Source organism: Thalassovita taeanensis (assembly GCF_900110775.1).
Taxonomy (GTDB): Bacteria; Pseudomonadota; Alphaproteobacteria; order Rhodobacterales; family Rhodobacteraceae; genus Litorimicrobium; species Litorimicrobium taeanense.
This window is the reverse complement of record NZ_FOEP01000016.1, coordinates 56,693-98,489: the sequence shown is the minus strand read 5'-3', so window position 1 is coordinate 98,489 and position 41,797 is coordinate 56,693. Positions and strand designations below refer to the sequence as shown.

Annotated in this window: 46 protein-coding genes and 2 pseudogenes (1 of these 48 only partly in view); 10 read left to right on the top strand and 38 right to left on the bottom strand. The window is 61.4% G+C overall.

Going from position 1 to position 41,797, the window contains the following annotated elements; all coding sequences use genetic code 11:
* Nucleotides 1-26 precede the first annotated feature (26 nt).
* From BSF79_RS17100 to BSF79_RS17075, 6 genes and pseudogenes are all read right to left on the bottom strand, one after another.
* Nucleotides 27-284, bottom strand: a pseudogene (locus tag BSF79_RS17100) (transposase); the annotation flags it as partial.
* Between the two features lie 64 nt (nt 285-348).
* A pseudogene (locus BSF79_RS17095) lies at nt 349-777 on the bottom strand (tyrosine-type recombinase/integrase); the annotation flags it as partial.
* Nucleotides 778-1,192: 415 nt separating this feature from the next.
* Nucleotides 1,193-1,543 carry a DUF6488 family protein gene (locus BSF79_RS17090; protein ID WP_281248651.1) on the bottom strand — a complete coding sequence of 117 codons (351 nt, stop codon included), beginning with the start codon at nt 1,541-1,543 and terminating at the stop codon, nt 1,193-1,195.
* A 103-nt stretch (nt 1,544-1,646) separates the two neighbouring features.
* Nucleotides 1,647-2,270 (bottom strand): transmembrane anchor protein, encoded by a 624-nt coding sequence (locus tag BSF79_RS17085; protein WP_090271041.1) that lies wholly within the window; start codon nt 2,268-2,270, stop codon nt 1,647-1,649.
* Between the two features lie 17 nt (nt 2,271-2,287).
* On the bottom strand, nt 2,288-3,016 hold the full coding sequence (locus BSF79_RS17080) for a HupE/UreJ family protein (RefSeq protein ID WP_090271040.1): 729 nt from the start codon (nt 3,014-3,016) through the stop codon (nt 2,288-2,290).
* A gap of 61 nt (nt 3,017-3,077) precedes the next feature.
* On the bottom strand, nt 3,078-3,434 hold the full coding sequence (locus BSF79_RS17075; protein ID WP_090271052.1) for a hypothetical protein: 357 nt from the start codon (nt 3,432-3,434) through the stop codon (nt 3,078-3,080).
* 84 nt (nt 3,435-3,518) lie between these two features.
* On the opposite strand from BSF79_RS17075, the gene BSF79_RS17070 reads away from it, so the two are divergent.
* Together BSF79_RS17070 and BSF79_RS17065 are read left to right on the top strand one after the other, a co-directional pair.
* Nucleotides 3,519-3,779 (top strand): metal-sensing transcriptional repressor, encoded by a 261-nt coding sequence (locus BSF79_RS17070; protein ID WP_090271039.1) that lies wholly within the window; start codon nt 3,519-3,521, stop codon nt 3,777-3,779.
* A gap of 8 nt (nt 3,780-3,787) precedes the next feature.
* The gene (locus tag BSF79_RS17065; RefSeq protein ID WP_090271038.1) at nt 3,788-5,107 is read left to right on the top strand and encodes an MFS transporter; all 1,320 of its coding nucleotides are present in this window, start codon (nt 3,788-3,790) and stop codon (nt 5,105-5,107) included.
* Between the two features lie 367 nt (nt 5,108-5,474).
* On the opposite strand, the gene BSF79_RS17060 is transcribed toward BSF79_RS17065, so the two are convergent.
* Nucleotides 5,475-5,876, bottom strand: a complete 402-nt coding sequence (locus BSF79_RS17060) for a winged helix-turn-helix transcriptional regulator (protein ID WP_090271037.1) — start codon at nt 5,874-5,876, stop codon at nt 5,475-5,477.
* A 104-nt stretch (nt 5,877-5,980) separates the two neighbouring features.
* Here BSF79_RS17060 and BSF79_RS17055 point away from each other — a divergent pair, with 104 nt between their 5' ends.
* The 3 genes from BSF79_RS17055 (at nt 5,981) to BSF79_RS17050 (ending at nt 8,294) form a co-directional block, all read left to right on the top strand.
* The gene (locus BSF79_RS17055) at nt 5,981-6,727 is read left to right on the top strand and encodes an SDR family oxidoreductase (protein ID WP_090271051.1); all 747 of its coding nucleotides are present in this window, start codon (nt 5,981-5,983) and stop codon (nt 6,725-6,727) included.
* A 578-nt stretch (nt 6,728-7,305) separates the two neighbouring features.
* Entirely contained in the window at nt 7,306-7,494 is a 189-nt protein-coding gene (locus BSF79_RS19580) for a hypothetical protein (protein WP_139246480.1), read from the top strand.
* Nucleotides 7,495-7,595: 101 nt separating this feature from the next.
* The gene (locus tag BSF79_RS17050; protein ID WP_175545366.1) at nt 7,596-8,294 is read left to right on the top strand and encodes a TniB family NTP-binding protein; all 699 of its coding nucleotides are present in this window, start codon (nt 7,596-7,598) and stop codon (nt 8,292-8,294) included.
* Nucleotides 8,295-8,364: 70 nt separating this feature from the next.
* On the opposite strand, the gene BSF79_RS17045 is transcribed toward BSF79_RS17050, so the two are convergent.
* The 13 genes from BSF79_RS17045 to BSF79_RS16985 form a co-directional block, all read right to left on the bottom strand.
* Complete coding sequence (locus BSF79_RS17045) at nt 8,365-9,375, bottom strand: YeiH family protein (RefSeq protein WP_175545365.1); 1,011 nt, start codon at nt 9,373-9,375, stop codon at nt 8,365-8,367.
* Nucleotides 9,372-10,088, bottom strand: coding sequence for a Crp/Fnr family transcriptional regulator (locus BSF79_RS17040; RefSeq protein WP_090271035.1), 717 nt, complete (start codon nt 10,086-10,088; stop codon nt 9,372-9,374). Before BSF79_RS17040 ends, BSF79_RS17045 begins: the two co-directional genes overlap by 4 nt.
* Nucleotides 10,085-10,684 carry a c-type cytochrome gene (locus BSF79_RS17035; protein ID WP_090271034.1) on the bottom strand — a complete coding sequence of 200 codons (600 nt, stop codon included), beginning with the start codon at nt 10,682-10,684 and terminating at the stop codon, nt 10,085-10,087. The genes BSF79_RS17040 and BSF79_RS17035 overlap by 4 nt, the downstream gene beginning before the upstream one ends.
* A complete protein-coding gene (locus BSF79_RS17030) occupies nt 10,671-11,099 on the bottom strand; it encodes a copper chaperone PCu(A)C (RefSeq protein ID WP_090271033.1) in 429 nt (142 codons plus the stop codon). The genes BSF79_RS17035 and BSF79_RS17030 overlap by 14 nt, the downstream gene beginning before the upstream one ends.
* A complete protein-coding gene (locus BSF79_RS17025; RefSeq protein WP_090271032.1) occupies nt 11,096-11,698 on the bottom strand; it encodes an SCO family protein in 603 nt (200 codons plus the stop codon). Before BSF79_RS17025 ends, BSF79_RS17030 begins: the two co-directional genes overlap by 4 nt.
* Nucleotides 11,695-12,534 (bottom strand): ABC transporter ATP-binding protein, encoded by an 840-nt coding sequence (locus tag BSF79_RS17020; RefSeq protein ID WP_090271031.1) that lies wholly within the window; start codon nt 12,532-12,534, stop codon nt 11,695-11,697. The genes BSF79_RS17025 and BSF79_RS17020 overlap by 4 nt, the downstream gene beginning before the upstream one ends.
* On the bottom strand, nt 12,527-13,213 hold the full coding sequence (locus BSF79_RS17015; protein ID WP_139246479.1) for a hypothetical protein: 687 nt from the start codon (nt 13,211-13,213) through the stop codon (nt 12,527-12,529). The genes BSF79_RS17020 and BSF79_RS17015 overlap by 8 nt, the downstream gene beginning before the upstream one ends.
* Nucleotides 13,192-14,085: an ABC transporter permease gene (locus BSF79_RS17010; protein WP_090271029.1), complete on the bottom strand. Its 894-nt coding sequence runs from the start codon at nt 14,083-14,085 to the stop codon at nt 13,192-13,194. The genes BSF79_RS17015 and BSF79_RS17010 overlap by 22 nt, the downstream gene beginning before the upstream one ends.
* A gap of 76 nt (nt 14,086-14,161) precedes the next feature.
* Nucleotides 14,162-15,535, bottom strand: a complete 1,374-nt coding sequence (locus BSF79_RS17005; protein WP_090271028.1) for an ABC transporter substrate-binding protein — start codon at nt 15,533-15,535, stop codon at nt 14,162-14,164.
* 315 nt (nt 15,536-15,850) lie between these two features.
* Nucleotides 15,851-16,813, bottom strand: a complete 963-nt coding sequence (locus BSF79_RS17000) for a HEAT repeat domain-containing protein (protein WP_090271027.1) — start codon at nt 16,811-16,813, stop codon at nt 15,851-15,853.
* A gap of 7 nt (nt 16,814-16,820) precedes the next feature.
* Nucleotides 16,821-17,063: a 4Fe-4S dicluster domain-containing protein gene (locus tag BSF79_RS16995; protein WP_090271026.1), complete on the bottom strand. Its 243-nt coding sequence runs from the start codon at nt 17,061-17,063 to the stop codon at nt 16,821-16,823.
* A gap of 11 nt (nt 17,064-17,074) precedes the next feature.
* On the bottom strand, nt 17,075-18,817 hold the full coding sequence (locus BSF79_RS16990; protein ID WP_090271025.1) for a fumarate reductase/succinate dehydrogenase flavoprotein subunit: 1,743 nt from the start codon (nt 18,815-18,817) through the stop codon (nt 17,075-17,077).
* A 62-nt stretch (nt 18,818-18,879) separates the two neighbouring features.
* Entirely contained in the window at nt 18,880-19,170 is a 291-nt protein-coding gene (locus BSF79_RS16985) for a gamma-butyrobetaine hydroxylase-like domain-containing protein (protein WP_090271024.1), read from the bottom strand.
* Between the two features lie 136 nt (nt 19,171-19,306).
* On the opposite strand from BSF79_RS16985, the gene fdxA reads away from it, so the two are divergent.
* Entirely contained in the window at nt 19,307-19,648 is a 342-nt protein-coding gene (gene fdxA, locus BSF79_RS16980; RefSeq protein WP_090271023.1) for a ferredoxin FdxA, read from the top strand.
* A 13-nt stretch (nt 19,649-19,661) separates the two neighbouring features.
* Entirely contained in the window at nt 19,662-20,462 is an 801-nt protein-coding gene (locus tag BSF79_RS16975; RefSeq protein WP_090271022.1) for a ferredoxin--NADP reductase, read from the top strand.
* 104 nt (nt 20,463-20,566) lie between these two features.
* Here the strand turns inward: BSF79_RS16975 and BSF79_RS19575 are convergent, their stop codons facing one another.
* Nucleotides 20,567-20,821, bottom strand: a complete 255-nt coding sequence (locus tag BSF79_RS19575; protein WP_139246478.1) for a hypothetical protein — start codon at nt 20,819-20,821, stop codon at nt 20,567-20,569.
* Between the two features lie 11 nt (nt 20,822-20,832).
* Between BSF79_RS19575 and BSF79_RS16970 the strand changes: the two genes are divergently transcribed.
* Both BSF79_RS16970 and kdsA read left to right on the top strand, forming a co-directional pair.
* On the top strand, nt 20,833-21,804 hold the full coding sequence (locus BSF79_RS16970) for a KpsF/GutQ family sugar-phosphate isomerase (RefSeq protein ID WP_217650096.1): 972 nt from the start codon (nt 20,833-20,835) through the stop codon (nt 21,802-21,804).
* A 51-nt stretch (nt 21,805-21,855) separates the two neighbouring features.
* On the top strand, nt 21,856-22,683 hold the full coding sequence (gene kdsA, locus BSF79_RS16965; protein ID WP_090271020.1) for a 3-deoxy-8-phosphooctulonate synthase: 828 nt from the start codon (nt 21,856-21,858) through the stop codon (nt 22,681-22,683).
* Between the two features lie 12 nt (nt 22,684-22,695).
* On the opposite strand, the gene BSF79_RS16960 is transcribed toward kdsA, so the two are convergent.
* Nucleotides 22,696-23,619: a PHP domain-containing protein gene (locus tag BSF79_RS16960; RefSeq protein WP_090271049.1), complete on the bottom strand. Its 924-nt coding sequence runs from the start codon at nt 23,617-23,619 to the stop codon at nt 22,696-22,698.
* A gap of 100 nt (nt 23,620-23,719) precedes the next feature.
* On the opposite strand from BSF79_RS16960, the gene BSF79_RS16955 reads away from it, so the two are divergent.
* Nucleotides 23,720-24,280 carry a tetratricopeptide repeat protein gene (locus BSF79_RS16955; protein WP_090271019.1) on the top strand — a complete coding sequence of 187 codons (561 nt, stop codon included), beginning with the start codon at nt 23,720-23,722 and terminating at the stop codon, nt 24,278-24,280.
* Here BSF79_RS16955 and BSF79_RS16950 read toward each other — a convergent pair.
* The 16 genes from BSF79_RS16950 to BSF79_RS16875 all read right to left on the bottom strand — a co-directional run.
* A complete protein-coding gene (locus BSF79_RS16950) occupies nt 24,268-24,963 on the bottom strand; it encodes a hypothetical protein (protein ID WP_090271018.1) in 696 nt (231 codons plus the stop codon). The two genes, BSF79_RS16955 and BSF79_RS16950, sit on opposite strands and share 13 nt — an antisense overlap.
* A gap of 9 nt (nt 24,964-24,972) precedes the next feature.
* Nucleotides 24,973-25,800, bottom strand: a complete 828-nt coding sequence (locus BSF79_RS16945) for an ABC transporter permease (protein WP_090271017.1) — start codon at nt 25,798-25,800, stop codon at nt 24,973-24,975.
* On the bottom strand, nt 25,797-27,185 hold the full coding sequence (locus BSF79_RS16940) for an ABC transporter permease (protein ID WP_090271016.1): 1,389 nt from the start codon (nt 27,183-27,185) through the stop codon (nt 25,797-25,799). The genes BSF79_RS16945 and BSF79_RS16940 overlap by 4 nt, the downstream gene beginning before the upstream one ends.
* Nucleotides 27,182-28,312, bottom strand: a complete 1,131-nt coding sequence (locus tag BSF79_RS16935; RefSeq protein WP_217650095.1) for an ABC transporter ATP-binding protein — start codon at nt 28,310-28,312, stop codon at nt 27,182-27,184. The genes BSF79_RS16940 and BSF79_RS16935 overlap by 4 nt, the downstream gene beginning before the upstream one ends.
* 100 nt (nt 28,313-28,412) lie before the next feature.
* Entirely contained in the window at nt 28,413-29,534 is a 1,122-nt protein-coding gene (locus tag BSF79_RS16930) for an extracellular solute-binding protein (protein ID WP_090271015.1), read from the bottom strand.
* Nucleotides 29,535-29,655: 121 nt separating this feature from the next.
* Nucleotides 29,656-30,744 (bottom strand): DUF1513 domain-containing protein, encoded by a 1,089-nt coding sequence (locus tag BSF79_RS16925; protein WP_090271014.1) that lies wholly within the window; start codon nt 30,742-30,744, stop codon nt 29,656-29,658.
* Between the two features lies 1 nt (nt 30,745).
* Entirely contained in the window at nt 30,746-31,756 is a 1,011-nt protein-coding gene (locus BSF79_RS16920) for an imelysin family protein (RefSeq protein ID WP_090271013.1), read from the bottom strand.
* A gap of 1 nt (nt 31,757) precedes the next feature.
* Entirely contained in the window at nt 31,758-33,341 is a 1,584-nt protein-coding gene (locus BSF79_RS16915; protein ID WP_090271012.1) for a di-heme oxidoreductase family protein, read from the bottom strand.
* Between the two features lie 75 nt (nt 33,342-33,416).
* Nucleotides 33,417-34,676, bottom strand: a complete 1,260-nt coding sequence (locus BSF79_RS16910) for an imelysin family protein (protein WP_090271047.1) — start codon at nt 34,674-34,676, stop codon at nt 33,417-33,419.
* 173 nt (nt 34,677-34,849) lie between these two features.
* Nucleotides 34,850-35,770, bottom strand: coding sequence for a calcium/sodium antiporter (locus BSF79_RS16905; RefSeq protein WP_090271011.1), 921 nt, complete (start codon nt 35,768-35,770; stop codon nt 34,850-34,852).
* A 196-nt stretch (nt 35,771-35,966) separates the two neighbouring features.
* Nucleotides 35,967-36,806: a metallophosphoesterase gene (locus tag BSF79_RS16900; RefSeq protein ID WP_090271010.1), complete on the bottom strand. Its 840-nt coding sequence runs from the start codon at nt 36,804-36,806 to the stop codon at nt 35,967-35,969.
* A 16-nt stretch (nt 36,807-36,822) separates the two neighbouring features.
* Nucleotides 36,823-37,707: an ABC transporter permease gene (locus BSF79_RS16895; protein WP_090271009.1), complete on the bottom strand. Its 885-nt coding sequence runs from the start codon at nt 37,705-37,707 to the stop codon at nt 36,823-36,825.
* Nucleotides 37,704-38,630: an ABC transporter permease gene (locus BSF79_RS16890; protein ID WP_217650094.1), complete on the bottom strand. Its 927-nt coding sequence runs from the start codon at nt 38,628-38,630 to the stop codon at nt 37,704-37,706. The genes BSF79_RS16895 and BSF79_RS16890 overlap by 4 nt, the downstream gene beginning before the upstream one ends.
* Complete coding sequence (locus BSF79_RS16885) at nt 38,627-39,460, bottom strand: ATP-binding cassette domain-containing protein (protein ID WP_090271007.1); 834 nt, start codon at nt 39,458-39,460, stop codon at nt 38,627-38,629. Before BSF79_RS16885 ends, BSF79_RS16890 begins: the two co-directional genes overlap by 4 nt.
* Nucleotides 39,457-40,464, bottom strand: a complete 1,008-nt coding sequence (locus tag BSF79_RS16880) for an ABC transporter ATP-binding protein (protein WP_090271006.1) — start codon at nt 40,462-40,464, stop codon at nt 39,457-39,459. The genes BSF79_RS16885 and BSF79_RS16880 overlap by 4 nt, the downstream gene beginning before the upstream one ends.
* A protein-coding gene (locus BSF79_RS16875; RefSeq protein ID WP_090271005.1) for an ABC transporter substrate-binding protein crosses the window boundary here: on the bottom strand, nt 40,465-41,797 show its 3' portion. It continues 209 nt past the right edge of the window; 1,333 of the gene's 1,542 nt are visible here — the last part of the coding sequence; the start codon falls outside the window, past its right edge; it ends in the stop codon at nt 40,465-40,467. It abuts the gene before it with no gap.

Here is a 41,797-nt window from a genome sequence, read left to right as displayed (position 1 = left end):
TTTCCGCTTTCCAACGGGCGTCACCACTTTTTTGAATTGATGTCTCGCAACATCGCGTTGTCCAACATCTGTTCTGCCAAAAGCTTCTTCAGCTTGCCGTTCTCATCTTCTAATGCCCGCAACCGCTTCGCATCCGATGGTTCCATGCCACTATACTTCGATTTGTATTTATAGAACGTCGCTGAGCTGATCCCGTGACGCCGACACACGTCTGCGGTCTTCTCACCAGATTCCTGTTCCTTGATCATCGCAATGATCTGTTCATCCGTAAATCGTGCCTTCATTTGTCCGTCCTTTTGTTGGGCGGACTCTACACAAATTTGGAGGAGTTTTAGGGGCTCAGGTCAAGACTTCGGATGCACGCAGCCCGGCACCGTAACTGATGCCAAGAGCCGCCCGATATTTGAGCCCAGGGCCGGGCACGGCGGCCATCAAATCAGCCACCTCCTCGACACTCAGGACAATCGGCAATTTGCGGGGCTTGCGATGAAACTGCATGAAGCGCTTCATCTCATCACGCCCGTAAGTGATCCCGAAGAAGAACCGCAGGGAAATGATGCGCACGTTGAAGGTGCTGGTCGACACGCCGCCCTGTGTCATCTTGAGTTGATAGGCGCGCAGATCTTCAGGGGTGGCTGTGTCGGGCGGCCGCCCGAGGAATGACGCGAAATGCTTCACATTCCGGATGAGCGCTTTTTGCGTCTTCTCGCACAGCCCCCGAATATAAATGTCTTCGATCATCCGCTGGCGCAGCAGGGTGGCCTTCTCCTCCTTCATGGGAACCTCCTGTCTGACGGTGGGAAAGACCCCAATCGTCAGCCCAGACCGGCATGCCACAAAGAAAAATCATGAAATATGTGCCGACCTTGCGGTCAGGCGCCAATGCCGCGGAGCGGCTTAGTCCTCCCGCCCTACCTGTATCTCCTGGGATCGACGTGAACGGCCCGCTGCCATTGGCCTTTGATGCTCGATGCTGCGTTTGCGGCCCGCATTGCCGACTTTTGCTGCAAGTGCGAGATTGGGAAATGCCAAAATTCACACAATGCGGGACATGGCGCTGCCGATCTTGCATGGGGCGGCATTGGAAGCCCCGATCTTTAGCTGGAGTCTGTTAACGCACTGTCTTCACCACCCATCTGAACGCCTACAGTCGCCTTGTGTTTCACGTGAGGTGGCCTGCGCGTCTTGGGCCTCAGTCCGTCGTCCACGTATCAGGGTTCTGGGCATCATACACATAGGGGAAAGTGCCGGTGAAATTAGCGTCAACGATTGCGCCGTTGAATGCGACGAGGATGTAGAGAATCCTCCCATCATCGGGGTTTGTCACTGCGACGACGTAGTCGCCGTCCACGACGGCAAGGATCTTGGCACTGGATGTCGAAAGCTGCGACCAACTCTTGGCAAGTGGGCTCCAGTCGCGATCCACAGATACGCGGGTGAGGTGATCTGCCGCGTTGATTGCATTTTCCAGAGCAACTGCTGGCTCAATTGAACCGTGGCCTTCAGAATGTGCGATGACCTGCGACGCAGCGGCGAGAGCCAGCGTTGCGGCAAGGGCGAGTTTTCAAAGCATTTGAGGGTCCTTCCTTGGTTGAAGTGAAAAAGGGAAGATAACGGAACCCTCAGTGAGCTCCGTTATCAAATTGTCAGCTGGCGTCCTTGAATTCGGCGTATTCGCCGCGGACTTGAACGGTTACGGTAACAACGAGATTGTCACGATTGCGCCAGAACCAGCCATGCTCGCCATCGAAGGCAGCAACGATCTGACCTTCGTCGCCTGTCGATCCGCGCCCCTTTTTATAGGTCACGGATTTGCCGCCACCGTGACCATGCAGGTCGAAGTTGACGCGCCCACCGTCGACCATCATTCGGTATTCCACCGTTTGGCCTTCTTCCATGACCAACTTCCACTCGGCACTGTCACCGGGTGCCAGCGTGAAGGTGGTTTCGTCGCGCCAGATTTCCGCTTCCTGCGCATGCGCGGCGCCGACAAAAAACCCAAAAATATCGTTCATCAGGCTCGACTCGTCCTGCGCTTCAAGCTCCATCAGCCTGTCGGCTTCGGCCTCTTCCGCGAGCTGGGTCTTGATCTCGCCCATTTCGGTCAGGCCGATCACGCCACCGATCCCGGTCGGGTCGATGTTGTATTCTGCGGGAAGCACGACGGTCACAAGGATCGCAACCGCGCTGACCGCGGCAATGGCGGTGGAACGGATGAGTTGCGCGGAGCTTGGCAACTCATCAAGGCTCGGTTTTTCTGCGTTAAACATTTTGCTCTCCTAAAGTCTCAGGTGGCTACGAAGTAGCCGGTGATTTGCAGGCCCATGAGGATGAACCCCATGGACATCATGACGACGTTGGCAGTGTAGGCTTGGCTGAAAAAATTCGGGGATTTTCGCCAATAGCCCATGACGATAAGGATGACGGCAAGCGCCATCAGCTGGCCCAGTTCGACGCCGACGTTGAACGCCAGAAGATTGGTCAGGAGCCCGTCCGAGGCGATTTCGTAGTCGAGGATCTTGGTCGCAAGGCCCGTGCCATGGAAAAACCCGAAGATCAGCGTTGCAACCTTGGTGTTGGGTTGAACACCAAACCAGCGCTGATAGGCCCCCAAATTGTCGAGTGCCTTGTAGACGACCGACAGGCCGATTATGGCATCTACGATATACGCGTTGATGCCCCAGCCGAACCAGACGCCTGCCAGCATCGTCGTCGAGTGACCGACCGCGAAAATACTGACATAGATGCCCACGTCCTTCATCCGGTAAAGGAAGAAGACAACGCCAAACAGAAACAAGATGTGGTCGTATCCGGTCACCATGTGTTTGGCACCGAGGTACATGAAGGGGATGATGTTCACTCCCCAGATTTCTTGAATGTAACCTGCGTCGCCTTCGGTAACATTATGGGCAAGCGCATGGCCTGCACTCAAAAAGAGTGCCGACAGCGTGATTAAGGACAGGATCACGACCCGGCGTATGCCGGGATCGGTCCAGTTCCGATGGACTGCATTCATGGATTGAACTCCGTATGTGTGTTGTTGATCGTGTGATGCACACCAATGGGCGTGCAGTCGATCAAGCGCGCGGAGGTCGTTCGATCAGGTATACTTGCAGCGGATCAGATGTGTCTGAACCCAGTCGCCACGCAGATCTGTAGATTTCGAGTGACTGCGGGGACAGATCGGGGCGCGGCACAACGGCCTGACTGTGATCATGATCGACGCTATCGTGGCTGTGTCCGTGCATCGCCCAGGCGAGGTCTTCTTCCAGACCATGCGAATGCCCGTGCTCGGCAATCATTTCCGCGTGTTCCTGAAGCACATCGAGGATGGCAGGCGCATGGGAGGTCGTTGGCATCACCGACCAGACAATCACGGCCGCACAGAGAAGCGTTGCGAGCACGACCTTTCCGATTGTCCGTATGGTTGTCATTCTCTCTGCCTGCTCGTTCTTCTCTTGGGCCCTGCGTTGCGACACCATCTTGCCCTATCCCCCCCGGGGGGATAAGTCCTTTTTATGTCAAAACCCGATGTCCATGCAAGTCATCCCGCCCTTATCGCCCGGCTGAAACGTGCTGACGGCCACCTGCGCGCCGTGATCGAGATGATCGAGGCGGGTAAGCCATGCCTTGAGATCGCCCAACAGATGCAGGCCGTGGAAAAGGCTATTACGAATGCCAAACGGGCATTGATCCACGACCACATGGACCATTGCCTGGACGCCGAAGATTCCGAAACAGATCGCGCAGAGATGCGGGCGATCGCCCGATATCTCTGAGGTCCGCCATGTTCGACATCCTTTCCGACCGCACCTACCGCCATCTGTTTCTGGCGCAGGTCGTGGCACTTCTGGGAACCGGCCTCGCGACTGTTGCACTCGGCTTGCTTGCCTTCGATCTTGCAGGGGATGGGGCTGCGATGGTGCTTGGCACGGTCTTCACCATCAAGATGGTGGCCTATGTGGGCATCGCGCCCGTTGCGGGGGCCTTCGCAGGTCGGGTGCCACGCCGCGCGTTTCTGGTGTCACTTGATCTGGTGCGTGCTGGTGTGGCACTGGCCCTGCCTTTTGTAACCGAGGTCTGGCAGGTCTATGTTCTGATCTTCCTGCTACAGTCGGCCTCTGCCGCCTTCACACCGACCTTTCAAGCGACGATCCCGGACGTTCTCCCCGAGGAGGAGCGTTACACCCGCGCACTGTCGCTGTCGCGATTGGCTTATGATCTGGAGAACATCGTCAGCCCAACCCTGGCAGCACTTCTGCTCGCGGTGATGTCCTACAACTCGCTTTTCCTTGGCACAGTGGTTGGGTTTACTGCCTCGGCCCTTCTGGTCGTTTCGGTGCTGCTGCCCAGCCCTAAAGCCTCCGAGCCGCGGGGCATCTATGACCGGACGACACGCGGCATCCGCATCTACCTTGCCACGCCCCGCCTGCGCGGGCTTCTGGCGCTGAACCTCGCGGCTGCAGCGGCGGGAGCAATGGTGTTGGTCAATACTGTCGTTCTGGTGCGAGGCTCGCTCGGCCTGTCGGAAAGCGCGCTGGCCTGGACGATGTTCGCCTTCGGTGCAGGTTCGATGACAGCCGCATTGGTCCTCCCGCGCGTTTTGGATGCGCTGCCAGACCGGCCCGTTATGTTCGGCGGTGCTGCGCTGATGGTCTTAACTCTGTTCGGGCTGGGGTTGACGACGCATGCAACTGGCCTTGACTGGCCCATCCTTCTGGGGGCGTGGTTACTGGTTGGTCTTGGATACTCTGCCGTCCTCACGCCTTCCGGCCGGTTGCTGCGCCGGTCCACCCATGCCGGGGACCGCCCCGCGCTGTTCGCTGCGCAATTCGCCCTCTCCCACGCCTGCTGGCTGGTGACCTATCCGCTGTCGGGCTGGCTGCTGACGGTCTACGGCATAGTTCCAGCGCTGATTGGCCTCGCGTTCCTCGCAGCCGCTGGAATGCTCGCTGCGCTGAAGCTCTGGCCCTCTGGCGATCGAGTGGAGGTCGAGCACACGCACGACAACCTGCCACTCGACCATCCCCACCTGCAGGGGCAACGCAGGCACAGTCACCCGCTTGTTATTGATGAGATCCATCCCCGCTGGACCACACATTTCTGAGTTGTAACAAGCAGCGAAGACTGGACTTAGGCGCTTCGCGTTCGTCCATGAGGACATAATTGCTTCGCGCAGCATCGGTCAAAGGAGCTCGAAGCTGACTTCTGCATCGCAGCAAAAACCATTGATCCGTGGCTGTTTGAATGTCGGCTCTCGCCATTGTTCAAATCTCAACTCGCGCCTGCAGCAAATTCAAACTATCCGCCGGGCCTACATGTGTTCCTTTGACTGGAAGGGCGCCCAAGTTGTGTCCGCTTCGCGCTGCCTGCGGTCTCCTTGCCCAAGCGCCCGCAGATGGTTCTGATGTTCCAGCGGAAAAGTCACTACGCTGCACCGCCGCAGCGCGGCTCCGAACTCAAAGCTAAAATTCTTAAATCTCCTGCTTCCCAGCATAGTCTCTTCGGGCCTGCTCAATCGTTTCCAGATTGGCCTCTGCCCACAGCCACACGCCGCAAAACGCCTTGCTCAGGCCTAGGCCGAGGTCGGTCAGCCGATATTCAACCTTCGGAGGCACGACCGGGTAGACCGTGCGATTAACGAGGCCGTCTCTCTCCATCGCACGCAGGGTCTGCGTCAACATCTTCTGGCTGATCCCGGTACAGGCACGGGCGAGTTCGCCGAAACGGCAACACTCTTTCTCTGTCAGGATCTCGATCAACAGCATGGTCCACTTGTCTGCAACCCGGCCGATGATCTCTTCCACCAGTCGGTCCACCGCCGGATCGGTCGGTGGCAGGTCCTGCATCTCTTGCCTCAACGATGTCTCCGACATGGCTTCATACTCTCATTTTGGTAAGTATAAATCTTTTGGGTGCCTTCTTTCGTATAGTTAGCATAAAGCGCATGTTTGGGCCAGTCAAAGAAAAGGACGACCCCATGACCTTCATCAATCGCACCATCCTCATCACCGGCGGAAACTCCGGGATCGGTCAGGCTCTGGCCGAGGCTCTTCAGGCCAAGGGCAACCGCATTATCATCACCGGGCGCAAGCGGGACAGCCTGCAGGCCACACTTGACCACAACCCCGAAATGGCGGGCTATGCCCTTGATGTCACGGACGAGGCCGCGCTCGCTGCCTTCTCTGCCAGCGTACTGGCCGAGCACCCAAACCTTGATACCGTCATCCTGAACGCGGGCATCATGGAGGCCGAGGACTATACCGCTGAACCAGTCAGCCTCGATGTCGCCGAGCGCACCATCGCCACCAATCTCGTCGCGCCGATCCGCCTCGCGGCGGCGCTGCTGCCACACCTCCAATCCCGCCCCCAGGCAGCACTGATCACGATGTCCTCGGGCCTCGCCTTCGTGCCCAAGGCAATGACCCCGGTCTATTCCGCGACCAAGGCCGCGATCCACTCATGGACGCAGTCGCTGCGTCACCAACTGCGCGAAACGTCAGTCGCCGTGCATGAGATCGCGCCGCCGCTGGTCGCGACGGACCTGACACCCGGTCAGTCACAGGTTGCCGCTGCGATGCCGCTGCAGGACTTTACCGACGAGGTGATGGGTATCCTGTCACTCGACGAGGTGCCGGACGAGGTGCTGGTGAACCGTGTCAACTTCCAGCGCAAAGCCGAGTCCGAGAGCCGCTATTCCGCAGCCTTTGCGACCATCAACGGCTGAGCATCGCGGTGAAAGCTAGACCGGGGCGCCAGGGCCTCCCGATCTGCACTTTGCGGGAGGCAGGATACCTCCAAGACGCACGAGCGTCTGAAAGCCCCCGCAGCGTCGCCTGTCGACCTGGCGAAAGTGGTGGGGTCGAGGCCGACGCCTGCTTTGGCACGCGGCCCCACAGCGTGAAATGCCCCCCCTTCGGGTCAAAATTCTGAGTTTGCACCTGCAGCAGCTGCGAGCCCCTACAGTCCACCATTGCTTCCTGACCTTCAGAGCAGCCGGTGTGTCGTTACCCAACTAAAACCGCTGCCCATTTTGCGCATCGGTTTACATGCTGCCAAATGAAAATTGGCCGATCTGCGATTTTCTTCTTCGTCTGGCTGAACAGTGGCCAATCTCTTCATTGAAATCAGGAAACAGCAGCTCGGTTGCTGCCTGAGACGGAAAATACAGCAACTTCAAAAAAATATGTCTGCTCGGACAACAAGAGACGTTTGGCCTGCAAGCATTTGACTTAATTAAACTAATATTGAATCGCGCAGGAAGCTCTACAGCGCCCCCACAGACTCGAACAGCACAAAACACAGATGACGCACGTCAAGGTCGTTTTGGCCGCGAGAACAACGATAGCACTGTCAGAAAACGAACCGGTTGCTTGCCACGGCAAAGGCACCGGCTTCCTGCAACCAATCCCTTCGGAGGGCCTCAAAATGACCGACGACAATTTCGAGATGCACATTCAGGCACAGACATCAACGCAGTATCCGGGAGCATAATCATGGAGTTCACAACCAATGCCGCTGCGCAGGTTTAGAATCTGCGCAAGATCCATATTCCAAGCGAACGCGACCACGAGCCCAAGAAACACCTCTATCGCTTGTTTGAAGTCGATAGCGACGGGGAATTGACGTCAGTGCCCTGTCGCTACACAGCCGGGCAGGAAACACGCGGCGTTATTCTCATCGAAGAACCTGGCGGCAGCAAGGCCACGGCCGTCCGCACGATCCTCCGTGAAGTCAAATTTTTGGCACTGAACCCTGAGACTGGCGAGCCGCGCTACCTTGAGATTCAGGTGCCGAGCCCTGCGACTTTGAAAAGCGTTGGCTTGGCGATCCTCGCCGCCCTGGGTGTGGAGCATATCGCGTCCAGTGCCAAAGTGTGGGAAATCTGGGAAGCCGTCAAACAGCGGCTCCGGGCCGCAGGGATCATTGTCCTGTGGTCGGATGAAGCGCATGATCTCATCATGGCGCGCTCGGCCAATGAGACCGAAAGTTCACTGCGGATGATCAAGTCCCTCATGCAGGGCGACAATGCTGTCATTCCGATCCTGAGCGGGACCCGGCGCCTGGCGGAGGTGGCCGCATTCGATCCTCAGGTTTCGCGGCGCTTTACCAAGATCGTGCCGTCCAATCTGCAGTATGGCATGGATGAGGCCGGGCTGATCTCTCTGGTTGAATACTTTAGCGAAGAAGCCGCAGTAATCCTCCCATTTTTAATGGGGTCCAGCCGTAGAATTCACGCGGCTGTTTTCAGTTTCATAGCGGGTGTCACGCCGCCGATGCCCATGTTGGGTTAGTGTCCGACTTTCGGGGGGAGCTCATCCCTAAAATAATGGGGCTTTCGAGTTGCAGACATTTGGGGCCAGGCTAACTTTGAAAAAGCAATCCCAGCAGGATTGCCGTCCCGAACAACAGGGCGGTTGAAGTGAATAGCACGCAAAACGTGCGCCCGCCCACCTGCCGCAGCTCCTGCACATTGCTGAGCAGGCCGATGCCTGCAATCGCGACAAGGAAAAGAGCACGGGACAGATCCGACACCCCGGCGCGCAGAGCCTCGGGAACTGGAAAGGCGCTCGCGAGCACAAACAGCGCCGCGAAGGCCAACACGAACCATGGAAGTCCGATCCGCGTCCCCGGCGACGTACGTCCTAATGTAACCGAGACCGTGAGCAGCACGACTGGCAGAAGGGCGACGCGCATCATCTTGGTGAGCGTCGCGGTTTCGCCTACTTCGTCCGAGACAGAGAAGCCCGCGCCGATGACCTGTGCCACGTCATGAATGCTCGCGCCGATCACGAAACCGGTCTGCCATTGCGACAGGCCCAGCGCATGCAGGACGACCGGGTAGAACACCATGGCCACGGTCGACAGACCCGTGGCGATCATGATCACCGCCATCGTATGGCTGCGCGACACCCTGTCCTGAACCAACGCCGTCAGGGCGAGGGCGGCAGAGGCGCCACAAATTGACACTGCTCCTGCGGCGACGACGGCTGCCTCGGTGCTCCATCCGGCGCGGCGGCCCAGCCAGATGCCAAAGCTCATCGACAGCACCAGCAGAGCCGCTACGCTGAGCACAGCTGCAACGCCCAGCATCTGGAACGTGTCGACCGAAACGGCGATCCCCAGCAGGGCGACGCCGGATTTCAGCAAGGTGCCTGCCGCAAATTCCAGTCCGGGCCGGACCCGTGTATCGGTCGATAGGAAGGACAGCACCATGCCCAGAAGCAGCGCGAACAGCATCGCGGGCGCGCCATAGCGCAGCGCGATGCCGGTCCCGGCCAAGCTGACAGTTGCGGCGACCGCGAGACCGGGAGCCACCGCATGGATACGGTCCCTGGTGTCGCGCGTCCGGGTGGCAAGATCCGTAGCCGTCATTCTTCGAGTCTCTCCAGGTGATGTATGATGATCTCTTTGCGCGAAACGTTCAGAACGCCCTCGGTCTGGAGCTTGTCGAGCGATTGCGTGACCCATTGACGGGTCGCCCCGACCATCGAGGCGACCTGTTCATAGGTGATGGAGCGGTCGATGATGATATCGCCGTTCTCGTGCCGCCCGTGGGTGTCGGCCAGGATGACCAGAAGCTGGCGCAGCCGCTCGAATACGGACCGGGTGCCCAGCATTTGCAGAAGCGCGGAATAACATTTCGCCTTGGCGATCAGACCTTCGATGATCGAGATGGCGACATCAGGCACCTCGCGCACCAGGGTGCGGATCGAACTGCCGGACAAGAACAACAATTCTGTCTCTTCCAGTGAATCGGCGGACCAGACATGACGCCCACGCCCGAACACTTCGGGGCCGCCGACGAAATGTCCCGGGCTCCAGTAGGCCAGCGTGATCTCGCGGCCGGACGGACCGGCGTAAAAGGTGCGAATGCGACCGGATTCGACGATCCAGATCCCGGTGTTCGGATCGCCCTGAAAGAACAGCCCGTCGCCCTTGCCGATCGTCGTGCGCATGCCGTTGCGCCGCACGCGGGCGCGGTCTTCGTCGTTCAGCGAGGCTAGGAACCCGGCGCCTTCGTTGATTTCGAGCAGGTATTCCGAAAGGTATAGGGCACTGTTCGAGGCGTCGTGTTCGTCAGTCATTGTGTCCTGCCCTGTGCGGCGAGATAGGCCGCTATCGCGTTCAGATCAGCGTCGCTGAGCTTGCTCAGCTGCGCGCGCATTGCGTCGATCGCGGCGCCGTCGCGGCGCCCGTCGCGCATGTCACGCATCTGTTTGGCCAGATAGGCAGGGTGTTGTGAAGCCAGATAGGGGATGTTTTCCGGTCCCGCGGCGCGTTCGTCGTGGCATTCCTCGCAACCGGCGGAAAGATAGGCGATCTGGCCCGTTTCTGTGTCACCGGCCGGAACCGGCTCCGGGTGCGGCTGGGACGAGAACCAGCCGACCACCTCGGCGATGTCGCCGGGCTTCAGCTCAGTGACCACGGCGGCCATCTGGCCGCGGTCGTTCGTGCGCTGCCCGCTGAGAAAGGCGCCGATCTGTGCCCGGATATAGTCGGGGCGCTGGCCTGCCAGCTTGGGGAACCTGTCACGCGCGGAATCGCCGGACAGCCCGTGGCAGAGCGCGCAGCGCTCATAGGCAGGCGCGCCGTCGTCCAGCAGCGAGTCAGCGGCGGCAGGACCGGCAGACATCAGGATCACGATCAGGGCAAGAGCGGCCCGTACATCAGGACGCTGCATCCCGGTCCTCTACGACGGCGGGCACGGCCAGCACCTCTCCATCGGAGAAGGTCAGGGACAGGTTTACGACCGTTCCTGCGCTCACCACGCCCTGAGGCATCATCAACATGATGTGCAGCCCGCCGGGGGCCAGTTCCACCGCGCCGTGGGCGGGGATGTCGAGCTGTGCGACCGGCGACATGCTGGCGACTCCGCCGTGCGTCATGCTTTGGTGAAGATGCGCCATGCCGTACCCTTCGGCCGTGACGCCGATCAGGCTGCGTATGGTGTCGGTGCTGTTGTGCAGGGACATATAGGCGGCGTGGACGCGGGCGGTGGGCGGCGCGGGCGGGATATAGGCCTTCTGTGCAGTGATACCGTCTGCCTGCGCCAGCGCGGGCAGGAGAATCATGGCTGCGGAGAGAATACGCATCATTGGTTTGACTTCCTACGGTATGAGATCTGAAGCCGGGCGAGGAATTCCGCCGTGGCGCCGGGATCGAAGGGGGGTTGCAGTTTCGCGCGCAGTTGCCCGTCTGGACCGATGACCGACACGGCCGAGGAATGCTGCACCTCGTAGTAGCCCGAGGCATCGGGCGGCAGCAGGCGGTAGAAGCTGTCCGTTGCTGCGACCAGCGCGTCGAGCTGGTCGCGGGTGCCGGTCACGCCGCGAAACTCGGGGTGAAAGAACCGCGCATAATCCGTCACCGTGTCGGAGTCGCGCGCAGGATCGACCGAGACAAAGACCACGCGGGGCAGGCTGTCAGGGCTCACCCGCAGCGCGGTTTCGGAAATCGCAGCTTCGAGATTGCCGAGGGTGAAGGGGCAGACATCCGGGCAGGAATTGAAGCCGAACATGATCAGCGTCCAGTGGTCGGCAAGATCCACAGCGGAAAAGGGCTGCCCCGCCTGATCGCTGAGCGTGAAGGCCGGGATCGGAACGGGGGCATCCAGCATGACACCCTGAACTTGAGCAAGGGCGGGACTGGCGTGCGGGCCAAATGCAAGGCCCAGAACAAGAGCGAGCCGTTTCATTTGTTCTGTTCCTCAAAGGCTTTGCGGCTTTCGGAACGGATCGTCGCCATGCAGTGCTGCCGCGCCGCGATGTATTCCGGTAAGGCGGCGGACTCGGTCGTGCGCGGGCGTGGGAGGTCGATGTGCAGATCCTCGATGATGCGGCCGGGGGCGGCGGACATGATCAGCACGCGGTCGGCCAGAAACACCGCCTCGTCCACGTCATGTGTGACAAAGACCACCGTCGTGCCGAACTTGGCCCAAATTTCGAGCAGACTTTCCTGCATCATCAGCCGAGTCTGGGCATCCAGCGCGCCAAAGGGTTCGTCCATTAGCAAAACCGACGGATAGTTCGCCAGCGCACGGGCGATGCCGACACGCTGCTGCATGCCCCCCGACAGCTCTGCCGGATAGCGGTCACCGAATTTCTTGAGCCCCACCATGCCAAGGAAGGTATTGGCGATCGATCCCGCTTCGGTTCGGCTGGCGCCGGCCATGCGCGGGCCGAAAGCGACGTTTTCATAGACCGTCTTCCACGGCAGAAGGGAATATTGCTGGAACACCATGCCCCGGTCCGGCCCCGGCTTTTCGACCGTCACGCTGTCCACCGACACAGAGCCGGTGGTGGGTTTCACATAGCCGGCGATGGCGTTCAGCAGGGTGGATTTGCCGCACCCCGAGGGGCCGAGTATACAGACGAATTCGCCAGGCAGGATCCTCAGCGATGTGGTTTGCACCGCGTGATAGGCGGACGCCCCGCGCCCGAAGGTGATCGAGGCATCGCTGATCTGGATTGCCCCCTTGCCGGACGAATTCGTTGGCGCACCGGGGCGCTGATATTTTAGGACATCAAGCATGTGTCGTCTCCCTGTAAAGGCGTTGACGGGCGCGTTTGCGCAGAGCAAGGCCGAGAATTGTGGCGATAAGCAGGGCAAACCCGAGGTAGGAAAAGACCGGACCCAACCGTTCCAACGCCAGCGACGTCGAGACACCCAGCCCCATCATGGACAGTCCGACAACCCAGGTGGGCGTGGCGCAACAGACCACCCAGCTCATCGTGGCGTTGGTCATGGCCACCAGAACGGCGCCCGCACCGGTTGCCAGCGTGGCACCGCGCCGCTCGGGTGCCGAACAGGACTCGCGGCGGGCAAGGCTGGCGGCAAGGCCGATCAGCACCCCAAGTCCGAAGAGTACCAGCAGACGTGATGGTATAACATTGAGGCTCCATACTGAAATGCCGGTGCCGTAGTCGTAATTCATGCGCCCAACCTCGATCAGCCATTCTTCGGCGATGATCGGTGGGATGTCTGCCCAGCTGGGGGTCGATGTGATGATCCGCACAACATTGCCGATCCAGTCATAGAATGTGACATAGTTGGGCAGCGCCCCGAAACGGGCGACCAGGGCCAGCAGCATGAAGACCTGCGACAGCACTGCAAAGCCCAGCCCCCAGAGCAGCATTCGGGGCCAGCTTCGCCGCACCTGACGGGTGATAATGGAAAGTGCGGCCCGCATCACCGAGTCCTCTTTTGCCATTTGAGAAGCGGCTTGGTCAGCAGCTTGACCGCCGCCGTCGAGGCGGTGCCAAGGAAGCCGATCACCAACATGCCCACCACGATGTCCTGATAGTTGATCAGGCTGTAGGCGTTCCAGGTGAAATAGCCGATGCCGTACTGGCCCGAGATGATCTCGCCTGCCAGCAGCGAGAACCAGCTGACCCCCATTCCGATGGCCAGACCCGCCGAGATCGAGGGCAGTGCCGCAGGCAGCACGACATGTCCAAAGATGGCCAGCCGCGAGGCGCCCAGAGACTGCGCTGCGCGCACAAGGACTTCGGGCGTCTGTTCAACCCCGTGCAGCGTGTTGAGCACAACGGGAAACAGCGCGCCCAGAAAGGTGATGTAGATGATCGACGCTTCTTCGGTCGGCCACATCAGGATTGCGAGCGGGATCCAGGCGACAGCGGGGATCGGGCGGATCACCTCGATATAGGGCATGACGAACGCGCGCACGATCCGGGACCGGCCCATGACCAGACCCAACCCGATGCCAAGGGCGGCAGCGATGGAATAGCTGATCAGAATACGCTGCATCGAGACGCGGATATGGGTGTAGAAAATCTCGGTTTGAAGATGCCCGAGGAACGAGGCAAAGACCTTGCCCGGGCCCGGTACGTTTTCGAAATTGACGAAGAAATTGAGGTTGGTGGCCGATGCCCAGTGCCAGAACAGCACCCCCGCTGCGAGCGACAGCAGGCCAAGGCCTAGCGATTGCAGCAGCTCAGGGCGCAGCATTCTGCGCAGCAGTCCGGGTGTGGCCACGGCCGCGGGTTCGTCCGATGGCGTGGGTTGCTGGGCCCGGTCCGAAGCGATGGGGTCGTCGGAAAGAGTCTGTACGGCCTGGGGCATGGTCCTGTCCTTTGCGGGCTGGATCGGCGCCCCCGGTCCCCGGGGGCGCCATGTCTTGCTGTTTCAGAGGAGGACGTCACCCTTTTGCGGTGAACTCCGCGATGGCGTCTTCAAAGGTGATCAGCGCACCGCCATTGGCCGAGGCATAGCTCTCCGCGTCGCCCTTGCGCAGGAAGGTGGTGTAGGCGTCGCCGGCCTTGACCCAGAACGCGGTTTTGCCGAAAAGCTTCAGACCCGTCTCAGAGTCATAGACATAGCTGGCGTTCAGTTTGGCCCCGGTCGAGGTCATCTCGGCCAGCGCCGTCAGAAAGGCGGGCATGTCTGGATAGCTCGAGACGCCGTCGCGGGCATGCCAGATCTCCATCGGCAGACCGGCGTTGTTTTCCTTGGGGTCGACGGTCACGGCCTTTTCCGCCTCGTAATCCACACCGAGGTCGGCATAGGCGGCCTTCGCGTAGTCCTCGGTGATCCAGGCGTCGAAATCGAGCGGCGGGATGGCCTTTTCCTTGACCAGAACCTCGTGGTCGAACTTCAGCGCATCGACCCAGGCGGGTTTGATCGTCGGGTCCAGCGTCAGGTGGCCGCCCTTTGAAAAATAGAGATAGAGCACCTCTTTTTCGACACCGGTCCAGCCCTCCATTTCGGTCACGGCCTTCATCGGGTCGGCGCGGATCCATTCCCCGGCCTGGTAGATCGCCTTGATGAACGCCTCGACCACCTCGGGATATTCCTCGGCAAAGTCCTGACGGACGACGACGCCGTGCAGATAGGGCACGCCGGTTTCCGAACCGTCATAGATTTTGCGGCCGGTGCCGCGGAATTCCATGATCTCGGACCAGGGGCAAAAATCGGAATGCGCGTCGATCTTGCCCGCCGCGATGTTGGCAGCGCCCACCGCCGGGCTTTGGTTCTTGAGCACATAGTCTGCGGTCGAGATGTTATTGTCTTGCATCGCCTTGAGCAGCATACCCCAGGCGGCAGAGCCGACCGGGGTCGAGACCTCTTTACCGGTCAGCTGCTCGATGGAATAGATGTCGCTGTCGACGGGCACGACAATGGAATTGCCCGATCCCTTGACGTTATAGCCCGTGCCCGCGACATAAAGCGTGCGCAGACTGTCGGTTTCCTGAAACTTGGCGCCGTTCACGATCAGCGGATAATCCCCCATCACGCCAAAGTTCAGCTTGTTGGCCATCATCTGGTTGGTGATCGGCCCGCCCGAGCTGTAGTCGGCCCAGCTGACGTCATAATCGGCGTCGGCATATTTGCCATCGTGTGGCAGGTTCTTTTCCAGCAAGCCAAGTTCCTTGACCACGATGCCGGCGGTGTAGGTGTCGGTGCACATCGACTGGTGGCCGATGGCGATGGAAATTGTGTCGGCAGAGACCGTGCTCGCCAAGGTCGCCATGGCGGCCGAGATCAGGCTGGTGCGGAGAATTGGAAAGGTCATGTGTCGCTCCTGTCGGATGGGATCAGTTTCTTTTTTCTGTTTGTAGACCCATTATCCGGCGCAACTGGCGATCCTCAAAGCGGCACCGCCGCATTGTGAACGACTGATTCAATGTTTGCCTAATATTTCAACTCAAACTCTGTGGTGTTGCGCGTTTATCTTGCGGAAACACTTCAAAATTGGGGCGGATGTGAGGCGAATCGCAATTTATATTCTATATATATTTCAATGACTTAACTTTAATACTTCGGGCCAAAAAGGACCCCCCAAACCTTGCGGTTCGAGGAGCCTGTTAGTGTTATATTTTTAGTCAGTTCAGGCGGCGGCCTTGTCGATCCGGCCTAGGGCCCAGCGCACGTTCTTGCGCACGTCGGGGTCTGTGTCGTTTTCGAACGGCAGCAGAAAGGCGCGCGTTTCAGGCACCGCCAGCTCGCCCAGAACGGCGGCGCATTCCTTGCGAAGATTGGGCACGTCCAGATCCATCATCGGGCCGATTTGCATCGCCGCCTCGGTTGCGCCAAGCTTGCCCAGCGACCGGACGGCCTTGAGCCGGACCTGCCAGAAATCATCCGTCAGAACCGACCGAAGGGCGGGGACGCAGGACGCGCTGCCGGATTTCGCCAGCGTTTCGGCGGCGGCTTCGCGGACAAGCCATTCGGGGTCTTTCAGCGCGTCGATCAGCGCCTGCTGCGCCGTGTCGGACTTTGAGAACCCCAGCGCGGCAAGTGCTGCCCGGCGCACCGCCGGATCGCTGTCCATCGCTGCCTCGCGCAGGGCCGTCAGTGATGTGTCGTCCTGCAACCAACCGACGACGCCGACCGCCTGTACCCGCACCACCGGCGAGCTATGGGAAAACGCCGTGATAGCGGGCGCCATCGCCTCGGCGCGACGCAGTTCCTTGATGCCGGCAAAGCAGGACAGCAGTTTGAACTCGTCCGAATGGCCCAGATGCGGCAGGATCGCGTCGCCGGCCTTCGGGTCCTTGAGTTCGGTCAGGCTGAGCGCTGCCGCCTCGCGCACCGCCGGATCCGTGTCAGACAGGGCGATGACCAGCGCGGCGGCCGTCATCGGCCCGTCGAACGAGGTCAGCGCAAGCGCTGCCTGTTTGCGCACTCCCGCGTCTGGATCGCTGGTGGCCAACGTCAGATAGGGGATCGCTGCGGGATCGGCGCTGTCGGCCAGGTCGATCACCGCCATGATCCGCGTGCCCGGCGATGGGTCGTCCAAACCCAGGGCCAGATCCGCGATATCGTCGAATTCTTCGAACAAAGCTGTCATCCGGTCCTCACTTCAGCAGATAGGGAAGGTTAACGGTGACGGCGCCAGTGGGGCAGTCCGCCTCACATGGCATGCAGTACCAGCATTCGTCGTACTTCATGTAGGCTGTCTTGGTCCCGTCATCGGTCACGGCGATGCGCAGCACGTCCAGCGGGCAGACATCGACGCAGACCGTGCAGCCCTTGTCGGCGATGCACAGATCCTTGTTGACGGTGACGGGGACGGAGGTGGCGGTTTGAGCCAAGGGCATGAAATATCTCCTTATTCAGCAGCGACAGAGGGATCGACGCGCTGGTTGTAATAGGCGTCCTTCTCCTCGTCCGCGATGTCGACGACGTAGGGCTGCACGGCTTTCTTGGCGTGCGCGGGCTGACCATCGGCCCCCTTGGTCAGGATCGTGTGGCAGAACCAGTTTTCGTCGTCGCGCTCATACTCCACGCGGTTGTGGTACAGCCCCCAGCGGCTTTCGGTGCGATAGAGCGAGGCGGCGGCGGCCATGTCGGCGCAGTCCAGAATTGTCGACGCCTCAAGCGAGCGCATGAGTTCATGGGCGTCGCGGACATACATTCCCTGCTCCATGTCCTCGCGCACTTCGGCAAAGCGTTTCTGCGCCAGCTGCATCTTGGCCGTGACCTTGGGCGGCTGCAGGTAATCGTTCACCAGGCGGCGGGTCTTGTATTCGATCTGGTTCGGCGGAATGCCGTCGTCGCGTTTGGTAGGAGCCAGAACTCGGAGACGTTCGGCTTCGACCTCGGCATGGTCAAATTCGGCGAAGTCCATGTCCTTGATGTAGTCGGCCGCATCCTCTCCGGCAAAGGCGCCGTGGGTGAAGGCGCCCAGCATGTAGTTGTGTGGGACATTGGCCATGTCGCCTGCGGCATAGAGGCCCGCGATCGTGGTGCGGGCGTTTTCGTCGACAAACACGCCGCTGGCAGAGTGACCGGAGCAGAAGCCGATTTCCGAGATGTGCATCTCGATCATCGTCTTGCGATAATCAGTCCCGCGCCCGGCGTGGAAATGGCCGCGCGTGGGGCGTTCCACGATGTGCAGCACGCGCTCGATCTCGGCCACGGTTTCTTCGGCCAAGTGGTTGAGCTTGAGGAACACCGGCCCCTTGCCACCCTGAAGTTCGTCGTAGAATTCCTGCATCATCTGGCCGGACCAGTAGTCGCATTCGATGAACCGCTCACCCGCCGCATTGGCGGTATAGCCGCCCAGCGGGCCGGCGACATAGGCGCAGGCGGGTCCGTTGTAATCCTTGATCAGCGGGTTGATCTGGTAGCATTCCAGGTTCGCAAGGCCCGCGCCGGCATGATAGGCCATCGCATAGCCTTCGCCCGAATTGCTGGCATTCTCGTAGGTGCCATAAAGGTAGCCGCTGGTCGGCAGACCCAGACGGCCCGCAGCCCCCAGCCCCATGATCACCGCCTTGGCACGGACCACCAGAAATTCAGCCGTGCGGGTGTTGACGCAGATCGCGCCCGCAACGCGCCCCTCGCCGGTCAGCAGACGTGTCGCCATATAGCGGTTCACGATGTTGATGCGCGCCTTGCGCAACTGGCGATAGAGCGCCTTTTTCACCGTGTCGCCATTCGGCATCGGCAGGACATAGGTGCCAATGTGGTGGACCTTCTTGACATCGTATTCGCCGTTCTGGTCCTTCTGAAACCGGATGCCAAAGCTGTCGAGTTCCTGGATGATGCCGTAGCATTCCTCGGCATAGCGGTAGACGGCGGCCTGATCGCAGATGCCGTCATTGGCGATGGTGATTTCCTTGGTGTACTGTTCGGGCGTGGCATAGCCTGGGATGACTGAATTGTTCAGCCCGTCCATGCCCATCGAAATCGCGCCCGAGCGTTTCACGTTCGCCTTGTCGAGCAGGACGACATTCGCCTCGGGGTTCTTCTTCTTGGCCTTGAGCGCAGCCATCGGGCCGGCCGTGCCGCCCCCGATCACGAGGATGTCGCAGTCGATCTGCGTCAGTCCGTCCAGTATCTCGTCCATTCTTGGCTCCCTTCGGGTTGCTGAGACCAACCTGCGCCGCAGCGCGGCATGGCCTCTGTCAATTAGTTGTCAAAGCGGTGGCTGAGTTCGCGCAGATACTCGAATGGGTAGATCGCGCGGTCATGGCCGTCTGAAAAATGGACATTCACGCCGCCATGGCCGACCTGCACCAGCGCCGTAATCGCGATATCGGGGATCACGCGGACCGTGCCAAAGTCGATGCGTTCGCGGGTGGAATAGGCATCGCGCGCCTCGCGCCGCAGGATATCGGCGGACAGGGTCGATTCGTGCCCGCCATCCCATCTGATGGTCAGGGCGCGGCAATCCGGGGTTGCGGTAAGGGTGTCGATCATGTCGGGGCCTTTCTGGGGTCATATCGTTCGTTAGCCTCAGAGTGCCGCAGTGCAGAATCTGCCAATAGCAATTTATTGACGGACACCACCGCCGCAGCGCAGCAGAGTCACCTTCAAACAGGGAAGGACACCAGAGATGACCTATGTCGTGACGGACAACTGCATTGGCTGCAAATACACTGACTGCGTGTCGGTCTGCCCGGTGGACTGCTTTTACGAGGGCGAGAACATGTTGGTGATCGACCCGGACGAATGCATCGACTGCGGCGTGTGCGAACCGGAATGCCCGGCAGATGCGATCCGCGCCGACACCGAGGGCGGGATGGAAAAATGGGTTGCCTTTAACGCGAAATACGCAGCCCTCTGGCCCGTCATAACCGAAGCCAAGGAGCCGCTGCCCGAGGCGGATGCGCTGGATGGCCAGTCCGATAAGCTGGAAACGCTGTTTTCCGGCAAGCCCGCCGCTGAAGCCGCCTGAAAGGATTTCCCGCATGAATGTTCAGATTAAACCCGCCGCCAAGGCCCTTCCGGACGCGCAGACTGTCACTTCGGTCCGGCACTGGTCGGACACCTTGTTTTCCTTCCGCGTCACGCGGCCTGCTTCCTTGCGCTTCCGCTCGGGTGAATTCGTGATGATCGGGTTGCTCAAGGACGACGGTAAGCCTTTGCTGCGCGCCTATTCCATCGCCTCGCCCTCTTGGGATGACGAACTCGAATTCTACTCGATCAAGGTGCCCGACGGCCCGCTGACCTCGCGGTTGCAAAAGATCGTCGCAGGGGACAAGATCATGCTGCGCCCGAAACCGGTGGGCACGCTGGTGCATGATGCCTTGCTGCCCGGCAAACGGCTCTGGCTGATCTGCACCGGTACGGGTGTGGCGCCCTTTGCCTCGCTCCTGCGTGATCCCGAAACGTGGGAACACTACGATCAGGTCATTCTGGCCCATACCTGCCGCACGGCCGCGGAACTCGCCTATGGTGCCGAAATTGTCGCTGCCCTGCCAGACGATCCCCTAATCGGAGAGCTGGTGGCAGACAAGCTGCTCTACTACCCAACAACTACGCGCGAATCCTCTGCCCACGAGGGGCGCATCAGCGATCACATCCGCTCGGGTCAGGTGTTCAATACGCTGGGCCTGCATCGGTGGTCCCCGGAAGAGGACCGCGTGATGGTCTGCGGCAATCTCGCCCTGAACAAGGACATCATGGCGCTTTGCGAGGCGGCAGGGCTTGAAGAAGGCGCGAATTCGACGCCGGCGCAATTTGTGGTGGAAAAGGCTTTTCTCGACTGAATTTTCGGGCCGGGGCTTGCCTAAGCGGAGTGTGGCGGAAAACTATACCTGTACTCTTGGCGAAAGCTGCCGTTCATTTTGACCTCTATGTTTTTGGGCTATCTTCAAGGAATTGATTTTATATCAATATGTTTGACGTTCAAAACTGGCTTGGCATAACTGTGCCCGCGTCGAAAATATGACAGCCCGCATCGGTTTAAAACTTGGGCTGCAATAGGCTGGGCGCCGCGATGAAAGTCGCGGCGACTTTTCGTTTCTGCTTCGATCGGGCTTGCCGCGGGTTCTGGGGCTTGCTTGATTTTCGGCGGCTGGTCGCGCAGGTTGCGATAGATGTTGAACGCGTGCAGGACATATGACATTGGATCGGCCCATGGAACACACGCTTCAGAACCGCTCTGTCATCGCTGAAACCGGCCGCGAGGTTCTTCTGATCGAGGCCGAGGCGCTTCATCTTCTGGCGGCGCATCTGCCTGCTGATTTTGAGGCGGTCGTGCAGAAGATCCTGGACTGCAAAGGGCGGGTGATCGTCTCGGGGATCGGGAAATCCGGCCATATCGGGCGCAAAATTTCTGCCACGCTGGCCTCGACCGGGACGCCATCGTATTTCGTTCATGCGTCTGAGGCCAGCCACGGCGATATGGGCATGATCACCCAGGCCGATATCTGCATCCTGATCTCGAACTCGGGCGAAACCCGCGAGTTGAGCGATGTTCTGGCCCACGCAAAACGGTTTTCGATTCCCTTGGTGGCGATTTCCAGCCGCGCCGACAGTACCCTGATGCGGGCGGCCGATCTGCGGCTGTTGCTGCCTGATGCCCCCGAGGCCTGCCCGATGGGGATGGCGCCGACCACCTCGACCACGCTGGCGCTGGCGCTGGGGGATGCGCTCGCGGTGGCGCTGATGAAGGTCCGCAATTTTCAGCCCGAGAATTTTCGGGTGTTTCATCCGGGCGGCAAGCTTGGCGCGCAGTTGGCGACAGTGCAGCAATTGATGCATGCGCAGGATGATCTGCCGCTGGTCGCGTTCGACAGTTCAATGAGCGAGACCCTGCTGGAGATGACCTCGAAAGGGTTCGGCATCGCGGGGGTAGTGCGCGATGGGGCGCTGGCCGGGGTGATCTCGGACGGCGATTTGCGCCGCAATATGGCTGACCTGATGGCGCGCGACGCCGGGCAGGTGGCGACGTTGGCCCCGGTCACGGTGCAACCTGATATTCTCGCAGCTCAGGCGCTGGCCCTGATGAACGAGCGCAAGATTTCGGCGCTGTTTGTGGTCGATGCGCAGGGCGCCCCGATCGGTGTGCTGCATATCCACGACCTGCTGCGCGCAGGGGTCGCCTGAAACCCGTTCCCCGTGGCCGTGCGCCCCGGACCCAACCCTGAGGAAGACGTCATGGAGCAGAAAATCGTAACTGTGGGCGACATCGCCATTGGCGGACAAAACCCGATTTCCCTGATTACCGGGCCGTGCCAGCTTGAAAGCTTGGATCATGCCCGCATGATGGCCGAAAAGATCGCCGAGGCCTGTGCGCCGACCGGCACGCGGTTCATTTTCAAGGCCAGCTATGACAAGGCGAACCGGTCTTCGATCACCACCCAGCGCGGGTTGGGGATGGACGAAGGGCTGACGATCCTGTCCAAAATCCGCGATGAATTCGGCTGTCCGATCCTGACGGACGTGCATGATGCCGCCCAATGCGCCCCGGCGGGCGAGGTGGTAGATGTGATCCAGATCCCGGCTTTTCTGTGCCGACAGACCGATCTTTTGTTGGCTGCGGGCAAGACCGGTTGCGCGATCAATATCAAGAAGGGGCAGTTTTTGGCGCCTTGGGATATGGGCAATGTGGCGGAAAAAGTGGCCTCGACCGGGAATGACAGGATCATGCTGTGCGACCGGGGCACCTCGTTCGGGTATAACACGCTGGTGACGGATTTCCGCGGGCTGCCGATCATGGCGCGCACTGGATATCCGGTGGTTTTTGACGCAACCCACTCGGTGCAGCAGCCCGGCGGGCAGGGCACCACCAGCGGGGGTCAGCGCGAATTCGCACCGGTGCTGGCGCGCGCCGCCTGCGCGGTTGGCGTCTCGGCGCTGTTCATTGAAACGCACCAGGACCCGGATAGCGCGCCCAGCGACGGCCCCAACATGATCCCGGTGGATCAGATGGGCGCGCTGATCAAAACCCTGCGGGCGTTTGACGCGCTGGCCAAAGGAATCTGAGGCTGCTTGGGTTTAGTGGTCAAGCCAGATCGGGTTTGACCACGCGCGCTTGCCCGCCCGGTCCATGATCGTGACACGGATCCAGGGCGAGTTCGCAAACCGGCCCAAGTGTATCTCGGCTTGTGTCATGGCTTGGCCGTGCACCGCCTGCGCGGCTGACCCATGGCCCTGCACGATCACCGCCGACGCGGCGGTGCAATCCACGACAATCGATTTGCCCTGAATATAGACATCGCGGATTTCCGGCCCCTGCGAGGAATAAAACGCGCCCTCTTTGAGCGCGCTCAGCAGCGCCTCGGGGGTGTTTTCGGGCGCCTTGACCATGACCCAGCCGCCAAAGTGATCGGGTTCCGTGAAATGTGCGTCGTCGGTGGCGATCAGGTTCAACTGGCGCCCCTCGGACAGCAGCAGGTCCAGCGTGTGAAACCCGTCGGGGCGGTCACAGCCCATGGCGCAGCCGTGGTTATAAACCTCGACCGCGTGGGCGGCTTCGATGCTGCGGGCGTCGTCCAGTGTCAGGCCGGACCATTGCGGATGCGCGACCACGACATATGCGCCAGCGGCACGGGCGCGGGCGGCGATCTCGGGGCCCGTTTCCATGCCCTCGACCGGGCGGAAATGCGGGGCGTTGGGCGGGGTGAAATCGGCGGGCAGGCCAACGGCCACCATATGCCACAGCTCGCCGTTCTGCATCGCGCCGGAATGAATCTCAGCCCCCAGAATGGTGGTGAAATCTGCATCCCGGAACGGTAGGGTGTCGGCAATAGGATAGCCATAGAGCCCGACAAAGTGGTCGGTCAGCGCAATGAAGTCATAGCCTTCGGCCTTGTAGCGGCGGCAGACTTCGATTGGGTCAAGCGCGCCGTCGGACAGGTTGGAATGGGTATGCAGGTTGCCGCGATAGAACTGGCCGGGGGCCGAGAAGTAATCAGTCATGTGTGGGATCCAGTCGATTTTTCCGCCTTGTCGCAGGGATTTCTGACAAAGGCATGACAGGCGTTGCAGAACTGTCATCTGTGGCGCAGAAAAGGGCGATATGGTTGATCTGTCTTCTCTTCCCCGGCTGCTGGCCGCTGAAAACTGGCCTGCGGCGGAAAAGCTGTTGCGGCGGGCGGCGGGGCATAAAAATGCGCCCGCTCAGGTGTTTTACAATCTGGCCAAGGTGATTGAGGCGCAGGGCGGGGCAGGGCTGTTCTGGCTGAAGCGCGCGGTCCGGGCCGATCCGCGCTATGCCGTGGCGTGGTTCGAACTGGGGCGCGGTCTGATCGACGCACGCGATCTGCCGGGGGCCGAGGCGGCGTTTGCCAAAGCGGCGCTGCTTGACCCCAGCGATGCCGAGGCTTGGCGCAATCTGCTGCGGCTGCGGTTGCGGCTGAGCGACTGGGCGCGCGCGCGCGGCGCGCTGGGGCATCTGCCCGAGGATATGGAAACCCGGCTGGCCGCCTATCGCATCGCGGCCGAACTGGGCGAGGATGTCACTAACCTGCGCGCCGCGCTGTTGGCCGACCCGGCGATCCGGCCCGAGGCGATCAAGGCGCTGACACGCACCGCCAAGGGGCAGGTGCCCCTGCGATTTCCGACGCTTCAGGCGCGATAGGTTTTGCGGTAAAGTCCGGGGGTGCGTTGCAGCGCTTCCTGTATGTCGCGGCTGGTGTCCACGTCAGGCGGGGTCATGGTTGTGACCTCAAGCTCGGGGGCGGCGCGCGGCACGGCGATCACCTGAGCCACGGGCGTGCCCGCGGGCAGGGTGCCGCTGAAATCCGGGTCGGTCCACAGCGCGGGGAAATGCACATATCCCAAGGCAAAGCGGTCGGCGCTGACCACGCCTGACAGGGTCTGGAACGGCAGATCGGCACGGTTCAGCGGATGGGTGAACAGCAGATCCCAGCCCTCAGGCGCCTCAAGTGTCCAGAAATTTGTGAATTTCAGCACCATGTGCCCGCTTAGTCGAAAGGGCGCGCCGGTGGCTTGTTCGGGCACATGCAGCCCGATGGGCGCGCGGGTGATCGGCGCGTCGGGGATATTGGGCGGATCCCAGTCCCAGCTGACCTGCCCGTCGGCGATATGCAGATCGGTGGCCAGCGGGATCATCACCCCCAACGCCAGCGCATCAATGAACGGGGGGCAATGTTTCAGGGTTCTGACCGGCGCGCCACCAAGGCTTTCGGCCTCGACCTCCGACGGCATCGTGCGCAACCAGTCGGGCAGCGCCTGACGGGCAGGCAGCGGGCGCGGCAGCAGCGGATCCAGCAAGGGATGACAACGGGCAATGATCTTCATGCCCGTGTCTTACGCCTTTTCGCGTCGTTGCAGAAGCGCATGTGTGACCGCAAACCCCACGGTCAGCAGGATGATCACCGTGCCCACCGCGTTGATCACCGGCGGGTGGCCATTGGGATTGCGCGCCATCGCCCCGATTTCAGTGGCGAAGGTACAGGCGCCGCCCTTGGCGAACATCGTGGTGTTGTAGTTTTCCATCGAGGCGAGAAAGGCGATCACGGCGGCGGAAATCAGCGCCGGGGCCAGAAACGGCAGGGTGATGCGGAAGAACACCCGCAGCGGCGAGGCCCCCAGATCGGTCGCAGCCTCTTCCAGCTCGACCGGCTGGCGTTGCAGCCGCGCCATCAGGATCAGCATCGGATAGCCCGCAACGAATGTCAGCTGCGCCATCATGATGGTGAACAGTCCGGCATTCACCCCCAGCCGCGCCCAGAACACTAGCGCCGACAGGCCCAGAACAATGCCTGGTGCCAGCATCGGTGACAGCAGCACCCACCACAACAGCCCGCTGGCACGGCTTTGCCAGCGCGTCAGCATCACCGCGCCCGCTAGCCCAAGCAGCAGCGACAGTGGCACCACCACGGCCGACACCCGCAGCGAATTGCCAAAGCAACCGATGAACCGGTCGCGGTCCAGCGCCCGCAGCACCGGATCGGCGCGCAGCGCGTCCTCGGGCATCCAGAAGAACGAATACCACTTGCCGGTCAGCCCGTGCCACTCGGTCACCGACGGCGGCGAAGTATCGTTGAACGAGGTCACCACCATCAGCAGCAGCGGCGTGAACATGAAGCACAAAAACAGCGCCATATAGAGGTTCAGCAGGCGGGCAGAGCTCATTGTACCCTCGCAAAATCTTTCAGGCGGGTGCGCATGATCCACATGAACAGCCCCACGATGATGAAACACACCAGAGTGTAGCCGAAGGAATAGGCCGCCCCGATATTCGAGTTCTCGGATTCGAAGAACTTGTTATAGATCGTCTGACTGAACCATTCCGCCTGCAATCCGCGGCTGATGATGCGCGGCACCGAAAAGGCGCCGGCGGCCAGCATGAAGGTGGCGATACAGCCGACGGCGATGCCGGGTTTGGCGTGCGGGATGATCACCCGGCGGTGCACTTTCCAGGTTGAGGCGCCCAGATCCTTGGCGGCCTCGATCTGATTGCGGTCCAGCGTCGACATCACGTTCAGGATCGGAAACACCATGAACAGTACATAGGTATAGGCGATGACGACAAACACCGTGCCCGGCATCCGGGTGAACTGCACCGGTTCGCTGATTGCGCCCGCCCACAGCAGCAGGCTGTTAATCAGGCCGCGGTTGTCGACGATCGTGGTCCAGGCATAGACCCGCATCAGTTCGACAATTGCATAGGGTACGATCAGCCCCAGCATCAGCCAGATCGCGCGCTCGGGCGAGGTGGCCAGCGCGGCCTTGTACGCGACCGGGTAACAGATCAGCAGCGCGAGTGCCGTGGCAAGGACGGCGAAAAACAGCGTGCGCGCCAGAATGATCAGGCCGATACGCTCGTAAATCTGCCCATCCACCTCAAAGCGCAATCCGACCACGCGGTAGAGCTTTTTGACAAGGCTGGCGTCATCCGCCGCGCGCTGTGCGCCCTCGAACGGGATCAGTGTGGGCGACACGAGCGCCTCGAAATTCGACAGGGTCAGCTTGGTTGTACGCGCCTCCCGCGCCAGAAGATCGCCGCGCAGGGTCTCGGCCAGATCGGCAATCTGCCGGGCCGTGGTGATCTGCTCGGCGATGGGGCCTGTGTTTTCGACCCGGATCAGCGGCAGGTCATAGGTGGTATCCAGAAACGCCGGTTCGCCGCGTTCGCGCACCAAAGGCCGGTGGGTGGTGGCGCGGTCACATTGCAGGACATAGGGCCGCGCCCCGGCGGGGCGCCCGCCGCCGATCGACGGCACGCCCATGCTTTGCGGGCTGGGGCTGGCCATACCAAAGGGGCTGGGAATCGCCATGCCGCCATTGGCAGCGGGGGCATCGGGCGTCTGATATGTCTTCAGCACCGAAATACAGGTCATCGCATCGGCCTTCAGCGCCACTGCGATCGAACTGTCGAGCGAGCGTTTCGGCGCGGTCATCGCGCGTTCCAGCATGGCAAACTGCGGCAGCAGGATCAGCAGCAAGGCCCAGCCCAGAACCGCCAGAACAAAGATCGCCGTCAGCGCCCGGCCATAGCTGCGCAGCAGGTCCTTCATGCGGCCCCCAACTCTTCACGCCCGGTTGCGGCCAGCGGCCCTTCGGGCAGCACAAGCGCGTTTTCGCAGGCAAAGCCGATCTGCGTGGCTTCGCCCGCGCCGATCCCTGTCTGGCCCGAGTTGATCAGATGCATCGCCACCGAATGCCCCGCCGTATCCGTGCGCAGTTGGAAATTGATGAACGCACCTTCCAGATCGCGCCGCTCCAGCCGTGCCGACAATTCGTTGCCAAAGCGGGCGCTGGGGTCGGGGCGTTGAAAGCCGACGTTTTCAGGGCGCACAAACAGGATCGCCGCATCGCCGGGTTTCATCCCGGTCGGGTTGCGGCCCAGAAACCGGCCAAGCGCCGTGTCGACATAGGCCATGTCGCCCTCCAGCGCGGCCACGGTCCCGGCAAAGCGGTTGACCTCGCCGACGAACGACGCGGCAAAGGCGGTGGCAGGGGCGGAATATACCTCGTCGCCGGTGCCTACCTGTTCGATCCGGCCCGCGTTCATCACGGCAATCCGGTCCGACATCGTCAGCGCCTCGGATTGGTCATGAGTGATATAGATGAAGGTCACGCCCGTCTGTTGCTGGATCGCGCGCAGCTCGGCGCGCATGTGCTGGCGCAGCTTCAGGTCCAGCGCCGACAGCGGTTCATCCAGCAGCAAAACCGAGGGCTCGACCGCCAAGGCGCGGGCGATAGCCACGCGTTGACGCTGCCCGCCGGAAAGCTCGGTGGGTTTCTTGTCGGCCTGATCGGCCAGCGCCACCATGGCCAGCAATTCCTCGGCACGGGCAGTGCGCTGCGCCTTGCCGATGCCGCGTGCCTCAAGGCCGAAGGCGACGTTTTCGCGCACGCTCATTAGCGGAAACAGCGCGAGGTTTTGAAAAATCAAGGCGGTGGGGCGCTGGTTCGGGGTCGTGCCCATCTGGTCCTGCCCACCGATCAGGATCCGCCCGGCGCTGGGGTCGACAAAGCCCGACACCGCGCGCAGGATCGTGGTCTTGCCACAGCCCGACGGCCCGAGGATCGAAAAGAACTCGCCCGCGCGAATGGTCAGGTCGGTTGGGTGAACCGCGGTAAACCCGTTCGGATAGGTGACCTGCATCTGGTCCAGAACTACATCCATGCCGCGCATCATCTGCCCCCGTCAGTCAAGAGAACCGGGGGCCGCCCGTGGCCGGACCGCCCCCGAAAATCGAATGTTCCGCGCCACCAGATTAGGGGCGGCGCGGAGAAAATCAGGCGTTGGTGATCAGTTCGACCACTTCGTTGCGCACGGGCGCAAAGAACGGCGTGTCGGCCTGCCACCACCACATGTTGCCCAGAACTTCGGTGGTGTAGACTTCGTTGAACTGTGCCTTGAACTCGTCGCTGGCGAAATCAGCGGCCCCGGCCACGGCCGAGTTATAGCCGGTGTTGTTGGCGAACATGCCGCCGACTTCTGGCTGAAGCATGAAGTTCATGAAGGCGACCGCCTGATCGGGGTTGGCAGCCTGTTTCAGCATCCCGAAGCTGTCGAGCCAGGTGATGATGCCCTCTTTCGGCGCGCGGTAAACGAAATCGGCGTTTTCGCGGTTCAGCAGCAGGCCGGTGGTGTCCCAGGTCTGACCGATGATGCAGCCCGCGTCCTTGAAGGCTGCAGTGGCCTCGGTCGCGTTGTTCCAGAAGGCACCGAAGTTTTCCTTATGCGCAACGATCCACTGCGCGACAGCGGTGAACACGCGGCGGGCGTCTTCTTCGGATTTGTATACGTCCAGCATGCGGTTCGACGGCACGTCGCCGGTCGCATCCAGATACAGGCCAACGCCCATGATCACCGACTTCTGGCGGAAGGCGGCCTTGCCGACGGTCTCGGGGCGGAACAGGTCGCCATATGACAGGTCGCTGTCCGCAATGTTCAGCGCGCCACGGTTCAGGGTCAAGCCCTCCGTGCCCCAGTCGAACGGCAGCAGGATCTGCTCGCCATTGTGCTGACCGCCCAGACCGGCGCTGTCACGCAGGAACGACGGGATCACGGCATCCATGTGCACGGCGGCGGGAACGGCGGCGAAGAAGCTGTCGCCGTTGTCATCCAGATACCCGGCGGCATTGGTGATCGACGGGAAGACAACATCAAAGCCTTTGCCGCCATTGGCGCGGATCGTCGATTCCGCTTCGTCGTTCGACCCGAACGTTGTCAGTTCCAGCTTGATGCCGGTGTCAGCCTCGAATTTCTCGGCGATGTTTGGCTGGATGTAATCCTGCCAGGCCAGAACCTTGACCGAGCCGGACGAGGCCAGCGCATCAGTGGCCCGCAGAACCAGCGGAGCCGCCAGAGCAGCGGTGGAAAGTTGCAGTGCGGTACGGCGCGTGATGTTCATAGAATGTCCCCTTGGTGGCGCCAATCGCGGCGCTATGTTGCTTGCGCTGCGATAGAGGGGCGCTGTAACAGTTGGGTGACGATTTTCTGACCGTTTGGTAAACGAGGGCGGCGCCGGTGGCCTAGAGGGTGGGCGTGATCCGCACCAGATGATTGTCAAATCCGTCGGTATGCCGCACGCGCCATTCGCGGGTTGTGATGGCAACCGCATCGACATCGCCGGTGCCCGACGTGGTCATGAACCCGGCAGGACCATCGCTGAGCCCGCAGACGTCGTCGGCCCAATACGATCCGGCGTAGTCGCCGGTCTCGGCTTGAAATACCTGCACCTGCCCACCGCGCGGTGATGTGATGCCCAGCAACGTGCCATCCGCGCAGAACGACACGCTCCCGGCATAGCGTTCCATAGCGCGGTGCGGCGCGTCGGGGGCCTGAAGATACTGAACTGTCCCATCCGGGCGGCGCAGGCCCAGCAGGGGCGGGGCCATGCTGGTGTCGCCCTGCCATTGCATCGCAAACCCCACGGTGCCGTCCCCGCGCAGCGCCAGATGGCGGATCGAGTTCAAGTGCAGCGCCGGGTCAGGTTCGACCTGATCCAGCACCTCGCCAGTGAAGGACAGAAAGCTGAGGTTGGGGCGCATCGTGGGCAGGTTCAGCTTGGCTCGCCCCGAATCCGGGTGGGTTTCGATCCCGCCATTGGCCACGGCCAAAGTCTCCGCGCCCGGCATCAGCCGGATGTCATGCGGGCCGATTCCGTGTGATTTGAACGCGCCAATGCGGCGATATCCGGCAGTTACATCCCAGATTCCGATCATGCCGGTCGCGGTCTCATAGGCATTTTCCGAGGTGAATAGCAGCGATCCGTCACGCGAAAACGCGCCGTGACCATAGAAATGATGCCCCTCGGCACTGTCCAGCCGCGCCTTGAGCTGACCCGTCGCGCAGTCGATCACCAGCGCAAAGGTGCCGGGGCGGCGGGCAAATGCCACAGCCTCGGGCCGGGTGGGGTGGGCCGCGGCGGCGTGACCACGACCGGGCAGCGGCACACGAAACGCCTCGGCGCCATAGCTGTCCAGCCCGATCAGGCTGAACAATCCGTCCGGCTGCCGCGCTGCGGCCAGATAACTTGGGCTGCCCGCATCGGCCCATGACCGTTTGGGCACCAGCCCCGCCGCGATCAGCCCTGCGATGAATCCGCGACGCGTAGCCATGTCAGTCTCCGTCCATTGCATTGAACCCGGCACTAACGCCAAGGGTGGGTCCGAGGTCCGACAGCAGAACCTCGCGCAGGTGATCAATAGATTGCTGAAGGATTTCGATCCGGAACCGCAGCAGCGGATCGGAGACGCCCGCGAAAATCGGATCGTCCAGCGCGGTGGCCTTGGCCAGCGTGTCGTCGAATGTGGCGGTCAGGCGGGCGTTCAGCGCGGTATCCGGCCCGGCCAGTCGCAGCGCCATATCCCGCGTTGCGGTCAGCGACAGGATCACTTGGTGCAGCGAGCGGCCAGAGCGGCGCAGTTCAGCCCGCTTCGGGCGTGGTTTGTCAAACGTCCCAAGCGGGCGCCCCAGCCGATTTTCCGAAGTGACCTGCAACCCGGTGGTGACAGCCTTGAACAACTCGCGCAGCACTTCGTCTTGGGCATGGTACAGGCTGTCGGGGTGGGGCGACAGCATCAGACCGGCATAATGGTCGCGCCAATCGGTCAGGATATCTGCCGAGGTTGCGGCGATATCCCGGCTGATGGCCCGGATCAGCGCACAGCGATAGGTTGGCGTGCCCATCGTCTCAAAGGTCGGGTCATACAGTAGGAATTCCAGCGCATAAAATCCGCGCGCGGCGATCGACACGGTGGCAAAGCTGTCGGGGCTGGCAACCGCCTGATCCTCGGCGCGGATCAGGTTGCCCAGCGACTTGGGCGTCGCCCCGCGCGGATCGGGCCAGAACGCCAGAGCGAACGCCCGGTCCTGAACCTCGGTCGGACCAAAGCGCAGATGGCTGACCCCCATCCAGGCATCAAACGCGGTGGTATAGGCCTGTCGCAGCGGGTCGGCGGCGGTGCAGTCGGCCTCGGCCTGTTGTGCCAGCGCGGCGGTTGTGTCCGCCAGCGCCTCGAAGCCGGGCAGGATGTGGTGATCGACCACGTCGCGGATCCGGTCGCCATGATCCTGCGCAGGCAGGGATGTCGGCAGGATCAGCAGAAAAAGCAGGATAAGACGGCGCATGTTACAGGCTTTCCAGATATCGGATCAGGGCATCGCGGTCGGATTTGGGCATGTCGCGGACGGTGTCGCGCATCGGTTCGGCTTCGCCACCATGCCACAGGATTGCCTCAAGCAAGCTGCGGGCACGGCCATCGTGCAGGAAATAGCTGTGGCCGCTGACGGTTTCGGTCATGCCGATCCCCCAAAGCGGCGGCGTGCGCCATTCGGTGCCGGTCGCGCGCGCCTCGGGGCGGTGATCGGCCAGACCTTCGCCCATGTCGTGCAGCAACAAATCGGTATAGGGCCAGATCAACTGAAAGCTTTGGGCGACAGTGCCCTCAAGCCGATGGGTCACGAATTTCGGCGTATGGCACGAGACGCAGCCGGTGTCATAGAACACCTGCTTGCCGTGCAGCACGGTCGGATCCTCGGGGTCACGCCGGGCGGGCACGGCAAGGTTGCGGCTGTAGAATGTCACCAGATCCAGCCCCTGCTGGTCGATCTCGGTATTGGCTTCGCCGCCATCCGCGCCATGTGCCGCACGGCGGCAATCGGGCTCGGCGGCGGTGCATTCGCCCCACGCATCGGGGAACAGCGGGCTTGAGATCCCGATATCGCCGGAAAAGGCCGCCGCAGATTGATGGCGAATGGTTGGTGCCCCGGCCTTCAGGCCAAACCGGCCCAGCATCGGGCGGTCAAATTCCTTGGACCAGACAACGTTGGGGCGCCCGGAAATACCGTCGCCGTCCTGATCGTCGGGGTCAGCCCCGGCCAGAATATCCGCCGCAGGGATCGCTTCCAACAACCCAAGGCCGATCATCTGCGGCGCAACACGCGGCGAAAGCATCGCATTGGGATCAAGCGGGCCATAGCCCAGATTGACGGCACGATAGGTTGGCTTGCGCAGGGTGGCGGTTTCGCCATCCGATAGCGCGACCTCGACCGGCTCATAGGTGATTTCAAGCTGGTATTCGGCCTTGTGCCCGGCGTTGGAAAACTCCTGCAACTGCAAGCCATAGGTCGGGTCGGGCCGGGTCGCGATATAGTCTTCGATTTCGGCGATGCGGTCGGCCTCGGTCCCCGGTACCGAAATGCGCAGGAACATCGAGGTGGCGCCATCGTCTGCGCCCTCGGGTGGGTGGCCGCGCCCGTCTTTCAGGTGGCAGCGCTGGCACGAGCGCGCATTGTAAAGCGGCCCCAAACCATCCGACGCGCGGGTCGAAGACGGGGACGAGACCCAGATTTTGCGAAACAGCCCGTCGCCGACCTTGAAGGTCAGCTCGCCGTCGAAACCGATATTGGCAGAGGGTTGCGAAAATGCATCGCCATTGGCGTGAACCCGCACTGTCGCCGCACCTGCTGGATTGCTTTCAAACCGTTCGGCCTTGGTGAAATCCGTTGTCGGGGCCGTGACCTTGGATATGCGCGCGGCCTCTGACGCGGTGCGCGGCACCACGGGCAGGTGCGGGTCATCAAGCGTGGGTAAACCGGAGGTTGCCCCGACCGGACAAGCGGTCAGCGCAACGGTCAATGTCAAGGCTGCCGGGCAAAGCGCACGCGCCCGCCCCGGCAGAGTGTGTAGAAAAGAGGGGCTGGCGTTGCGCATCTTGCTGGCAATCCTCGTGCGTCGTATCTTGCGTTTGGGTCCCCGTGGCCCGTGGCCCGTGGTCCGGGGGGGGGGTTATTCGAAAACCGCGCCGGGGTTATCAAGGCTGTCGGAGCCTTCGAACTCAATCTGATCCAGCCCGAGCGTGCTCACAACCCGTTCGATGGACCGGGTTTGATCGATCAGGCCATTCACGCCCGCCATGATCAGCGCCTCGCCCGCAGCATTGCCACGCTCAAGCATCTGGTCATAGGAAAATCCGGCCTCGGCTGCGGTCTTGATCTGGCCCAACGCCACCATGGTCTGTGTCAGCTTGGTGCGCATTTCCGCATCCAGCGCCGGGTCGGTGGCTTGCACCAGATCCGAAACAGATGCCCCGCTGACCTCTGTGCCATCCACCCGGACATAGCTGCCAAGATAAGCGGCCTGAATGCCCAGTCCGTCGTAATAGTGGCTGTTGTGGCTGTTGTCCGAGAAGCAGTCATGCTCTTCCTCGGGGTCGTTCAGCATCAGGCCAAGCCGCATCCGCTGACCGGCCTGCTCACCATAGGACATGCTGCCCATGCCGGTCAGGATTGCCGACAACCCGCGTGTGGTATCTTCGGTCACATAGGTGCGAGCGGCGCCATCGGCGGCCCATTGTGCGGTGATCCATTCCAGATCGCTGATCAACAGTTCGGTCGCCGCCTTCAGATAATCCGCACGCCGGTCACACGGCGCGTTGGTGCAGGCCTCGCCACTGGCATAATCGGTCCAGCTGCGTTTTCCGGCGCCATGGGCAAACCCGTTCAGATCCTGTCCCCAAAGCAGAAATTCAATCGCGTGATATCCGGTTGCGACATTGGCCTCGATCCCGTCGGCTTCCTGAAGGGTCTCTTCCAGCAGGGCAGGGGTGATCTTGGTCGCATCAACAGTGGTGCCGGACAGCGTGAAGCTGGGGTTGGCGATGACGTTCAGCGTGGCAAACGCGTTCTCGTCGGACGGCCCGCCATAGCTGGCATCGACATAGTCGATCAGGCCTTCGTCCAGCGGCCATGCGTTGACCTTGCCTTCCCAGTCATCCACCAGCGGGTTGCCAAAGCGATAGGCTTCAGTTTGCTGATAGGGAACGCGCGCTGCCAGCCAAGCCGATTTCGCCGCCTCAAGCGCTTCGGCCGACGGGGTCGCGATCAGCGCCTCAACAGCATCCTGCAGACGAAGCGCGGTAGTCAGGCTATCGGCGTATTTCGCCTCGGCGATATTGGCATAGGTATCCAGAACCGCCGCCTTGTCGGTCGCCATCGCGGACGTTGCGAAAAGTGTTGCGAGTGTTGTTGTGGATAGAAGTCTGATCATATCTGGCATCCCTGATGTGCAAGTTTCCGGGCTTCCCCGGCGAGTCGCCCTGGGTGGCTGGATTGCGCCATACCTGACAAAATGATTCAACAATGTCAATCCGAGTATTCCGAGTAAATTACTAGGAAAGAAGCCCCCCCCAAAAAAACGCCCACCCTCAGGCCGCCTTTCTATCACCCCTGTGCCGCCCATAGATATGCGGCATAGCCGACCAGAACGGCCAAGCCTGTCCATCGCCCGATAACCGGGCGGGTCAGCAGCAGGGCGGCAAGACCCACAGACACCGCGATCATGATCGGCAGGTCGAAGCCAAGGAACCGCTCGGCCACGGGAACCGGGGCAATCACTGCGGTGACGCCAAGGATGCCCAACACGTTGAAGATGTTCGACCCGATGACGTTTCCGATGGCAATCTCGGACTGCCGCCGAAACGCCGCGATGACAGAGGTCGCCAGTTCGGGAAGGGACGTGCCCACCGCGACGATTGTCAGGCCGATAAATGCCTCGGAAACGCCGAACCCCCGCGCGATCGAAACCGCGCCGTCCACCAGAAAACGCGCGCCAAACATCAGCGCCACAAGCCCCACGACCACCCACAGCCCGGATACCAGAACAGAGGCAGAGGGCGGCAGGTCGAGGGTGTCTGTGACGGCTTCACCAGGCTGGCGATAGGCCCAGATCAAATAGCCCGCAAGGCAGGCCACCAGCAACCCGCCGGAAACCCGTCCGATCTGACCCAAGGCGAAGATCGGAACCAATGCAACCGCCGCCGCAACCATGACCGCAGTGTCCCGGCGAAGCGTGGCCCCCGAAACACGGATCGGCCACACGAGGCTTGTGATCCCGACGATCAGCAGGACGTTGGCGATGTTCGATCCGATGATATTGCCAACAGCGATGTCCGGCACTCCGCGCAAGGCCGCATCGACCGACACCAGAAGCTCTGGTGTGGAGGTCCCGAACCCCACCACCGTAAGGCCGATCAAAAGCGGTGGAATCGCCAAGCGCCGTGCGATTCCGACGCTGCCGCGCACCAACGCCTCGCCGCCAAGGAACAGACCGACCAATCCGGCCAAGACATAGAAGTAATCCAATTCAGCGATCCTCGCAGGTGGGTGATCCACCCCACGTGAATATGGGGATTGCGATGATACGGAAACCAGCCCCAGGCGTCGGATTTATCGAATAAATTTTTGCTCTCTCCGGCGCGAAGCTTGGACCATCCAATGACCGTAAAACGAGCCCCGCGATTTGCGACACAACCAACAGAAAACGACCGCTGCACGATGTTCAGTCCTCGGGGCCAAATTTCTGCACGCGCTTCCACGGGAACATCGCATCGGGAAGCTGAACATTGCGGTCCACGTAGTTGTGGAAATGCACGGTCACGCCTGATGTCGTGGCCAGAAGCACCGCAAATTGCGCCGCCCCTTCGTAACACGGCTGTTGCCGGGTCATGTTACGCAGATGAAGCCCGACGCGGTGCTGGTTTCCCGAAATCGTCGCGACCGGAATTCCGTGCCAGCTGCCGGCGGTCGGAATGTGGCAATGCCCGGCCACGATCTGCGCGATGCGCGCGCCGCTCTCCAGCAGAACCGAGGCAAGCTTGTCGGCATCCGTCAGCCCGTAGGTATCAACCGGCATATGCAGGCGGTTTGCGGGGTGATGCAGCACAAGGATCACCGGAAGATCGCGATCTTTCGCCTCGGCCAGCCGCGCCGCAAGCCACGCAAGGCGATCATTGCACAAGACGCCATCAACGCGGCCGGGTTCGGAACTGTCCAGCATGATAACGCGGTAGCCCTTGATATCGGCGATCCCCTGAACAAACCCGTTGTCATCCACCATCGGGTCGCTGGCGGTCTCAAGATAGGTCGGGCGGTTGTCATGGTTGCCCATCATCACGAAAGACGGGATGGGATTGCCCGCGCGCAGCGCCTCGAACCGGGCATACGACGCCGCGTCGCCCTCGTCGGCGATGTCGCCGGCATAGATGCACAGATCCGCGTCATCGTGGAACGTGTTGGCGTCATCAATGGCAATCGCAAAGCGTTCCGACGTATCCAGGCCGTGCTTCACGACCCCTTCGGGCAGGATATGAACGTCGCTCATGACGATGATTTTCAGCATGGTGTCTCCGCTTGGGTTAATCGGCGTCGATCTGATCGCGGATCCAGTCCCCGACGACGCTGATGGATAAGGTTGTCACCAGGATGACCGCGCCGGGCAGCAAGGCCATCCACGGTGCCTGATAAAGGTGATTGCGCCCGACGCCGATCAACACGCCAAGGCTGGTGTCGGGGGGCTGTATCCCGATGCCCAGAAAATTAAGCGAGGTCTCGGCCAGGATCGTCGCCGGAAAGTTCACCGTCATGTTGACGACGATCACCGCCATCGTGTTGGGCAGGATGTGATGGAAATAGATGCGAAAACCGCCCGCACCAATGACGCGCTGGGCGGTGACATAGCCGTTGTTCTGGGCAAACAGCGCGACCGAGCGCGCCAGCCGCGCATAGCGCTCCCAGCCATAGATACACATGATCAGGATGAACAACGTCATATCGGCCTGCGGCAACACCGCCAGCAGGGCAAGCGCCATGATCAGGAACGGAATGGCCGCCTGAAAGTCGATCAGAATACCGATCACGTCGTCAACGATCCCCCCGGCCCACGCCGCCAGAAACCCCAACGATGTGCCGACAATCGCGCCCGCGACGGTGCCGATCGTCGCGATGATCAGGCTTACCTGAATGGCGCGCAGCACCAGCGACAGCATGTCCCGGCCCAGATTGTCGGTGCCAAACGCATTGGACCATCCCCCGCCCATGAAAACCGGCGGGGCATAGCGATTGAGCAGATCCAGATCGGCAATGTCATGCGGCGCCAATGGCCCGGCGAAAACAGCGGCAAACACGATGATCAGCAACAGGACAACGGATATCCGAACCAACACCGGCATCCCAGCCAGACGGGCGCGCCACCCGGCTGGGTCTTGGTCCGTTTCCTCGGGGCGCGTCTGCGTAAGGCTCATGCGGGCACCCCGCCACGGCGCGCGTCGCGTATACGCGGGTCGATCAACCCATACGACATGTCGACCAACAGGTTGGTCACAACCATGGTGGTGCCAATCAGCAGCACAATGATCTGGACAACCGCGAAATCGCGCGCGGCCACGCTTTCAACCAAAAGCCTGCCGATCCCCGGCCACGAAAACACGTTTTCAGTGATCACCGCGCCGCCAACCAGACTGCCGACAAACAGGCCGACCAGCGTTAAAAGCGGGATCATCGCATTCGGGATCGAATGACGGCGCAGCGTCAACCGTGCCGACAGACCACCAGACAAGGCCGTGTCGTGCATCGGATGGGCCAGAACCTCGGCCATCGCCGAGCGGGTGAACCGGGCAAAGACACCGGCCTCGGCCGACACCATGGTGATCATCGGCATGATCCACGACAACCCCGAGGTGATACCGCTGGGATCAAGCCACCCCAGCCAGACCGAGAAAACATACATCAACAGGATGCCGACCAGAAAATTCGGCACCGCAAACCCGATGACCGAGGCCGTCATGATCAAGCGATCCGTAGTGGTGCCCAGCTTGACGGCGGAAAATATCCCAAGCGGCACGCCGATCAGCAGTGATGCCAGCCCGGTCGGGATCATCAGTGCCAATGTTGCGGGCAGGCGCTGCGCAACAAGGTCAATCGCAGGCTGTCCGGTGCGATACGACAGGCCGAAATCCAGTTGCAGAATGCCCAGCAGATAGGTGCCGTAGCGCTGCAAAAGCGGCTGATCCAGCTGCCACCGGGCGCGAAAGGCGGCGATGACGTCCGGCGGCGCGTCTGGACCCAGGATTTGCAGCGCCGGATCGGCACTGATCGACAGCGCGAAGAACGTGAATGTCGCCAACAACAGAAGCGTCAGCCCCGCCCGCAGTAAGCGTGTGATCATCCAGCGCATACTGGCACCCCGACAGCGGGTCTGGTGGCGGGTTTGGGGCGGGCCCGGTCAAGCGCGAACACCGGCAAAGCTGCAATAAGCTGCTTGGTATACGCCTGACGCGGCGCGGCATACAGCCGCTCGGTCTCGTCAAGCTCGACGATCTTTCCGTGCCGCATCACTGCCACCCGATCTGATACGTGATGGATCACCGACAGGTCGTGGCTGATGAACAAGATCGAAAGCGCCCGCTCGCGTTGCAGTTCGATCAACAGATTAAGGATCTGCGCCTGAACCGACACATCCAGCGCCGAGACGGACTCGTCGCAGATCAGGATCTCGGGTTCCAAAATCAGCGCCCGCGCCAAGGCCACGCGCTGACGCTGCCCCCCCGACAGCGCGCGCGGGTATCGTCGGACAAGGTGTTCGCCAATGCCCATGCGCACCAGCAATTCCCGCGCCATATCGTTCCGCTCGGCGGGCTGGCCGATGTCATGAATGATCAGCGGCTCGGCGACTTGCGCCAGCACCCGTTGCCGCGGATCAAGGCTGCCCAGCGAATCCTGCAAGACATACTGCAACCTGCGGCGCAGATGCTTTCCGGCGCGGCCAGCAAAGCTCAGCGGCTGACCGTCCAGCGATATGGCGCCCGATGAGGGCGTCACCAACCCCACTGCGGCCTTGGCCAGCGTTGTCTTGCCACTGCCGCTTTCGCCGACAATGCCCAGAACCTCGCCCTTGCGCAGGGCAACCGAAACCGTATCCAGCGCGCGGGTGGCCGGGCCGCCGGGCCGGGCAAAGGCAACCGACACCTCGTTGAAGGACAGCACATCGCGGCTCATCCGGCTTCCTTTCCTTGGGGCACAAGGCAGCGCACTTTGGTCGTGCCACGCAATTGCATCGGAATGTGCCCGCGATCGCAGTCGCTCACCCGGCGATCACAGCGCGGCGCAAACGTGCAGCCTTGCAAAATCGTGCCGGGTTTGGGCACTTCGCCGCTGATCGGCTCAAGCGCCCGCCCACGCCGTGATGGCAGCGGCAACGCGTTGATCAGACCCTTGGTGTACGGATGCGTGGGATGGCGAAACAGCGTGTCCACATCGCCAGTTTCGACGACATCACCGGCATACATGACTGCGGCGCGGTGGCAGTATTTGGCGATCACGCCAATATCGTGTGAAATCAGGATGATGCTCATGCCAGTGCGGGCGGCCATGTGTTGCAGCTCCTCAAGGATCTGCGCCTGCAAGACCACATCCAGCGCCGTTGTCGGCTCGTCCGCAATCAGCACGTCGGGCTGCCCCGACAGCGCGATCGCAATCGCCACGCGCTGGCTTTGCCCCCCGGACAGCTGATGCGGATAAGCCTTCAGAAACCGCGCGGGCTCTGACATGCCACTGGTGCGCAGCAGCGCCACGACGGCCTCGGTATCCCAAGGCCGCCCGTTGCGCTTCAGATGCAGGCTCAGATGCCCCTGAACCGTCATCAACGGATTCAGTGCGCTCATCGGATCCTGAAAGATCATCGCGCAGGTTCGGCCACGCAGGACCTGCAACGCCTTTTGCTCCGACAGATCAAACGACCGGCCCGCGACCGTCAGCGTGCCCGTTACCTGCGCCTTGCGGGGCAGCAACCCCATAAGCGCCCGGCAGGTGATGCTTTTGCCGCACCCGCTTTCGCCGACAATCCCGAAAATCTCGCCCGCGCCAAGGTGGAACTCCACCCCGCGCACCGTTTGCACCTGTCCGTCGAACGATATGTTCAGCGCCGAGACGGCAAGGCGAGGCCCTGCCGTCTCGAAATGTGTTGCAACGGCCCGGCGGGGGCCATCGTCGTGCGCCTGCACCTACTTCTCCAGCGTCAGACTAGAGGTCGTCAGGTCCAGATATTCGGTCGGCAGCGGATCATATGTCGTGCCGGTCCGTACCCCGTAAATCTGCGTCAGCTTGTGCAGCGGGGTGCCATTGGGATCGGTTTCGAACCGGTCCAGCATGTCGGCAAAGACCACACGGCGCTTGGCGGTATCGGCTTCGGTCGCCAGCGTGTTGCCAAGCGCGATCATGTCGGGCGAAACGACATAGTATTTGTTGGTTGCCCAACCGCCGTCTGGCCCGAACCGGCGCCAGAACTGCCCCATGGGATCGGGATAATAGGCCGAGAACGAGCCGTCAAAGATGTGGCGCGACTCGTTGTCTTCCACCACCTGCGTCCAGTTTTCCTTGACCGCCAGCTTGATGTTCAGACCGGCCTTTTTCCACATGGAAACCAAAACCTGCGCGGTTTCGATCTGATTGGTGTAATAGGCGTTCTGGGTCCGATACTCGATCTCTTCGCCGTCATACCCGGCCTCTTTCAGCAGGGCTTTCGCCTTTTCCAGATTGAATTCCGGCAGCGGACGGTCGGCAAGATACATGTCGCCAAAGACATCCATCTGCCACCCGTTGGGAACCGACGTCTGATCGCCATACAGCGCTTTCGTCAGGGCCACGCGGTCGATCGACAGATTCAGCGCCTGACGGATACGCGCATCATCAAGCGTTTCGTTGGTGCTGTCATAGATAAGGCCGCGAATGTTCAGAACCGGCCCGCCAACGGTGGACGTGCCCGACGCCCCGTTGATTTCGTCGATATGGTCGGGCGACACTTCGGTGATCATGTCGAACTGACCCGACCGCAGACCGGCAATGCGGGTGACAATTTCGGGCACAACCGTAAAGGTCACCTCATCGGCCGCGCCTTTGTCGGCCGCGAAATAGTCGTCGAACTTTTCGATGACCACGCGCTCGCCCGCGACAAACTCTTTGAAGGCGTAGGGGCCGGTGCCAACCGGATGGCTTGCAAACGCGGCATAGGACCCGGCCTTGTCGAATTCGGCCTTCGACACGATCTGCGACGGGTAGTTGGCAAAGCGTTGCAGGATCAGGGCATCGTCGTTTTTCATCGTGATGCGCACCGTGTACGGGTCAACCGCCTCGACGCTTTTAATGCCGCTCAGGAACGGCTTGGAAACTGCCGTGCCTGCGTCGCCCAAAGCGGCGTCGTCTTGACCAATACGCTGGGGCGAGAAGGTGAAAACCACATCGGCGGCATTCAATTGCGCCCCATTGTGGAAATGTACGCCGTGCTTCAGCTTGAACTCAACCGTGCGCGCGTCAATCTGGCTCCAGCTTTCCGCAAGG

Excerpts from the sequence above, each read along its gene's own strand:
- BSF79_RS19575 (WP_139246478.1), bottom strand. The coding sequence starts at position 20,821 with ATGTCATATGTCCTGCACGCGTTCAACATCTATCGCAACCTGCGCGAC.
- BSF79_RS17035 (WP_090271034.1), bottom strand. The coding sequence starts at position 10,684 with ATGCAGCGTCCTGATGTACGGGCCGCTCTTGCCCTGATCGTGATCCTG.
- BSF79_RS17025 (WP_090271032.1), bottom strand. The coding sequence starts at position 11,698 with ATGAAACGGCTCGCTCTTGTTCTGGGCCTTGCATTTGGCCCGCACGCC.
- fdxA (WP_090271023.1), top strand. The coding sequence starts at position 19,307 with ATGACCTATGTCGTGACGGACAACTGCATTGGCTGCAAATACACTGAC.
- BSF79_RS16975 (WP_090271022.1), top strand. The coding sequence starts at position 19,662 with ATGAATGTTCAGATTAAACCCGCCGCCAAGGCCCTTCCGGACGCGCAG.
- BSF79_RS17045 (WP_175545365.1), bottom strand. The coding sequence starts at position 9,375 with ATGACGGCTACGGATCTTGCCACCCGGACGCGCGACACCAGGGACCGT.
- BSF79_RS16960 (WP_090271049.1), bottom strand. The coding sequence starts at position 23,619 with ATGACTGATTACTTCTCGGCCCCCGGCCAGTTCTATCGCGGCAACCTG.
- BSF79_RS17005 (WP_090271028.1), bottom strand. The coding sequence starts at position 15,535 with ATGACCTTTCCAATTCTCCGCACCAGCCTGATCTCGGCCGCCATGGCG.
- BSF79_RS16940 (WP_090271016.1), bottom strand. The coding sequence starts at position 27,185 with ATGAAGGACCTGCTGCGCAGCTATGGCCGGGCGCTGACGGCGATCTTT.
- BSF79_RS17015 (WP_139246479.1), bottom strand. The coding sequence starts at position 13,213 with ATGGCAAAAGAGGACTCGGTGATGCGGGCCGCACTTTCCATTATCACC.
- BSF79_RS16915 (WP_090271012.1), bottom strand. The coding sequence starts at position 33,341 with ATGCGCAACGCCAGCCCCTCTTTTCTACACACTCTGCCGGGGCGGGCG.
- BSF79_RS17055 (WP_090271051.1), top strand. The coding sequence starts at position 5,981 with ATGACCTTCATCAATCGCACCATCCTCATCACCGGCGGAAACTCCGGG.
- BSF79_RS17070 (WP_090271039.1), top strand. The coding sequence starts at position 3,519 with ATGTCAAAACCCGATGTCCATGCAAGTCATCCCGCCCTTATCGCCCGG.
- BSF79_RS16955 (WP_090271019.1), top strand. The coding sequence starts at position 23,720 with ATGGTTGATCTGTCTTCTCTTCCCCGGCTGCTGGCCGCTGAAAACTGG.
- BSF79_RS17080 (WP_090271040.1), bottom strand. The coding sequence starts at position 3,016 with ATGAATGCAGTCCATCGGAACTGGACCGATCCCGGCATACGCCGGGTC.
- BSF79_RS17060 (WP_090271037.1), bottom strand. The coding sequence starts at position 5,876 with ATGTCGGAGACATCGTTGAGGCAAGAGATGCAGGACCTGCCACCGACC.
- BSF79_RS17010 (WP_090271029.1), bottom strand. The coding sequence starts at position 14,085 with ATGCCCCAGGCCGTACAGACTCTTTCCGACGACCCCATCGCTTCGGAC.
- BSF79_RS16890 (WP_217650094.1), bottom strand. The coding sequence starts at position 38,630 with ATGATCACACGCTTACTGCGGGCGGGGCTGACGCTTCTGTTGTTGGCG.
- BSF79_RS16900 (WP_090271010.1), bottom strand. The coding sequence starts at position 36,806 with ATGCTGAAAATCATCGTCATGAGCGACGTTCATATCCTGCCCGAAGGG.
- BSF79_RS16910 (WP_090271047.1), bottom strand. The coding sequence starts at position 34,676 with ATGATCAGACTTCTATCCACAACAACACTCGCAACACTTTTCGCAACG.
- BSF79_RS16935 (WP_217650095.1), bottom strand. The coding sequence starts at position 28,312 with ATGATGCGCGGCATGGATGTAGTTCTGGACCAGATGCAGGTCACCTAT.
- BSF79_RS19580 (WP_139246480.1), top strand. The coding sequence starts at position 7,306 with ATGACGCACGTCAAGGTCGTTTTGGCCGCGAGAACAACGATAGCACTG.
- BSF79_RS16995 (WP_090271026.1), bottom strand. The coding sequence starts at position 17,063 with ATGCCCTTGGCTCAAACCGCCACCTCCGTCCCCGTCACCGTCAACAAG.
- BSF79_RS17040 (WP_090271035.1), bottom strand. The coding sequence starts at position 10,088 with ATGACTGACGAACACGACGCCTCGAACAGTGCCCTATACCTTTCGGAA.
- BSF79_RS16920 (WP_090271013.1), bottom strand. The coding sequence starts at position 31,756 with ATGCGCCGTCTTATCCTGCTTTTTCTGCTGATCCTGCCGACATCCCTG.
- BSF79_RS17085 (WP_090271041.1), bottom strand. The coding sequence starts at position 2,270 with ATGTTTAACGCAGAAAAACCGAGCCTTGATGAGTTGCCAAGCTCCGCG.
- BSF79_RS17030 (WP_090271033.1), bottom strand. The coding sequence starts at position 11,099 with ATGATGCGTATTCTCTCCGCAGCCATGATTCTCCTGCCCGCGCTGGCG.
- BSF79_RS17065 (WP_090271038.1), top strand. The coding sequence starts at position 3,788 with ATGTTCGACATCCTTTCCGACCGCACCTACCGCCATCTGTTTCTGGCG.
- kdsA (WP_090271020.1), top strand. The coding sequence starts at position 21,856 with ATGGAGCAGAAAATCGTAACTGTGGGCGACATCGCCATTGGCGGACAA.
- BSF79_RS16970 (WP_217650096.1), top strand. The coding sequence starts at position 20,833 with ATGGAACACACGCTTCAGAACCGCTCTGTCATCGCTGAAACCGGCCGC.
- BSF79_RS16990 (WP_090271025.1), bottom strand. The coding sequence starts at position 18,817 with ATGGACGAGATACTGGACGGACTGACGCAGATCGACTGCGACATCCTC.
- BSF79_RS16885 (WP_090271007.1), bottom strand. The coding sequence starts at position 39,460 with ATGAGCCGCGATGTGCTGTCCTTCAACGAGGTGTCGGTTGCCTTTGCC.
- BSF79_RS17075 (WP_090271052.1), bottom strand. The coding sequence starts at position 3,434 with ATGACAACCATACGGACAATCGGAAAGGTCGTGCTCGCAACGCTTCTC.
- BSF79_RS17000 (WP_090271027.1), bottom strand. The coding sequence starts at position 16,813 with ATGACAGCTTTGTTCGAAGAATTCGACGATATCGCGGATCTGGCCCTG.
- BSF79_RS16895 (WP_090271009.1), bottom strand. The coding sequence starts at position 37,707 with ATGAGCCTTACGCAGACGCGCCCCGAGGAAACGGACCAAGACCCAGCC.
- BSF79_RS16985 (WP_090271024.1), bottom strand. The coding sequence starts at position 19,170 with ATGATCGACACCCTTACCGCAACCCCGGATTGCCGCGCCCTGACCATC.
- BSF79_RS16945 (WP_090271017.1), bottom strand. The coding sequence starts at position 25,800 with ATGAGCTCTGCCCGCCTGCTGAACCTCTATATGGCGCTGTTTTTGTGC.
- BSF79_RS17020 (WP_090271031.1), bottom strand. The coding sequence starts at position 12,534 with ATGCTTGATGTCCTAAAATATCAGCGCCCCGGTGCGCCAACGAATTCG.
- BSF79_RS16925 (WP_090271014.1), bottom strand. The coding sequence starts at position 30,744 with ATGGCTACGCGTCGCGGATTCATCGCAGGGCTGATCGCGGCGGGGCTG.
- BSF79_RS16930 (WP_090271015.1), bottom strand. The coding sequence starts at position 29,534 with ATGAACATCACGCGCCGTACCGCACTGCAACTTTCCACCGCTGCTCTG.
- BSF79_RS16950 (WP_090271018.1), bottom strand. The coding sequence starts at position 24,963 with ATGAAGATCATTGCCCGTTGTCATCCCTTGCTGGATCCGCTGCTGCCG.